General features: G+C 37.2%; 53 protein-coding genes and 1 other RNA gene (1 of these 54 running past the window's edge). 29 read left to right on the plus strand and 25 right to left on the minus strand.

Features of this window, described 5'->3' with window-relative positions; genetic code table 11:
• The 4 genes from RE431_RS15205 to RE431_RS15220 form a co-directional block, all read left to right on the plus strand.
• A partial coding sequence (locus RE431_RS15205; protein WP_309562822.1) for an Ig-like domain-containing protein occupies positions 1–5,513 on the plus strand: 5,513 nt, incomplete at its 5' end.
• Between the two features lie 12 nt (positions 5,514–5,525).
• Positions 5,526–6,422, plus strand: coding sequence for a PorP/SprF family type IX secretion system membrane protein (locus RE431_RS15210; RefSeq protein WP_309562823.1), 897 nt, complete (start codon positions 5,526–5,528; stop codon positions 6,420–6,422).
• 17 nt (positions 6,423–6,439) lie between these two features.
• The gene (locus RE431_RS15215) at positions 6,440–8,302 is read left to right on the plus strand and encodes an OmpA family protein (protein WP_309562824.1); all 1,863 of its coding nucleotides are present in this window, start codon (positions 6,440–6,442) and stop codon (positions 8,300–8,302) included.
• A gap of 382 nt (positions 8,303–8,684) precedes the next feature.
• The gene (locus RE431_RS15220; protein ID WP_309562825.1) at positions 8,685–10,157 is read left to right on the plus strand and encodes a S41 family peptidase; all 1,473 of its coding nucleotides are present in this window, start codon (positions 8,685–8,687) and stop codon (positions 10,155–10,157) included.
• Positions 10,158–10,420: 263 nt separating this feature from the next.
• Here the strand turns inward: RE431_RS15220 and RE431_RS15225 are convergent, their stop codons facing one another.
• The 6 genes from RE431_RS15225 to RE431_RS15250 form a co-directional block, all read right to left on the minus strand.
• Positions 10,421–10,927, minus strand: a complete 507-nt coding sequence (locus RE431_RS15225) for a CAP domain-containing protein (protein ID WP_309562826.1) — start codon at positions 10,925–10,927, stop codon at positions 10,421–10,423.
• A gap of 176 nt (positions 10,928–11,103) precedes the next feature.
• Positions 11,104–12,012: a ribonuclease Z gene (locus RE431_RS15230; protein WP_309562827.1), complete on the minus strand. Its 909-nt coding sequence runs from the start codon at positions 12,010–12,012 to the stop codon at positions 11,104–11,106.
• Positions 12,013–12,041: 29 nt separating this feature from the next.
• Entirely contained in the window at positions 12,042–12,374 is a 333-nt protein-coding gene (locus tag RE431_RS15235; protein ID WP_309562828.1) for a ribonuclease Z, read from the minus strand.
• A 51-nt stretch (positions 12,375–12,425) separates the two neighbouring features.
• On the minus strand, positions 12,426–13,358 hold the full coding sequence (locus tag RE431_RS15240; protein WP_309562829.1) for an aspartate carbamoyltransferase catalytic subunit: 933 nt from the start codon (positions 13,356–13,358) through the stop codon (positions 12,426–12,428).
• A gap of 7 nt (positions 13,359–13,365) precedes the next feature.
• Positions 13,366–13,905 carry a bifunctional pyr operon transcriptional regulator/uracil phosphoribosyltransferase PyrR gene (gene pyrR / locus RE431_RS15245; RefSeq protein ID WP_309562830.1) on the minus strand — a complete coding sequence of 180 codons (540 nt, stop codon included), beginning with the start codon at positions 13,903–13,905 and terminating at the stop codon, positions 13,366–13,368.
• Between the two features lie 103 nt (positions 13,906–14,008).
• Positions 14,009–15,016, minus strand: coding sequence for an alpha/beta hydrolase (locus RE431_RS15250; protein ID WP_309562831.1), 1,008 nt, complete (start codon positions 15,014–15,016; stop codon positions 14,009–14,011).
• A gap of 264 nt (positions 15,017–15,280) precedes the next feature.
• On the opposite strand from RE431_RS15250, the gene RE431_RS15255 reads away from it, so the two are divergent.
• Together RE431_RS15255 and RE431_RS15260 are read left to right on the plus strand one after the other, a co-directional pair.
• Complete coding sequence (locus tag RE431_RS15255; RefSeq protein WP_309562832.1) at positions 15,281–18,328, plus strand: PAS domain S-box protein; 3,048 nt, start codon at positions 15,281–15,283, stop codon at positions 18,326–18,328.
• On the plus strand, positions 18,315–18,713 hold the full coding sequence (locus RE431_RS15260; RefSeq protein ID WP_309562833.1) for a response regulator: 399 nt from the start codon (positions 18,315–18,317) through the stop codon (positions 18,711–18,713). Before RE431_RS15255 ends, RE431_RS15260 begins: the two co-directional genes overlap by 14 nt.
• Before the next feature lie 79 nt (positions 18,714–18,792).
• Here the strand turns inward: RE431_RS15260 and rpsA are convergent, their stop codons facing one another.
• The 3 genes from rpsA to lon all read right to left on the minus strand — a co-directional run bounded on the left by rpsA (position 18,793) and on the right by lon (position 24,084).
• Positions 18,793–20,643 (minus strand): 30S ribosomal protein S1, encoded by a 1,851-nt coding sequence (rpsA, locus tag RE431_RS15265; RefSeq protein ID WP_309562834.1) that lies wholly within the window; start codon positions 20,641–20,643, stop codon positions 18,793–18,795.
• Positions 20,644–20,847: 204 nt separating this feature from the next.
• On the minus strand, positions 20,848–21,549 hold the full coding sequence (gene cmk / locus RE431_RS15270) for a (d)CMP kinase (protein ID WP_309562835.1): 702 nt from the start codon (positions 21,547–21,549) through the stop codon (positions 20,848–20,850).
• 84 nt (positions 21,550–21,633) lie between these two features.
• Positions 21,634–24,084, minus strand: a complete 2,451-nt coding sequence (lon, locus tag RE431_RS15275) for an endopeptidase La (RefSeq protein ID WP_309562836.1) — start codon at positions 24,082–24,084, stop codon at positions 21,634–21,636.
• 212 nt (positions 24,085–24,296) lie between these two features.
• Between lon and RE431_RS15280 the strand changes: the two genes are divergently transcribed.
• The 4 genes from RE431_RS15280 to RE431_RS15295 are packed head-to-tail and all read left to right on the plus strand — an operon-like array spanning position 24,297 to position 27,260.
• Complete coding sequence (locus tag RE431_RS15280) at positions 24,297–24,857, plus strand: RNA polymerase sigma factor (RefSeq protein ID WP_309562837.1); 561 nt, start codon at positions 24,297–24,299, stop codon at positions 24,855–24,857.
• On the plus strand, positions 24,847–25,410 hold the full coding sequence (locus tag RE431_RS15285) for a DUF4179 domain-containing protein (protein ID WP_309562838.1): 564 nt from the start codon (positions 24,847–24,849) through the stop codon (positions 25,408–25,410). The genes RE431_RS15280 and RE431_RS15285 overlap by 11 nt, the downstream gene beginning before the upstream one ends.
• Positions 25,391–26,515 carry a DUF4097 family beta strand repeat-containing protein gene (locus RE431_RS15290; protein ID WP_309562839.1) on the plus strand — a complete coding sequence of 375 codons (1,125 nt, stop codon included), beginning with the start codon at positions 25,391–25,393 and terminating at the stop codon, positions 26,513–26,515. Before RE431_RS15285 ends, RE431_RS15290 begins: the two co-directional genes overlap by 20 nt.
• Before the next feature lie 22 nt (positions 26,516–26,537).
• On the plus strand, positions 26,538–27,260 hold the full coding sequence (locus RE431_RS15295; protein WP_309562840.1) for a head GIN domain-containing protein: 723 nt from the start codon (positions 26,538–26,540) through the stop codon (positions 27,258–27,260).
• 45 nt (positions 27,261–27,305) lie between these two features.
• Here the strand turns inward: RE431_RS15295 and RE431_RS15300 are convergent, their stop codons facing one another.
• Together RE431_RS15300 and RE431_RS15305 are read right to left on the minus strand one after the other, a co-directional pair.
• Positions 27,306–28,631, minus strand: coding sequence for an MFS transporter (locus RE431_RS15300; RefSeq protein WP_309562841.1), 1,326 nt, complete (start codon positions 28,629–28,631; stop codon positions 27,306–27,308).
• A 61-nt stretch (positions 28,632–28,692) separates the two neighbouring features.
• Positions 28,693–29,514 (minus strand): M48 family metallopeptidase, encoded by an 822-nt coding sequence (locus tag RE431_RS15305; protein ID WP_309562842.1) that lies wholly within the window; start codon positions 29,512–29,514, stop codon positions 28,693–28,695.
• Between the two features lie 190 nt (positions 29,515–29,704).
• On the opposite strand from RE431_RS15305, the gene RE431_RS15310 reads away from it, so the two are divergent.
• The 5 genes from RE431_RS15310 (at position 29,705) to lpdA (ending at position 33,573) form a co-directional block, all read left to right on the plus strand.
• The gene (locus RE431_RS15310; protein WP_309562843.1) at positions 29,705–30,583 is read left to right on the plus strand and encodes an alpha/beta fold hydrolase; all 879 of its coding nucleotides are present in this window, start codon (positions 29,705–29,707) and stop codon (positions 30,581–30,583) included.
• Between the two features lie 19 nt (positions 30,584–30,602).
• Positions 30,603–31,094, plus strand: coding sequence for a peptide-methionine (R)-S-oxide reductase MsrB (gene msrB / locus RE431_RS15315; protein ID WP_309562844.1), 492 nt, complete (start codon positions 30,603–30,605; stop codon positions 31,092–31,094).
• Between the two features lie 2 nt (positions 31,095–31,096).
• Positions 31,097–31,489 (plus strand): peptide-methionine (R)-S-oxide reductase MsrB, encoded by a 393-nt coding sequence (gene msrB / locus RE431_RS15320; protein ID WP_309562845.1) that lies wholly within the window; start codon positions 31,097–31,099, stop codon positions 31,487–31,489.
• 16 nt (positions 31,490–31,505) lie between these two features.
• The gene (locus tag RE431_RS15325) at positions 31,506–32,039 is read left to right on the plus strand and encodes a hypothetical protein (RefSeq protein ID WP_309562846.1); all 534 of its coding nucleotides are present in this window, start codon (positions 31,506–31,508) and stop codon (positions 32,037–32,039) included.
• 142 nt (positions 32,040–32,181) lie between these two features.
• Entirely contained in the window at positions 32,182–33,573 is a 1,392-nt protein-coding gene (gene lpdA, locus RE431_RS15330) for a dihydrolipoyl dehydrogenase (protein ID WP_309562847.1), read from the plus strand.
• Positions 33,574–33,663: 90 nt separating this feature from the next.
• Here the strand turns inward: lpdA and RE431_RS15335 are convergent, their stop codons facing one another.
• The 4 genes from RE431_RS15335 to RE431_RS15350 all read right to left on the minus strand — a co-directional run bounded on the left by RE431_RS15335 (position 33,664) and on the right by RE431_RS15350 (position 36,524).
• Positions 33,664–34,392 (minus strand): Dph6-related ATP pyrophosphatase, encoded by a 729-nt coding sequence (locus tag RE431_RS15335; RefSeq protein ID WP_309562848.1) that lies wholly within the window; start codon positions 34,390–34,392, stop codon positions 33,664–33,666.
• 2 nt (positions 34,393–34,394) lie between these two features.
• The gene (gene aroQ / locus RE431_RS15340; RefSeq protein WP_309562849.1) at positions 34,395–34,814 is read right to left on the minus strand and encodes a type II 3-dehydroquinate dehydratase; all 420 of its coding nucleotides are present in this window, start codon (positions 34,812–34,814) and stop codon (positions 34,395–34,397) included.
• Positions 34,815–35,159: 345 nt separating this feature from the next.
• Positions 35,160–35,792 carry a porin family protein gene (locus tag RE431_RS15345; protein ID WP_309562850.1) on the minus strand — a complete coding sequence of 211 codons (633 nt, stop codon included), beginning with the start codon at positions 35,790–35,792 and terminating at the stop codon, positions 35,160–35,162.
• 126 nt (positions 35,793–35,918) lie between these two features.
• The gene (locus RE431_RS15350) at positions 35,919–36,524 is read right to left on the minus strand and encodes a porin family protein (protein WP_309562851.1); all 606 of its coding nucleotides are present in this window, start codon (positions 36,522–36,524) and stop codon (positions 35,919–35,921) included.
• Between the two features lie 110 nt (positions 36,525–36,634).
• Between RE431_RS15350 and xerD the strand changes: the two genes are divergently transcribed.
• Positions 36,635–37,531: a site-specific tyrosine recombinase XerD gene (gene xerD, locus RE431_RS15355; protein ID WP_309562852.1), complete on the plus strand. Its 897-nt coding sequence runs from the start codon at positions 36,635–36,637 to the stop codon at positions 37,529–37,531.
• Positions 37,532–37,608: 77 nt separating this feature from the next.
• Positions 37,609–38,556, plus strand: a complete 948-nt coding sequence (locus RE431_RS15360; RefSeq protein ID WP_309562853.1) for an aldo/keto reductase — start codon at positions 37,609–37,611, stop codon at positions 38,554–38,556.
• A 73-nt stretch (positions 38,557–38,629) separates the two neighbouring features.
• Here the strand turns inward: RE431_RS15360 and rny are convergent, their stop codons facing one another.
• The 4 genes from rny to RE431_RS15380 all read right to left on the minus strand — a co-directional run bounded on the left by rny (position 38,630) and on the right by RE431_RS15380 (position 41,008).
• A complete protein-coding gene (rny, locus tag RE431_RS15365; protein WP_309562854.1) occupies positions 38,630–40,192 on the minus strand; it encodes a ribonuclease Y in 1,563 nt (520 codons plus the stop codon).
• Positions 40,193–40,246: 54 nt separating this feature from the next.
• A non-coding RNA gene (gene ssrS / locus RE431_RS15370) (6S RNA) lies at positions 40,247–40,363 on the minus strand.
• Between the two features lie 51 nt (positions 40,364–40,414).
• Positions 40,415–40,708, minus strand: a complete 294-nt coding sequence (locus RE431_RS15375; RefSeq protein ID WP_108172195.1) for a cell division protein ZapA — start codon at positions 40,706–40,708, stop codon at positions 40,415–40,417.
• A gap of 9 nt (positions 40,709–40,717) precedes the next feature.
• A complete protein-coding gene (locus tag RE431_RS15380; protein WP_309562855.1) occupies positions 40,718–41,008 on the minus strand; it encodes a hypothetical protein in 291 nt (96 codons plus the stop codon).
• Positions 41,009–41,191: 183 nt separating this feature from the next.
• Here RE431_RS15380 and RE431_RS15385 point away from each other — a divergent pair, with 183 nt between their 5' ends.
• Positions 41,192–42,880 (plus strand): M23 family metallopeptidase, encoded by a 1,689-nt coding sequence (locus tag RE431_RS15385; protein WP_309562856.1) that lies wholly within the window; start codon positions 41,192–41,194, stop codon positions 42,878–42,880.
• Between the two features lie 84 nt (positions 42,881–42,964).
• Here RE431_RS15385 and RE431_RS15390 read toward each other — a convergent pair whose 3' ends face one another.
• Positions 42,965–44,113 (minus strand): cysteine desulfurase family protein, encoded by a 1,149-nt coding sequence (locus RE431_RS15390; protein ID WP_309562857.1) that lies wholly within the window; start codon positions 44,111–44,113, stop codon positions 42,965–42,967.
• 88 nt (positions 44,114–44,201) lie between these two features.
• Between RE431_RS15390 and RE431_RS15395 the strand changes: the two genes are divergently transcribed.
• Positions 44,202–45,257, plus strand: coding sequence for a hypothetical protein (locus tag RE431_RS15395; protein ID WP_309562858.1), 1,056 nt, complete (start codon positions 44,202–44,204; stop codon positions 45,255–45,257).
• Here RE431_RS15395 and RE431_RS15400 read toward each other — a convergent pair.
• Both RE431_RS15400 and RE431_RS15405 read right to left on the minus strand, forming a co-directional pair.
• Positions 45,254–45,796, minus strand: a complete 543-nt coding sequence (locus RE431_RS15400; protein ID WP_309562859.1) for a Smr/MutS family protein — start codon at positions 45,794–45,796, stop codon at positions 45,254–45,256. The genes RE431_RS15395 and RE431_RS15400 overlap by 4 nt on opposite strands.
• Positions 45,796–45,996 carry a hypothetical protein gene (locus tag RE431_RS15405; RefSeq protein WP_309562860.1) on the minus strand — a complete coding sequence of 67 codons (201 nt, stop codon included), beginning with the start codon at positions 45,994–45,996 and terminating at the stop codon, positions 45,796–45,798. Before RE431_RS15405 ends, RE431_RS15400 begins: the two co-directional genes overlap by 1 nt.
• 76 nt (positions 45,997–46,072) lie before the next feature.
• Between RE431_RS15405 and RE431_RS15410 the strand changes: the two genes are divergently transcribed.
• Genes RE431_RS15410 through RE431_RS15420 form a run of 3 tightly spaced genes read left to right on the plus strand, consistent with a single transcriptional unit; the run spans position 46,073 to position 48,476 of the window.
• Positions 46,073–47,845: a hypothetical protein gene (locus RE431_RS15410; RefSeq protein ID WP_309562861.1), complete on the plus strand. Its 1,773-nt coding sequence runs from the start codon at positions 46,073–46,075 to the stop codon at positions 47,843–47,845.
• A 17-nt stretch (positions 47,846–47,862) separates the two neighbouring features.
• Positions 47,863–48,135, plus strand: a complete 273-nt coding sequence (locus RE431_RS15415; protein ID WP_309562878.1) for a DUF2752 domain-containing protein — start codon at positions 47,863–47,865, stop codon at positions 48,133–48,135.
• 14 nt (positions 48,136–48,149) lie between these two features.
• Positions 48,150–48,476, plus strand: coding sequence for a CCC motif membrane protein (locus RE431_RS15420; RefSeq protein WP_309562862.1), 327 nt, complete (start codon positions 48,150–48,152; stop codon positions 48,474–48,476).
• Positions 48,477–48,544: 68 nt separating this feature from the next.
• Here RE431_RS15420 and rocD read toward each other — a convergent pair whose 3' ends face one another.
• Positions 48,545–49,825, minus strand: coding sequence for an ornithine--oxo-acid transaminase (gene rocD / locus RE431_RS15425; RefSeq protein WP_309562863.1), 1,281 nt, complete (start codon positions 49,823–49,825; stop codon positions 48,545–48,547).
• Positions 49,826–49,999: 174 nt separating this feature from the next.
• Between rocD and rlmD the strand changes: the two genes are divergently transcribed.
• The 3 genes from rlmD to RE431_RS15440 are packed head-to-tail and all read left to right on the plus strand — an operon-like array spanning position 50,000 to position 52,652.
• Positions 50,000–51,409, plus strand: a complete 1,410-nt coding sequence (gene rlmD / locus RE431_RS15430; protein WP_309562864.1) for a 23S rRNA (uracil(1939)-C(5))-methyltransferase RlmD — start codon at positions 50,000–50,002, stop codon at positions 51,407–51,409.
• A 9-nt stretch (positions 51,410–51,418) separates the two neighbouring features.
• Positions 51,419–51,967, plus strand: coding sequence for a DUF6452 family protein (locus tag RE431_RS15435; RefSeq protein WP_309562865.1), 549 nt, complete (start codon positions 51,419–51,421; stop codon positions 51,965–51,967).
• Positions 51,948–52,652: a DUF6048 family protein gene (locus RE431_RS15440; protein ID WP_309562866.1), complete on the plus strand. Its 705-nt coding sequence runs from the start codon at positions 51,948–51,950 to the stop codon at positions 52,650–52,652. Before RE431_RS15435 ends, RE431_RS15440 begins: the two co-directional genes overlap by 20 nt.
• Here the strand turns inward: RE431_RS15440 and RE431_RS15445 are convergent.
• On the minus strand, positions 52,649–53,806 hold the full coding sequence (locus tag RE431_RS15445) for a THUMP domain-containing class I SAM-dependent RNA methyltransferase (protein WP_309562867.1): 1,158 nt from the start codon (positions 53,804–53,806) through the stop codon (positions 52,649–52,651). The genes RE431_RS15440 and RE431_RS15445 overlap by 4 nt on opposite strands.
• Before the next feature lie 112 nt (positions 53,807–53,918).
• Between RE431_RS15445 and RE431_RS15450 the strand changes: the two genes are divergently transcribed.
• The 3 genes from RE431_RS15450 (at position 53,919) to RE431_RS15460 (ending at position 55,681) form a co-directional block, all read left to right on the plus strand.
• Entirely contained in the window at positions 53,919–54,602 is a 684-nt protein-coding gene (locus tag RE431_RS15450; protein ID WP_309562868.1) for a ZIP family metal transporter, read from the plus strand.
• A 1-nt stretch (position 54,603) separates the two neighbouring features.
• Entirely contained in the window at positions 54,604–55,032 is a 429-nt protein-coding gene (locus RE431_RS15455; protein ID WP_309562869.1) for a DUF4268 domain-containing protein, read from the plus strand.
• Between the two features lie 112 nt (positions 55,033–55,144).
• Complete coding sequence (locus RE431_RS15460; protein WP_309562870.1) at positions 55,145–55,681, plus strand: lipocalin family protein; 537 nt, start codon at positions 55,145–55,147, stop codon at positions 55,679–55,681.
• Positions 55,682–55,727: 46 nt separating this feature from the next.
• Here the strand turns inward: RE431_RS15460 and RE431_RS15465 are convergent, their stop codons facing one another.
• The gene (locus RE431_RS15465) at positions 55,728–56,639 is read right to left on the minus strand and encodes an AraC family transcriptional regulator (RefSeq protein WP_309562871.1); all 912 of its coding nucleotides are present in this window, start codon (positions 56,637–56,639) and stop codon (positions 55,728–55,730) included.
• 224 nt (positions 56,640–56,863) lie between these two features.
• Here RE431_RS15465 and RE431_RS15470 point away from each other — a divergent pair, with 224 nt between their 5' ends.
• On the plus strand, positions 56,864–57,671 hold the 5' portion of the coding sequence (locus tag RE431_RS15470; RefSeq protein ID WP_309562872.1) for an aldehyde dehydrogenase family protein. It continues 716 nt past the right edge of the window; 808 of the gene's 1,524 nt are visible here — the first part of the coding sequence; the start codon lies at positions 56,864–56,866; its stop codon lies off the right edge, out of view.

Consider the following 57,671-nt stretch of genomic DNA (forward strand, 5'->3'; position numbering starts at 1 on the left):
CGATCACTGTCTCTACCGAAGATACTTTCACAGTAACTGTAACCGGTGATAATGGATGTACTGATACTGCTTCTGTTTCTACTACTTTAGATAATGAAGCTCCTGTGGCTGGTATCACTAATGATAACGGTCTGGCACTTGATTGTAACACTCCTTCAACTACGCTGACTGCTTCTGGTGGTTCTAGCTATGCCTGGACAAATACAAACGGTGACAATCTTGGAGACTCTGCTTCGATCACTGTCTCTACCGAAGATACTTTCACAGTAACTGTAACCGGTGATAATGGATGTACTGATACTGCCTCTGTTTCTACTACTTTAGATAATGAAGCTCCTGTGGCTGGTATCACTAATGATAACGGTCTGGCACTTGATTGTAACAGTCCTTCAACTACGCTGACTGCTTCTGGTGGTTCTAGCTATGCCTGGACAAATACAGCCGGTGACAATCTTGGGGACTCTGCTTCGATCACTGTCTCTACCGAAGATACTTTCACAGTAACTGTAACCGGTGATAATGGATGTACTGATACTGCTTCTGTTTCTACTACTTTAGATAATGAAGCTCCTGTGGCTGGTATCACTAATGATAATGGTCTGGCACTTGATTGTAACACTCCTTCAACTACGCTTACCGCTTCTGGTGGTTCTAGCTATGCCTGGACAAATACAAACGGTGACAATCTTGGAGACTCTGCTTCGATCACTGTCTCTACCGAAGATACTTTCACAGTAACTGTAACCGGTGATAATGGATGTACTGATACTGCTTCTGTTTCTACTACTTTAGATAATGAAGCTCCTGTGGCTGGTATCACTAATGATAATGGTCTGGCACTTGATTGTAACACTCCTTCAACTACGCTGACTGCTTCTGGTGGTTCTAGCTATGCCTGGACAAATACAAACGGTGACAATCTTGGAGACTCTGCTTCGATCACTGTCTCTACCGAAGATACTTTCACAGTAACTGTAACCGGTGATAATGGATGTACTGATACTGCTTTTGTTTCTACTACTTTGGATACAGATGAAGAGACTCCTTCAATCGTATTAGACCAGCAAACCGATTGTGATATTGCAACTGGATCTATTTCAGTTGAGTCACCAAAAGAAAATACCACCTATACCATTTCAAGTACTAACAACTATTCAGAATCTAACGAGTCAGGTATTTTTACAGGTTTAGAAGCTGGAACATATACCGTAACAGCTACAAATAACGATAGCGGTTGTAGTTCTGCTCCATCAAATGGTATTACAATAGAGCCACAGCCAATGCCAGCTGTTGCAAATAATGATTCTGTTGATACAAATGAGGATGAAGCACTAACTATAGACGCTTTATCAAATGATACTAATCCAGAGGATGGAGATTTAATTATTGAATCTTACACTCAAACTTCAAACGGTACAGTAACTCAAAATGAGGATGATACTTTTGAATACACTCCTAATGAAAATTACAATGGAACAGATTCATTTACTTATATTATAACTAATGGTAATTGTGATAGTTCTACTGCAACGGTAACTATAACTGTTAATCCAGTAAACGATGCTCCGGTTGCAAATGATGATAACGCTGTTACTGACGAGGATACTGCTGTCGTGATCAATGTTCTTGAAAATGATACTGATATTGATGGTGATGAGCTAACAGTTGTTAGTGTAACTCAGCCTTCAAACGGTAACGCGGTAATCAACGAAGACGGTACAGTAACTTATACTCCTAACGAAAACTTCAATGGAGATGATGAGTTCACTTACACCATCGAAGATGAAGAAGGACTTTCTGATACAGCTACTGTATTTGTAACAGTAAATCCAGTAAATGATGCTCCGGTTGCAAACGACGATTCTGCTGTAACTGATGAAGATACTGCTGTTGTGATTGAAGTTCTTGAAAATGATGTTGATGTTGATGGTGACGAACTTACTGTGGTAAGTGTAACAGATCCTGAAAATGGTTCAGTAGTGATCAACGAAGACGGAACTGTAACTTATACTCCTAATACAGATTTTGAAGGTGAAGATGAATTCACTTATACTATCGAAGATGAAGAAGGACTTTCTGATACAGCTACTGTAACTGTGATCGTAGCTCCTACAAATGATGCTCCGGTTGCAAATGATGATAACGCTGTTACTGATGAGGATACTGCTGTTGTGATCTATGTTCTTGAAAATGATACAGATGCTGATGGTGATGAGCTTACAGTTGTAAGTGTAACTCAGCCTTCAAACGGTACTGTAGTAATCAATGAAGATGGAACGGTAACCTATACTCCTAACGAAAACTTTAATGGAAATGATGAGTTTACTTACACGATCGAAGATGAAGAAGGACTTTCTGATACAGCTACTGTATTTGTAACAGTAAATCCAGTAAATGATGCTCCGGTTGCAAACGACGATTCTGCTGTAACTGATGAAGATACTGCTGTTGTGATTGAAGTTCTTGAAAATGATACTGATGTTGATGGTGACGAACTTACTGTGGTAAGTGTAACAGATCCTGAAAATGGTTCAGTAGTGATCAATGAAGACGGAACAGTTACTTATACTCCTAATACAGATTTTGAAGGTGAAGATGAATTCACTTATACAATTGAAGATGAAGAAGGACTTTCTGATACAGCTACTGTAACTGTGATCGTAGCTCCTACAAATGATGCTCCGGTTGCAAATGATGATAACGCTGTTACAGATGAGGATACTGCTGTTGTGATCGATGTTCTTGAAAATGATACTGATGTTGATGGTGATGAGCTTACAGTTGTTAGTGTGACTCAGCCTTCAAACGGTACCGTAGTAATTAACGAAGACGGAACGGTAACCTATACTCCTAACGATAACTTTAATGGAGATGATGAGTTCACTTACACCATCGAAGACGAAGAAGGACTTTCTGATACAGCTACTGTATTTGTAACAGTAAATCCAGTAAATGATGCTCCGGTTGCAAATGATGATTCTGCTGAGACAGATCAGGATGTGCCGGTTGAGATCGCAGTACTTGATAATGATACAGACCTTGACGGTGATGAACTTACAGTTGTAAGCGTAACAGATCCTGAAAATGGTTCAGTAGTGATCAATGAAGACGGTACAGTAACTTATACTCCAAATGATAGCTTTACAGGTGAAGATGTATTCGAATACACAATATCCGACGGAAACGGAGGAACAGATACTGCAGTGGTAACCATTACAGTAAATGATACTGAAGGACCTGAGATCGCTTGTCCTGCTAATATGAATCTGAATAATGATCCTGGTGTATGTGGCGCAATTGTAGATTTTACAATTCCTGAATTTACAGATAACTCTGGATCTGCAACGATTGAACAAACTGCCGGACCGGCACCTGGAGACCTGTTCCCTGTAGGAACAACTACAGTGACTTTTGTTGCAACAGATGCTTCAGGGAATTCTACTACCTGTAGCTTCGATGTCATCGTTACTGATAATGAAGCTCCAGTAGTTGAAACGATTGCAGATATTAACGTAGACACAGATACAGATGTTTGTGGTGCAGTTGTAGAATTTGGAAATATCATAACTTCTGATAACTGCGAAGTGGATACTGTTGAAGTGACTGAAGGCTTGATTTCTGGATCTGTTTATCCTGTTGGAACAACTGAAGTTACTATCAACGTAACCGATATTTATGGAAACACTACTACTACAACTTTCAGTGTTACAGTTAACGATAATGAAATGCCAGTCGTTTCATGTCCATCAGACATTATAACTACTACCGAGGCAGGTGAAGCATTTGCGATTGTTAATTTTGACAATGCAACTGCAACAGATAATTGTGATGTTAGTGTAGAACAAACGGCAGGTCCGGTTTCAGGATCAGAATTCCCAATTGGAGATACAGTAGTGACTTTCACAGCTATAGATGCTTCTGGAAATTCAACTGAATGTAGCTTTACCGTTACTGTTGAAGATGATGAGGATCCTAGCCTTGAATGCCCTTCAGATTTTGATTCTGGAGTAGATACTGGTGTATGTGGTGCCGTGGTTGAATTTGAAACTCCAACTGGATTTGATAATTCTGGAGAAGTAACCGTAACTCAAACTAATGGGCCGGCTTCTGGAGCAGAATTCCCAGTAGGAACAACTACTGTAGAATTCACTGCAACAGATGCTGCAGGAAATTCAGCAACATGTAGCTTCACCGTAACAATCAATGATGATGAAGCTCCTGTTATTGAAGACATGGAAAATATCACTGTAAATAACGACGCAGGTATCTGTGGTGCAGTAGTGAGCTTTGAAACTCCTGGCGGAACTGATAATTGTGGAATCGAAAGTGTGATCATGACCGAAGGTCTTGATTCAGGATCTGAATTCCCAGTAGGTGAAACAACTATTACTTACGTAGCTACAGATACTGCAGGATTAACTGCAACTACAAGCTTTACTGTAACAGTTATTGATAACGAGGCTCCATCAATTGAGTGTCCGGAAGATATTACTGTGAACGTAGCTTTTGGAACTACCTCTGCTATCGTAGAGTATGAAACTGTAACTGTAACCGATAATTGTGGTGGTAGTACAACAACTATGACAAGTGGAATCGCTTCTGGTGAAGAATTCCCTGTAGGAGATACAGTAATCACATACACTGTGACCGATGCTAATGGAAACGAATCAACCTGCCAGTTTACTGTAACGGTTGAAGAGAATCCTGCTCCTGCGCCACCTCCAGCTCCAACGGTAGATGTAACACAGGCTACTTGTAGCAATCCAACAGGAACGATAACTGTAGAAGCTGAGCAAGGTCTATCTTATAGTATCGATGGTGAAAACTTCCAGACTGAAGGTGTATTTACAGATCTTGCACCAGGAACTTATGATGTTGTTTCTCAGAATGGATTGGGACAACTATCAGATCTTACTACAGTAATAATTGAAGAGCCAGTTGCTGAAGAGATCGAATTGGTTAATAATGGAACCGTAGATCTTTGTGTTGATGATTCGGCTTACGATCTAACAGACCTTTTCGTTGGAGACTTCGATGAATCAGGTGTATGGATTGATACTAATAATACTGGTGCTTTAGAAAACGGATTTGTAGATCCAGATCTACTTGCTCTTGGTTCTTATACTTTCGAATACAGAATTGAAGGTAACTGTCCTTCTAGCACTATAGTAACAGTATTGGTAAATGATGACTGTGTAGTATTAGATTGTACCATAGAAGATGTTCGTGACAGTATTTCTAAAGCTGTAACTCCAAACGGAGACAATAAGAATGACTTCTTTACTGTAGATCTTGATATTGCTTGTGGATTCACTTACAACGTTAAGATATTCAACAGATGGGGTGCTAAAATATTTGATGCTCAGAACTACCAGAACAATTGGGATGGTTATTCAGATTCATCTTTTGGAAGCTCAAATCAATTACCATCAGGTACGTATTTCTATGTACTTGAGATCAATGAAGGAAACTTCGAGCCAATTCAAGGTTATATTTACTTAGGAACTAAATAAAAAAGGGAAACCATGAAAAAAGTTTATCTAATTATATTAATGCTATTTGTTGCGGCCCCAGGATTTTCGCAACAGCTCCCTCAGTTTACGCAGTACATGTATAATACAGTTTCTATTAACCCTGCGTATGCAGGTAGTAGAGATGGATTTTCTATCACCGCACTAAACCGTAACCAATGGGTTGGTGTAGATGGAGCTCCTGTTACTCAAACACTATCCATCAATTCTCCTTTGAGAAACGACAAAATAGGTTTAGGATTGTCTATCATCAATGATAAGATTGGTGATGAGAACACAACCTTTGTATATGGAGACTTTTCATATCGTGTAGATCTAAGCGCAGATCTTACCTTAAGATTAGGATTAAAAGCAGGTGCTTATTACTACGGACTCGATGATCCTACTTTAGGAGATGACCCGTTCTTCGCAGATAACTTTAACAGATGGACTCCAAATTTTGGAGCTGGGGCTTACCTTTCATCTCAAAACTGGTATCTGGGATTCTCTGCACCAAAACTTATTAATAAGGATAACAACCGTGCTGAAGAATTTAGAGCGCTGGAACAGGTTCATTATTACCTTACTTCAGGATATGTGTTCGATATGAGCGAGAACTTTAAGCTAAGACCTTCAGCTTTAGTAAAAGCTACAAAAGGAGCACCGCTTTCAGTAGATATGACTGCAACAGCGATCTTCAACGAAAAGTTTTATCTGGGAGCTAATTATAGAATAGATGATGCTATTGGAGCATTTCTGGATGTACAATTATTTCCAGGATTTCGTGCTTGCTACGCTTACGAGTATTCAGTTTCAGATATTCAACCTTATACTTCGGGATCACATGAATTCCTGTTGATCTATGAATTCAGATTTAAGAATACCAGGTACAAATCACCACGATTCTTTTAACCAAAAGCCTGTTAATTATGAAAAACATATACTTTTTATTTTTAATACTACTTTCCGGTTCGCTTAGCGTACAGGCTCAAAGTGGAAAACAAAAAAAGGCAGATAGGCTTTATAACGATTTCGCCTATCTGGAAGCTACAGATGTTTACAAGGAGCTAATCGAAGATGAATATAACGTTGTCTACAACTCTAAGAAGTTAGGTGATGCTTATATGAATCTTAGAAGCCCGGAGAACGCTGTGTTTTATTATGGCGATGTTATCGAAGACACCACCATTTCTCCAGAATACTACTATAAATATGCACAGGCACTACGTGGAGTAAAGAGATATGACGAATCCAGACAGTGGTTGCGTAAGTATCTTGAAAGTGGAAGAGGTTCTGAAGAGATTCAGACAATGCTTAACAAAGACGAATATAAGAGCAAGGCTACTTATAAGTTAAAAGCTGCCGACTTCAATTCTGAAGTAAGTGATTTTGGAGTTTTTGTAAAAGACGATCAGGTATATTTCGTTTCAGCCAGAGCTCAGGATGTAGATGTAAAAGACAAAACTTACAGCTGGAATGGTGAACCTTTCCTTGATATCTATGTAATGGATAAGGCTTCAGGTAATATTGAACCAATAGGCGGAGATATTAATACAAAGCTACATGATGGCCCTGCAGTTATAAGTCCGGATGGAAATACAGTTTACTTTACTAGAAATAACTATATAGATAACAAAGAAGGTAAGAGAGATAAAGAGAAAACAAATCACCTTAAGCTTTATTCAGCTAGCAATGCTGGAAACGGTTGGGCTGATGTAAAAGAACTTACTTTCAACAGTAACGATTATTCTGTAGGTCACCCTACTCTATCTCCAGATGGAAAAATACTTTATTTCGCTTCTGATATGCCCAACGGTATTGGCGGAACAGATATTTATAAAGTCTCTGTTGATGAAAATGGAAATTTCGGAGCACCCGAAAATCTAGGTGAACCTGTAAATACAGAATTTGACGAAACTTTCCCATTCATGGACACCGATGGAACTTTATACTTCTCATCTAACGGACACGCTGGTCTAGGTTTATTTGATATTTTCAAAATGACCGAAGAAGATGGCGTAGAAAATCTTGGTGAACCGGTTAACAGTAGCAAGGATGATTTTGCATATTTCCAGGTATCAGATTCTCGTGAAGGTTATATCTCTACAAACCGTGACGGCGGTAGTGATGATATCTATGTCTTCAATAAAATGAATCCGTTGGTTCTAAAAGGTCAGGTAACAGATGCTGTCAATGGAAATCCAATTTCCGCAGCAACCGTAAGACTTATGACGGAAGAAGGTGAGGAACTTGCTTTTCTTGAGACTGACGAAGAAGGAAATTATGAAACTGAGATCGCTAGAGATAAAACCTTTCCCGTAGAAGCCAAGGAAATAGAATATCAAACTTTCGAAGGTGAAGTTAGCTCTATGGATTCAGACGAAAAGGATGAGATTGTATATAATATTCAATTGAATCCGGTAACCGATGTAGAATATCTCGCTGAAATTGATAATATCTATTTCGATTTTGATAAGTCTAACATCAGACCTGACGCTGCAGCTGAACTTGATAAGCTGGTAGATCTTATGCAGAATGAATATCCAGATCTTGTAATTGAGATTGGATCTCATACAGACAGAAGAGGTAGCAATGCCTACAACGAAAAACTTGCTGAAAGAAGAGCAAAATCAACCTATGATTATCTTGTGTCAAAAGGAATTGCTGAAGATAGAATCGTAGAGTATAAAGGCTATGGTGAAACCAAGCCAGCGATAGATTGTGATCGTTGTTCTGAGGATGACCACCAACTGAACAGAAGATCTATGTTTAGCGTAGTTAAAATGGAATAAACTTCTAACTAACCCGAAGGAAAGAGGCGTTCTGGAAAAACTGATCTCCCCCCTATTGCTTTAAGCATATAGCGTGGATTCAAACAGAAACTTTTCTAGAAAGTCTCTTTCTATATAAATTTAACCCAACCGGAAATCGATAAAAGGGTAATGATCTACAGAGAACGATCATTTAAGATTTTGCAAATCGACCCCAACAAATCGATTGAAGAGAAAAAGGTTCAGCCTCTAGCCTGAACCTTTTTCGTTTTTATTACGTAAGTATTAGCAGTTTCCGTTTCTTTATTAGCCGAATGAAGTTTTAACACTTTATGGCATAGTTACTGAACTAAATAAAGAAAAATTGTAGGAAAGATTAAGTTTTTAACCAAAACTAAAACTAATGAAACTGAAAAATTTACTAATACTGAGTAGCTTATTATTCTTTATTCTTAGCTCATGTTCAAAGGATGAAGATATAATTGATAATCCAAATCCCAATACGGGTAATGAAAATCCAGTAAATTCGAACGAGAATGAAGAGCTGGAAGTAGAAAGCTTCGTCTACAGGGGTTTGAACGAATTATACCTTTACAAAGCGGATGTTCCGGAACTGGCAGATAATTATTTCAGCAGTTCCAGTGATAAAAATGAATTTCTAGCCAGTGCTTCTTCTCCTGAAGCATTGTTTGATGACCTTACTGCTTCTTTTGATAGATTCAGTTTTATAACTGATGATTATAATAGCCTGGAAGAACAATTCCAGGGAATGAGCGGTGCTACCGGTATAAAATTCGGATTGGGACAGATCTCCGGTACAAATAATGTATTTGGTATCATTAGATATGTACTCCCAAATACTTCAGCTGCTGAAGCTGGTTTGGAAAGAGGAGACATATTTACAGAGATCGACGGCCAAAAACTTACTTCATCTAATTTCTCCAATTTGATCGAGAGAGAAAGTTTTACCATTAATGTTGGATATGTTGAAAATGGAAAGATCTATTTAACGGAAGAAGAAGTAACTCTTACAGATGACACATACACTGAAAATCCTATTTTCATTGCCAAGACCTTCGATATTTCAGGAAGAAAAATTGGCTATTTAATGTATAATAGTTTTATAGGAAATTTTGATGAAGAGCTGAATGACGCTTTTGCTGAATTTCAGGCTAATGGAGTAACAGATTTCATCCTTGACCTTAGATATAATGGTGGTGGTTCAGTAGAGTCTGCTAAAGACCTTTCTAGCATGATTACAGGGCAGTTCGAAGGCGAGGTATTTATAAAAGAACAATGGAATGCTAAATATCAGAACTATTTTGAAACTCAGAATCCTGAAGCTCTGGTTAATAGATTTGACAGCACGCTTAGAACAGGAACTGCGATAAATAGTCTTAACCTGAACGAGCTTTATGTATTGACTTCAAGATCCAGTGCCTCTGCCAGTGAGTTGGTGATCAATGCTCTAGACCCTTATATCAATGTGATCCAGGTTGGAGATAGAACGGTTGGAAAATTTCAGGCCTCTGTAACCTTATATGATAGTGATGATTTTGATAAAGAAGGTGCAAGTGATAATCATACTTACGCTATGCAGCCACTAGTTTTTAAGTCTATTAATGCTGATGGTAATTCAGATTATGTAGATGGCCTGATACCTGAGATCACATACGTGGAAGATTTGAATGATTACGGTGTTCTTGGTCAACAAGATGAGCCGTTACTAGCTGCAGCTTTAAATAACATACTCGGACGTTCTCAAATTACAAAACAATACAATAGAAGATTGGAGTATCAGAATTTAGGTGAAAGCGGAATGAATGATATGCAATACCAGAAAATGTACATTACAGAACTTCCAAAGTTGGATTAAATAGATAATAATGTAATAGATAAAGAAAGGTCCGGATGAATTTCTGGACCTTTTTATTTAAGGCAATTGTCTTAAAATCTATCAATAGATCTTAATTTTTCTTAATTCCAGTCTCGTGTTTAAAATTCAGGTTCATTTTAGAATTTCCTTAAGTTAAATTACGCAGTGAATTAACAATTTTTGAGTTGTAGGAATAAAAAAAAGGGTCAGCCTCTAGCCTGAACCCTTTTCTTCGATTTGGGGGGAAAACAAAACTTGCGGTATTACTTTTTTATAAAAATGTTGGTGAAATAATTTCTTCCATTTTCATCCTGTCTAACCGATACTCCAAAATGAGTAAAATCACCTTCAACATTTTCTCTATGTCCCTTGCTCTTTAACCAGGCATTAACAACTGCTTCTGAAGATCTGTAACCATAACCAACGTTTTCGGCAACTTTCTTAGCTCCAATCTCTTGCATCAAAAAAGAAGCACGCTCAGCAAAATTATCATGACTAACGGTTCCTTCTGTAATCATATACTCATTATGACCTTCAGATTCAATAGATATGTTTGCAATGACTTTTAATTCCTTTAGACCTAAAGCGCTTCTATAAATATTGATCTCATCAAGGATCTCCACTTCGATCGTCGAGTAAGTATACTCTACCTTTTTTGTAACAACTTGATCGTAAGAAGAAACTTCATCTCCAATGCTATCTTTTGAACACGATGTAAGAAAAACCGTACATAAGATTAACATAAATCCTGTTAAAGTAATTTTTTTCATAGGTTGTAATGTTAGATTCAGGGAAGATAAATCTACATCTTTTATCGACTAAAGACATAACAATCTAAAAAAAAGACTAAAATTTAGTCAATTTTAACATTTTCTGTAGGAATTTACGTTATGTATACTGATTATAAGTCGTTTAACGACCTTTTAATGAAGAATGCGGAAGAGTGTTATTCAACGATAATTTCTTTTCCATCATCGGCTAAAATGATGTCGGAAAATATTTCAGAGGCCTCTGTTCTGAATAGTTCGATATTGGTATATCTGGTAGAATAATGTCCCATGATCAATTTTTCGACATTTGCGGCATTGGCTATGGAAGCTGCCTGTTTAGCTGTAGAATGCTTTGTTGGAAATGCCAGATCTGCCTGATCTTCTAAGAAAGTAGATTCGTGATACAGAACGGTTACATCTTTTATCAATGGAACAAGTTCAGGATCATAAACTGTATCGCTGCAAAAAGCGTAAGATTTAGCCGGTGGTGGATCTGCAGTAACCAGATAATTAGGAATTAGTTTTCCATCCTCTGAAACTACATCCTTGCCTTTTTTCAGACTTTTAAAAAGCGTATAGTCAATATTATATTCTTCCGCCTTATCTATTAAAAGCTTACGGTCTCCCTCCTTTTCCTTGAACAGAAAGCCATTGGTATAAACGCGATGTTTGAGCGGTAATGTGCTTACACTTACTTTGGAATCTTCAAATAGTAATTCCGGTTCTTTTGAAGTAAGTTCATGAAATATCAAAGGAAAGTTGGTCCAGGAATTGGCCAACTTCAGTTGCAGTGTTATGATCTCCTTTATTCCCTTTGGACCATAAATATGCAGTTCATTATCACGATTTAATAATCTGAAAGTAGATACGAGTCCTACAAGTCCATAAAAATGATCGCCGTGTAGGTGCGAAATGAAAATATGTTTGATTTTAGAAAACTTGATCTTATTGCGACGTAATTGAACCTGTGTACCTTCACCACAATCTATCAGGAATAAATGATTGTTAATCTCAAGAACCTGAGAGGTCGGATTTGTGAAACTACGTGGTGTCGCTGCATAGCAACCAAGTATGGTAACTTTCATTCAATCTTCATTTTCAATTTGAGCTGGATCTAAAACCCGAGATCTCTCTGGATTTCATCCATTTGTATCATATCTTCAGCTTCCTGAAGGGTAGGAACTACAACAAGTTCTTCTGGTAACTCATCTATACCTACTGCATCGTTGACTAAAACAAAACTTTTATTTTCTCCCCTGTGTACATTTGAGATCTCCAGAAAAGCAAGTAAGCTCTCTGCATTTGCCTCATTATACCTTCTAAGATCTACCACAAGATTTTCAGATTTAAAGTCATTATGATGCTTTGTTAAGCCTGAAACAAAATCGGTAAGCGAATCGGTATCGTTTTCAATAAGAAGAAAATTTTCTTTTTTAGAAGTTTTCATTGTATTGTACTTATATCATTCTATATCACGTTCCGAAGAACAATGATCTTTTTATTGCTTAATTTTTGAAGCCAGTAGATAGATCACAGCCATTCTTACAGCTACCCCATTCTGAACCTGGTCCAGGATGATTGCATGATCTGAATCTGCCACATCACTGGTGATTTCAACACCACGATTAATCGGTCCCGGGTGCATTACTACGATCTCCTTATTAAGGCTATCCAATAGTTTTTTATTCAGGCCGAATTGCTTCACGTATTCACGCGTACTCGGGAAATAGCTAATATCCATCCTTTCGTTCTGAACTCTTAGCATGTTAGCCACATCACACCATTCCAGAGCTGCCTTCAGATTCATCTCCACTTCTACTCCAAGAGATTCTATATGTTTTGGTAAAAGGGTTTTAGGACCACAAACTTTTACTTCAGCTCCCTGAAGTTTTAGCGCGAAAATATTTGATAAAGCAACCCTGCTATGAAGAATATCTCCAACGATCACTACTTTTTTTCCTCTTACATCCCCGAGTTTTTCTCTAATAGAATATGAATCAAGTAAAGCTTGCGTAGGATGTTCATGAGCTCCATCTCCAGCATTGATAATGCTTGCGTTCACATGTTTAGATAAAAATATCCCAGCTCCTGGATTAGGATGACGCATTACCACCATATCCACTTTCATGGAAAGAATATTATTAACCGTGTCTATTAGTGTTTCTCCTTTCTTTACAGAAGAAGATGCCGCGGAAAAATTGATCACATCTGCACTCAATCTTTTTTCGGCTAACTCAAAGGATAGTCTTGTTCTGGTGCTGTTTTCAAAGAATAGATTGGCAATGGTAATATCTCTTAATGAAGGCACCTTTTTAATTGGCCTGTTAATTACCTCCTTAAAATGATCGGCTGTTTTGAAGATAAGATCTATATCTTCAGGTTTAAGATATTTAATTCCTAATAAGTGATCTACACTTAATTCGCTGCTCATTTTTTATCTATTTTGAAATTAGGTAAACCGCGTCTGCACCATCATTCTCTTCCCAGCTCACCTTTACTTTTTCTTCATTAATTGCATCTACCTGTCTTCCATTATAATCTGGCTGAATAGGTAAATGCCTGCTGAATCTTCTATCTATTAAACTTAGTAATTCAATTTCACTTGGTCTTCCAAATGATTGAATTGCTGTTAATGCTGCTCTAATGCTTCGGCCGGTATATAAAACATCATCAATAAAAACCACTCGTTTATCTTCCACTACAAAATCGATCTTCGTTTTGTTTGCTTCCAATGGCTTTTCACCTCTTCTGAAATCGTCCCTATAGAAAGTGATATCAAGCTGACCTGTACTAATATCACTTAGTCCATACTCTTCTTTCAGGATTTTTTCGATTCTTTGAGTAACATAGATACCTCTTGGCTGAATCCCAACAAGTACTGTATTTTTAAAATCTGTGTGCTTTTCTACCAATTGACAAGCCAGGCGATGCAGAATGATGTTGATCTGGTTTGAGTCTAGTAGTACTTTACGGCTCATAAGACTATTTGTAGATTGGAACAAAAGTAATGTTTTTTTTGGATTGAATTATTATCTCCAGACGTTCATGTTTTATAAAGGAGATTCTATAATCCTTATAATATCAATTCAATGAATCTAATTTAATCTTCATGTTTTCTCTGAAGAATTCAAGGATAGCATTCTCAACGATTTCGGTATCCTTAGATTTGATATCACTCCCTATAAAATGAGTGGCGGGTGTCCTAAGAGGTTTCAAAACTTTTAAAGAATCGGGTGTGCCTAGCAATTTATACACATCTTCATAAACGCTTACTTCAACATGCTGATCTTCTTCTATAAAATTTCGATGATAATACAGGGTAAGTACCGGACTTGTGATTTTTTGAAAGGTCTCAGGAAGCATCGTAGTTTCAACGAGAACCTGTAGATCTACCAGCGCTTTTGAAGGATAAATTGTATCCCAGTACTTTCGTGCCTCTTCCTGTTCATGTTCTATCTTTTTCATATCCCCAAAAGAAATAAGTTTCGCGATCTCATATCCCCAGGGAGAATTAAGCACAAAAGTTCCGGGTTGGTCATCTTCAACATTTGGAGACAAATTAACCAAGGCATAAACCTGATCTGGAAATTCAGCTGCCAGCTTAAAAGCTAAAGTACCACCGGTAGATGTGCTCATAATAATCACCTTATCTCCTAACCTCTTTCCAATTGCCAATGCTTCTCTAGCAGAAAACCATGCATTCTCACCTGAAAAATTCTCAAGTGCGGCCTCAGGTTTCAATCCATGTCCTGCCCATCTGGCCATATAAATATTCGCTCCGAGATCTTCAGCGATATCTTTATTTACCGGATATCCATCCATATAACTTCCGGCAAATCCGTGTAGGTAAATTATGCTGTACTCAGTTTTTCTTTTCTGATCATTGTTCCAGATTATATGTGCTTCGTTATCTTTTCTTACGGGAAGAGAATCTTCCTTTTTCTCAACATAAAGCTCAAGCTTATCTAAAGAGGAGGTAATTTCTGGAAGTGAATTTGAATAATCAGGTTTATCTGGAATGGGTCCAGAAAAATATGTAATGGTAAGCGTTACTAAAAAAATCAGGATAGCCCAGTATCTTTTTTTCATCCTCAATGATAAGCATATTTTTTAGTAGAGAATCCAAAACTATTGTGAAATAGCACCTTTTCATAAGATTACCATTTTAAATTTCAATTTGGAATTGTTGCTTTACTATTACTACATTAAATATCAGGAATTTTTCAGGATTCTTTTAATAAATCTGCTTTCAAGATATTTCCGTATATCTATTTATAATTTTTAATTGTATTTTATTCGAAATTAGTATTACTTGCAGCAAGCTAAGATTCCCAAATCTTAAAACTAACCACAATGACGTACGGTGTTATGGACAGGATTTTCTCCTTGATCAGGAAAAATCAGGAGTATTTTGAGTTTACTCAGGTAAGCGCACTGGATGGCTTTTTGATCTTTAATATAGAAGATCCTAAAAGTATCTGGTTAAATCCCAAACTTCGCTCTATCCTTGGGTATGATCCTGCGCTTTACGAAACCAGAGAGCCTACTAAAGAATTTATAGACGAAGAGAACCTGAAACTTATTGGTGGTCTTAACAAGGGTAGCACCCGAATTTTTCTTAAACACAACCAGGGTTTCAAGATTCGTTTATCTGTAAATACCTTAAGAATTAATACTGAAGATAGTCACTGCCTGCTAGTTGGAGTAAACCAGATGGAACAGACATCTGAAGTTAAATACAATCTCCTTCGAAAATTAAGCCGCTATGAAAAAATTATTGAAGGCGCAGAATTGGGTAACTGGCAATGGAATATTCAAACTGGCGAGACTATATTCAGTGACAACTGGGCTCAGGTTCTGGGCTATTCCCTGGATGAATTAGAACCTACTTCAGTAAAAACCTGGGAAAGCCTAGCTCACCCTGCAGATCAGGAAAAATGCAACCAGGAACTTCAGAAACATTTTGATGGAGAAACAGATTACTATCTCACCGAAGCCAGAATGCGCAATAAAACCGGGGATTGGATTTGGGTAAGAGATAAAGGAAAAGTAGTTACCTGGACTAATGATGGTGAACCAGAATGGATGACCGGTTTTCATGTAGATGTCACTGAAGAAAAATCCAGGCTTGAAATAAAGAAATTATTTATAGATCAAGCTCCAAGTGCCATTGCTATGTTCGATAAAAATCTGGTATACGTCGCAGCATCAAACAAATGGCTGGAAGACTATCATATTAAAGATAAAGAGATCATTGGGCATTGCCATTATGATATCTTTCCGAATATTTCTAATGAATGGAAAGAAATTCATAGAAAATGCCTGAATGGTGAAATTCATAGTAAAGATGAAGATTGCTACATCTATCCTGACGGCACCGAACAATGGATAAGTTGGGAAGTAAGACCCTGGTATACCAATGAAAACACCATTGGTGGGTTGCTCATGCATACTGCAGATATCACTCCTATTAAAATGGCTGAAAGAGAGATCTTTAAGCGACAGCAATTAATGGAAACCGTACTTGAAAGTATCGATGTTGGCATCGTTGCCTGTAATCAAAATGGAGAGCTAACTTTATTCAATAAAGCAACCAAAGACTGGCACGGTTTGCCAGCAGAAAAAATCCCACAGGAAAAATTATCGGAATACTATGGACTATTCGATATTGAAGGAAAGAGAGCACTCGAGTTATCAGAAATTCCATTGCTTAAAGTTCTAGACAATGGTAAATTAGAGAGCGATGAGATCATGATCAAGCCAAATAATGGTCCACATCGTAAGGTATCCGTCAACGGCTCTCAACTTTTTGATGAGAATGGAAAGCTTTCCGGAGCGGTTGTGGCAATGCATGATATCACTAAGAGAATCGAAGCGGAGAATAAACATCGTATTAGCCAGGAGACTTTTAGAGGTAGTTTTGAGAATGCAGCAATTGGAATGGCCATTATCAATCCAGATGGAAATTGGATCCAGATAAATAACAGGGTAAGCGAAATTGTTGGTTACACCTCAGAGGAACTACGAGAGTTTACATTTAGAGATATTACACATCCTGAAGATCTTGACCTCGATCTAAAATTACTGAACGAACTGGTTGAAGGTAAACGAGATCATTATCATATGGATAAGCGTTATTACCATAAAGATGGTCATATTGTTTATATCAATCTTGCCGTTTCTCTGGTTAGAAATGAGAACAACGAACCGCTTTTCTTTGTGTCGCAGATCATAGATATTTCTAAAGAGAAAATTGCTGAAGCTAAACTGAAGAATACACTGGTTGAACTGGAAGGACTACTTGAAGCCAGCACGCGAGTAAGTATCATCAGTATAAAACCAGATGGTATTATCACTGCCTTTAATAAAGGAGCTGAAAATCTATTGGGATACACTAAGGATGAAATGATTGGCAAACAAACTCCAGCCATCATACATTCTAAGAAGGAAATGAAATCACGATCCAGAGAATTTGAAGAAATCTATGGAGAAAAACATGAAGGTGTTGAGTTATTCAAGGCAATGGCTAAAAAGAATAAATTCGACACCAGGGAATGGCTTTATAAGCCTAAAAATGGTAATATGTTCCCTGTTCAGCTAACTATTACCACGATCAAGGATGAGGGTGAGATCATAGGATACCTTGGAGTAGCCACGAATATTTCCAAATTAAAAAATGCAGAAAGAGAATTGTCAAATATTCTTGAACTTACCAAAGATCAAAATGATAGGCTTAAGAATTTTGCACATATCGTTTCCCATAATTTAAGATCACACTCCGGAAACCTTGGAATGTTACTGGACCTGTATGTGGAAGATCATCCAGATCAGAAGGAAGATCAGATCATAGATATGCTATATAAAGCTTCAGGAAATCTAAAGGAAACCATAGATCACCTTAATGAAGTAACTATCATCAATGCATCGGTAAGTGAAAATCTGGTAGAAGTTAACCTTCATAATGAAATTAAAAAAGCAAAAAATGCTGTCGTTGCCCTTATAAATAATGCTAATCTGAACATAATTAATGATGTTCCTGAAGATTGTCATGTTATGGGTATCCGGGCGTATGTAGAAAGTATTCTTCTGAATTTTACTACGAATGCAATCAAATATAGATCTGAAGAAAGAGAAAGTTTTGTAAGATTCAGCATTATTGATAAGAGAAAGTATATCCAGCTAATTATTGAAGATAATGGGCTGGGAATTGATCTAAAAAAGAACAGGCAAAAACTGTTTGGCATGTATAAAACCTTTCACAACCATAAAGATTCAAGGGGAATTGGCTTATTCATTACCAAGAACCAGATAGAAGCAATGGAAGGAAGTATAGATGTAGAAAGTAAAGTTAACCACGGAACCAAATTTATAATTAACCTAAAAAAAGATGAAAAAAGTTGATATAGCCTGCATCATTGACGATGATCCAATATTTGTATTCGGAACAAAAAAAATCATGAAGCTTGCCAATTTTTGCAACAACTTTATGGTGTTTCATAATGGTGAGGAAGCTATAAACAATTTGAAGCCTATCATTGAAGCCAATGAACCATCATTACCAGATGTGATTCTTCTGGATCTTAATATGCCAATTATGGACGGTTGGCAATTCCTGGATGAGTTCGTGAAAATACCCTGTGAAAAAGAGATCACCATCTATATCGTAACCTCATCTATAGATCCACAGGATCTTGCTCGCGCGAAGGCTTATGATAACATTAGTAATTATCTAATAAAACCTATAAGCGCGCAGAAGCTTCAGGAGTTATTGACAGAAGCAGGGTAATTAAAGAACATAAATTAAGAGTATAAAAAAACCTCCTTAGAAAACTAAGGAGGTTTTTACTTTATAAATATCTGGTAAATTATCCTTTACCTTCCATTTTGTCTTTCAACGCTTGAAGATCAGCATTTACATCACCAATTGTAGTGGTGTTGTCTTTGTTTTGCGCAGCTGATTTCTTAGCAGCCTGCTTAACAATTTTTTGCTCTTCTTCTTTGTGAATTACCATGTGAGAAGCTACCACTCTCTTGAATTCTTTGTTGAATTCAATGATCTGGAATTCTGCCTCTTCACCTTTCTTAAGTTTGCTTCCGTCTTCTTTTTCAAGATGTCTCTGCGGAATGAATGCAGTGATATCCTCGTTAAAGTCGATAGTTGCTCCTTTGTCTACGATCTCAGTGATCTCTGCAGTATGCTTAGATCCAACACCGAAGTCTTTTTCATATTTATCCCAAGGGTTATCCTCGATTTGCTTATGTCCAAGAGAAAGTTTTCTACCTTCAACATCAAGTTCAAGAACTACAACTTCAAGCTCATCACCTACGTTAGTAAATTCTGATGGATGCTTGATCTTCTTAGTCCAGGAAAGATCAGAGATGTAGATAAGTCCGTCGATTCCTTCCTCTAGCTCTACGAATACTCCGAAGTTAGTGAAGTTACGAACGATACCTTTATGCTTAGAACCTACAGGATATTTGGAAGTGATATCTGTCCATGGATCCTGGCTCAATTGTTTGATACCAAGAGACATTTTTCTATCATCTCTATCTAAAGTAAGGATCTGTGCTTCTACCTCATCACCAACATTTACGAAATCCTGAGCTGAACGCAAGTGCGTGCTCCAAGACATTTCAGAAACGTGGATAAGACCTTCAACACCTTCAGCAACTTCGATAAATGCACCGTAATCTGCGATCACAACTACTTTACCTTTCACATTGTCACCAACTTTAAGGTCCTCGCTAAGAGCATCCCATGGGTGTTGGCTAAGTTGCTTAAGACCTAACTGAATTCTAGACTTAGACTCATCAAAGTCAAGGATTACTACGTTAAGTTTCTGATCAAGTTCAACGATCTCGTTTGGATGATTGATTCTAGACCAGCTAAGATCTGTAATGTGTACAAGTCCGTCAACACCTCCAAGGTCAACGAATACACCGTAAGAAGTAATGTTCTTAACAGTACCTTCAAGTACCTGACCTTTTTCAAGCTGACCGATGATCTCTTTCTTCTGCTCTTCGATATCTGCTTCGATAAGCGCTTTGTGAGATACAACAACGTTTTTGAACTCATGGTTAATTTTAACCACTTTGAATTCCATGTTCTTACCAACGTAAGCATCGTAATCACGGATTGGCTTAACATCAATTTGCGATCCTGGAAGGAAAGCTTCAATACCAAATACATCTACGATCATACCACCTTTAGTACGACATTTGATGAATCCATTAACTACAAGACTCTCGTCATGTGCTTTGTTTACTCTTTCCCAAGCCTTGATCACTCTCGCCTTACGGTGAGAAAGGATCAACTGTCCAGTAGAATCTTCTCGAACGTCGATTAATACCTCAACATCATCTCCTTCTTTAAGGTCTGGGTTGTAACGAAATTCGTTAAGAGAAATAACTCCTTCACTCTTCGCGTTGATATCGATAATTGCATCACGATCTGTAATATTGATTACTTTTCCTGTTACAACCTCGTCATCTAAAGTGTCAACGAAATTTTCTTCAACTAGCTTCTCAAATTCTTCTAGCTTTTCATCGTCGATAGGATCGATTCCTTCTTCGTAATTGTGCCAGTTGAATTCTTTAAGAAATTTCTCAGGATTTTCCTGTTGCTTTTCTGCTTCAGGTTGAGAGGCTGTCTCCATTCCGGCTACATCCTGTACTTCAATTTCCTGAGTGTCTTTGTTTTTGTTTTCTTCAGCCATTACTGACTTTAAATTTGTATTCTGAGTCTCTTCGGAAATCTTTAAGCAAAACAGAAACTACAGAAGTTGTTTATAGTTTTGATTTTCAACCCTTTTTGGATTTCCGGTCTTCTGCCAAAAAGGAGTGCAAAAATACGATATAAAACAAAAATCCGCAACTAATATTAAAATTAATTGCGGAGTAGAAATTTTATTGATTCTTATCTAAGAATTTACTTCTGCTATCTTATCCTTAGCGATCTTCAGGATCTTTTCAAATTGCTCGTCAAGACCCATATTGGAATTATCAAATTCAACAGCATCATCTGCCATGATCAAAGGAGAATCTTCTCTGGTTGAATCCATATAATCCCTGTCCTTTACATTTTGAAGCACCTCATCAAAGTCAACCTCATCTCCCCTCTCTTTCAGCTCATCGTATCTACGCTGAGCCCTGGTTTGGGTGGAGGCGGTCATGAATAACTTCAGTTCTGCATCTGGAAACACTACGGTACCTATGTCTCTACCGTCCATTACAATTCCTTTTTCCTTTCCCATCTCCTGCTGTTGTTCAACCAACTTTTTTCTAACTTGTGGAATTGCTGAAACTTTGCTTACCTGCTGAGAGACTTCCATATATCTGATCTCTTTTTCAACATTCTCATCATTCAGATACATTTCTCCAAATCCAAGTTTTTCATTGAATTCAAAACTTAAACTGATAAATGGCAAATGACGAATAATAGCTTCTTCATCAAAATTACCTTCAGATACAAAGACCTTTCGCATCATGAATAATGTAACCGCGCGATACATTGCTCCAGTATCTACGTAAACATAACCTAATTCTTTTGCCAGCTTTTTAGCAACCGTACTTTTTCCTGTGGAAGAAAATCCGTCTATCGCTATTGTAATCTTTTTATCCATTTAAAATTTTATGTTTTGCAAAGGTAATTTTTTAGAAGTGTTATTCCCTAATTAAATAAAAAAAGCCCCATAAAGGGGCTTAAATTATAACTTCTTCGCGTTCTTCACATTTTGATTTGTGATTGCGATATCAATGACATCGCTCATTTCTTTAACGTAGTGAAAGGTTAATCCTTTCACATATTCTTCTTTGATTTCTTCTATATCACGCTTATTATCTTCACAAAGAATGATCTCTTTAATCCTGGCTCTTTTAGCTGCAAGGATTTTTTCTTTGATCCCTCCAACAGGAAGAACTTTACCCCTAAGTGTGATCTCACCTGTCATTGCAATACTTTTCTTCACTTTTTTCTGAGTGAAAAGAGAGACAAGAGACGTTAGCATGGTTATACCTGCACTTGGACCATCTTTTGGCGTCGCTCCTTCCGGAACGTGTATATGCACATTATACTGATCAAATATAGAAGGTGTAATTCCAAGTCTTTCAGCATTCGCTTTGATATATTCCATTGCGATCGTAGCAGATTCTTTCATCACCTTACCCAGGTTACCTGTGATACTAAGGTTTCCTTTTCCTTTGGAAAGAATTGATTCTATAAATAAGATATCACCACCAACACTGGTCCAGGCCAATCCTGTTACTACTCCGGCTACATCGTTATTCTCATACTTATCGCGCTCCATTTTAGGGCTACCAAGAATTTCTATAATATCTTCATCGGTAACCTTAATATTATAATTTTCTTCCATCGCAATATTCTTGGCAGCATATCTTACCACTTTTGCGATCTGCTTTTCAAGCGCACGAACACCAGATTCACGAGTATATCCCTCTACAATTTTCTCTAGTTGTTTCTTCCCGATCTTCAAATGATCTGCATTCAAACCATGTTCTTCGAGTTGTTTTGGAAGTAAATGTCTTTTGGCGATTTGTACTTTCTCCTCGATGGTATAGCCAGTAACATTAATGATCTCCATACGATCTCTTAATGCAGGCTGAATAGTGCTTAAAGAGTTACAGGTTGCTATAAACATCACTTTAGAAAGATCAAATCCCATTTCAAGGAAATTATCATGGAATTCTGAATTTTGTTCAGGGTCCAATACTTCTAGCAAAGCGGAAGATGGATCTCCAGAATTTCCAATAGCAAGTTTATCAATTTCATCAAGTACAAAAACAGGATTACTGGTTCCGGCTTTCTTCAAGCTTTGAATGATCCTACCAGGCATTGCACCAATATAGGTTTTCCTGTGTCCTCTTATCTCCGCTTCGTCTCTTAATCCACCTAAAGAAATTCTAACATATTCTCTACCTAAGGCTTCTGCAACAGATTTACCAAGTGAAGTTTTACCAACACCCGGAGGTCCGTAAAGACATAGGATTGGCGATTTCATGTCATTCCTAAGCTTGAGAACAGCTAGATATTCTATGATACGCCTTTTAACATCATCCAGACCGTAATGATCACGGTCAAGTATCTTCTTGGCTCTTTTTAGATCGAATTTATCTTTACTGAATTCATTCCATGGAAGATCAAGAAACAGATCCAGGTAATTTCTTTGAATTGAATATTCAGCAACCTGAGGATTCATTCTTTGCATCTTGGAAAGCTCCTTTTCAAAATGATTCTGAACTTCCTCACCCCATTGCTTGTCTTTAGCACGATCACGCATTTCCACGATCTCACCTTCATGTGAAACTCCGCCCAGTTCCTCCTGGATGGTTTTCATTTGCTGATGAAGGAAATACTCACGCTGCTGCTGACTCATATCACTCTGTACTTTGCTCTGAATATCATTTTTGAGTTCCAGTTTCTGGTTCTCGGTATTCATGTGCTTCAAAGTAGCTAGAGCTCTTTCCTTAAGATCGTTCATCTCAAGTAACTTCTGCTTCTCCTCTACACTTAAACTCATGTTAGAAGAAACAAAATTGATCAGGAACGAATTACTCTCAATATTCTTGATCGCAAAAGAAGCTTCAGAAGGAATATTAGGACTTCCTTTAATGATCTGTAAAGCCAATTCCTTTATTGAATCTATAATCGCAGAGAACTCAGCATTATCTTTTTCTGGCCTGTTATCTGGAATCTCAGCAACCGTAGCATTCATATAAGGCTCTTCGGTTACCACCTGAGTGATCTGAAATCTTTTCTTACCCTGGATAATCACTGTAGTATTTCCATCAGGCATTTTAAGAACTCTCAGTATTCTGGCCACTACTCCAACTTTATTGATGTCTTTCGATGTAGGGTTTTCTACCTCTTCATCCTTTTGAGAAACAACACCAATGATCTTACTTCCATTATTTGCTTCATTAATCAATTTAATGGAAGCATCTCTCCCGGCAGTAATTGGAATTACCACACCTGGGAAAAGTACAGTATTTCTTAACGGAAGTATAGGTAGAGTTTCTGGCAGATTCTCTCGGTTTATTTCCTCTTCATCTTCAGGCGTCATTAGAGGGATCAACTCCGCATCTTCGTCTATACCCTGCAATGACAAACTGTCAATATTACCAAACTTTGTTTTCGCCATAATTATATTTAAGTCAAACTGTCACCAAAACTAATATTGTTTAATTTTGATAAAGTTGTTTAAAAGCCCTGATAAATAAGGCTTTCAGTTTTATTTCAGATTTTCTATTTCAATTATTCAATTCCTGTGCCACGCTGGAACCAAAAGATTTTTTTCAAAAAGTGTAACAAATCAAATTAGAATACATCTTTATTACAGAAACCAAGTTTTAATTGACACCAACCATCACACATATTAAAGACCTGGTAGAACGTTGTCGCTTTGGCGATCAACGCGCTCAAATGGAAATTTATGATCGTTATTACAAAGCGATGTACAACACTGCTTATCGTATAACAGGTCATTCAGCTGAGGCGGAAGATATTATGCAGGAAGCTTTTTTAAACGCCTTCGTCAAGATTGAAAGCTTTAAAGAAAATTCCACTTTCGGTGCCTGGTTAAAACGTATCGTAGTGAACGAAAGCATTACTGCTTATAAAAAGATCGCAAAACTAGGTGAAGTCAGCTATAATGACGAGTTAAAGAACGAGGCAGATAGTGATGGAATCGCTTTGAATGAAGATGATATAAACAATAAAAAAGTTCGGTTAATCCTGAATCAGATCAAGACGCTTAAAGAAAACTATAGACTTGGTTTAACCTTGCACCTGATCGAAGGATACGACTACGAAGAAATTTGTGAAATAATGAATATTTCTTACGCAAACTGTAGAACGATGATTTCTCGTGCCAAGGAAAGCTTAAGAAAAAAATTGCAGGATCATGAAAAATAATGACTTTGACGAGTTATTCGATGAATTGAATTTTGATATCGAAGAACCTCATTCGGGACATAAAGAACGTTTTTTCAAAAAGCTTGATAAAGGTGCTACCGAAAAATCAAAAAATAATGGAAAAGCCAGGAATTTATGGACGCCTATTATGGCCATCGCCGCAAGCTTTCTCTTAGCCTTTTTCCTACTGGGTGATTTTGTGGGAACTAATGCTTCTGCGAAAAATTCAGATCTGGCCAGTATTTCACCGGAAATGAAGCAAACCCAAGAATTTTACACCGGGCTTATTTCTAAGGAACTTAATGCGCTGGATGCTGAAAAATCTCCTGAAACCGAAGCCATTATCAATGATGCTCTTGTACAAATGGAGAAATTGGAAAAAAGATACGAGACTTTAAGAAAGGATCTTGTAAATAGCGGGAAAGACAATAGAGTGATCCAGGCTATGATCCAGAATTTCCAGCAGAGAATAGACTTATTAAATAACGTTTTATCCCAAATTGAAAATATTAAAACACTAAAGAAACAAAATCATGAAAACAATATTATCTAGTATTTTAATCTTTGCCGTGCTCGCACCAGGATTACCCTATTTTGATGCTAACCTAGCACCTGAAACCTGTGTAGTTGAAAAAAACGAATTCAACGGAAAGCACACCAAGGAAAAAAAGATCAGGAAAGAATTCAATGTTAGCGCTAACTCCAATCTTAGCATTGACAATTCGTACGGAAATGTAGATATCACCACCTGGGATGAAAATCGCGTAGTTATTGAAGTCATTATCAAAACGAACGGAAATGATGAGGAAAAAGTTCAGGAAAAACTGGAAGAGATCAATGTAGAATTTGACCAGTCTTCATCAGGAGTAATTGCCAAGACAAGATTTTCTAAAGAAAACAAATCATGGTGGAAAAGCCTGACCAGCGGATTTGATAATGTGAATATGGAAGTGAACTACCTGATTAGAGCGCCGGAAGGCAATAATCTTGATATAGATAATGACTACGGCGGAATTTACATTGACAAAACTACAGGAAATGCAAAAATCTCCTGTGACTATGGGAAGATAGATATTGGTGAATTAAGAGGAAGGTCTAATTACCTTAATTTCGATTATACCAGAAGCAGCAGAATCGGTTATGTAACCAATGCCGAGATAAGAGCAGACTATTCAGATTATGAAGTAGAAGAAGCAGATCAATTGATCATTAGTGCAGATTATTCAAAATCTAAAATTGGAAAAGTTTCAAAAATGACTTTCAATTGTGATTACGGAAGTGTTGAAATTGATAAAGTAAAAGTTCTTGAAGGGAATGGCGATTACCTCACCACAAAAATTAATCGCGTTTTTACAGATTTAGAACTTAACTTAGACTACGGTTCACTTTCTATTGAAAAGGTCATTAAGGGTATCAGAAAAATAGAGATCAATACTGATTATGCCGGAGTAAAACTTGGTTTTGACCGTGAAATGAGCTTTCAGTTTGACGTTAGAACTTCTTACGGAGGAATCAAAGGTCTTGATGATCTTCAGGTTCAGAAAAGAGATCAGCAAAATAGTAGCAATTCCGTATCCGGGTATTATGGGTCACAGAATAGCGATTCAAAAATAAATATCGTTACCTCTTATGGAAGCGTAAATTTCAATAAACAATAATCATCCATCAAAAATTAAAATCATGAAAAAATCATTATTATTTCTAGCCGTCACTTTAGTATTTATGACTACCGCCTGCGCACAATGGGGAGGTAAAAAAGTAAGAGGAAATGGCGACATGGTTACTAAAACCAGAAGCGTAGGTTCATATGACGGAGTTCAGCTTGTAGGCTCCATGAACGTAGAATTAATTTCTGGAAGCGAAGGCAGTTTAGAAGTTAAAGCAGAAAGTAACCTGCAGGAATATATAGAAACTGAAGTGAAGAACGGAAAACTTAAGATTTCAACCAAAGAAGGCTATAACCTTCAACCGAAAGATGATATCCTTATCACTGTACCAGTTGAAAGTATAGAATTAGTATCAGTTACCGGATCAGGTGACATCTGGACCAAAGACAAATTAGAATCTTCTAATATGAAAGTTCAGGTTACAGGTTCAGGAGATCTTATGCTCGATCTTGAAGTTAGGGATCTTAAAGGAATGGTTACAGGATCTGGAGATATTAAACTTCGAGGAAGAAGCCAGAATTTTGATTGTACCGTAACCGGAAGTGGAGATTTTGAAGCTTATGACCTTCAGGCTGAAAATGTAGAAGCCAGAGTTTCAGGTTCTGGTGATATCATGGTTTACGCAAGCAAGTCTTTAAAGGCATCGGTATCAGGTTCCGGGGATATTGTATATAAAGGAAATCCTGAAAAACAAGATTTTAAAACAAATGGGTCTGGAAGTGTATCTTCCCATTAATCAAATATCAAACAGTTTTGAAAACCTGCCTTAGTGCAGGTTTTTTTATTGCTGAACTTTTTTCTTGGGTACTCGCATTAATAAGAATACACCCGCAATAAAAAAGATTACGAGGAACAGTATGGCATTTCTTACACTTCCGGTATGTTGAGCTACAAAACCATACAAAGACATTCCTATCACGATCCCAATTTTCTCAGAAACATCATAAAAACTGAAATAACTGGCAGTATCTATGGAATTCTCCGGTAACATTTTAGAATAGGTTGATCGGGATAAAGATTGAATCCCTCCCATTACAAGACCAACTGATGCCGCCGCAAAATAGAATTGAACCGGTGAAGTTATGAAATAAGCATAACCACAGATCGCGATCCAGATAAGATTTATAAAAATCAAGATCTTTACATCACCATTTTTTATCGCCAGTCTGGAAGTAAGGGTTGCACCTGCTACAGCTACCAACTGTATTAGCAAAATACTTACAATAAGACCTGTGGTTGGATCCTGGTCTCCCCATTCCAGTTCTTCTATCCCGAAATATGTTGCAATTAGCATAATGGTTTGAACTGCCATGCTATAAACAAAAAATGCCACTAGATATCGTTTCAATGTTTTATTATGCTTGATAGACTTCCAGATCTTATTCAGCTCTTTGAAACCATTGAATAGCACATCGTTTGTTAGCCTAGCTTTTTTATTTCCTTTCGGCAGATAATAATAAGTATACTGACTAAAGACGATCCACCATACTCCAGTGAGTACAAAAGATAACCTTGTTGGCAAACCTTCGTCTTCAAAGCCAAACCAGTCATATTTCAGGATCATTATAAGGCAGATGATCAATAGTATTACGCTACCAACGTACCCAAGAGAAAATCCTTTGGCACTAGCTTTATCCTGTTGCTCTGGAAAAGCGATATCTGGCAGGTAAGAATTGTAAAAAACCAGACTGGACCAGAAACCAATTAATGCTAGAAAATAACAGAGTAGTCCGAACCATAGGTATTCTAGATTGAACCAGAATAATCCAATACAGGAAAAGGCCCCTAGGTAGCAAAAGAATTTCAGGAAATTCTTCTTATTCCCAATATAATCTGCAATTCCCGAAAGAAACGGGCTTAGAAAACTAACTACCAGAAAAGCAGCTGCAGTAACGTAACTAATAAGGGTATCATTATTAAAATCTATTCCGAGGAAGGTTACGGTATCATTTATCTTATTGCCTTCACTATCTTTTATAATAGTTAGCGCTCCGTAAAAGATTGGAAAGATCGCTGAAGATATAACTAAGCTATAAACTGAATTAGCCCAATCGTAAAATGCCCATGCATGTATTAGCTTCTTACTTCCTTTAGGTAATTGCTTCATGCCCTAAAAATAGAAAAAGCCACCGAATTTGGTGGCTTTTCAATTTTATTTTTAGCTTATCTTATTTAAAACTGGTAGTTCCGTATTTTCTTGCTTCCGCCATTGCTTCCGGAGCCCACTTTGTTAGATTGTTAATCCTTGTTTGAGTAGATGGGTGAGTACTTAGAAATTCCGGTGGAGCCTGTCCACTACTATTCTGTTGCATTCTCTTCCAAAGTTCTGGTGCTTCTCTAGGATCATATCCTGCGATAGCCATTAAAGTCAGTCCAATTCTATCAGCTTCAGATTCATGACCTCTACTAAATGGTAGCATCACTCCAACAGTGGTTCCAAGACCGTATGCCTGGGCAAAGATCTGTTGTGTACTTTCACTTCTACCGCTAACTGCAACAGATCCTGCAACTGCTCCTAATTGTTGTAATTGTGCTGCACTCATTCTTTGTGCACCGTGATCTGCTAGTGCGTGTGCGATCTCATGAGCCATTATAGTAGCCAGACCATTCGTATTTTGAGCTTCGTCAAGAATTCCTGTATAAACAACTACTTTTCCTCCAGGCATTGCAAACGCGTTAGCCTGATCATCCTTTACAAGATTGAATTCCCATCGGAAATCTGTCATAAATCCCTGGTAACCGTTAGCATTCAAATAACGTTCAGCTGCATTTACGATATTCTGGCCAAGGTTTTGAATTTCCCTCGCTTCAGCAGAGCCTCTTTCAACTTCAGCTTCATTCAAAAATTGATTATACTGCTCAAAGGATGCAGGGAATAACTGGTCATTTGAAACAAAATTCAAATTTCTTTCACCTGTAAATGGATTGGTTTTACATGATACTACTAGTAATAATGCACTTAACCATACAAAGGTATTTTTAAACTTCATGATTTTTGGTTTTTAGATACCTAAAAGTACAAAAGCAGTTAGTATAGCTGCTGATGGTTTAAGTATGATTTAACACTAAGTAGAGTTTCAAAAACAATACCATTGTTGATATTTGCAGTGTTCGTAAGGCCTGAGACATATCTCAGGAAGTATGTTATAAAAAATATAATAGAATTCGGAATTCTTAAATATGACTAAAAAAATTAAAGATAAAACTCCAGTTCAGAGACTTCTCGTTCCTTCATATATACTAGGGATTTCAAGATTTCTAACTGTAGTATCTCCATTTCTCGCCAGTAGATTCGCGGCGAAACTATTTCTCACTCCTTTTAAATATAAATTACCAGAAAGAGAAAAAAATATGGATTCCAATTCTGTTCAGGAAAAACATTTAGTTCCATCTATGAACAGGGAAATAATTACATATGAATACGGTGAGGGCAGCAAAAAAATATTATTGGTACATGGATGGAGCGGAAGAGGGACTCAATTGGCTAAAATAGCGGAGGCATTAGAAAAGAAAGGTTATCAGATTATAAGTTTTGATGCACCGGCTCATGGTAAAGCTGAAGGCAAGATGAGTATGATGCCATTTTTTATTCAGGCCGTTCATTTTCTGAACGAAAATTACGGTCCATTCGAAGCTGTAATCGGGCATTCTCTTGGAGGTATGTCTGCCCTTAGAGCTATCAGTGAAGGTATGCAGACCAACAAGTTAGTAATTATAGGAACTGCTAATAATATTACGGAGATCACTCAACATTTTGCTGAAAATATGAAGATGAATCATAAAGTCGCCGCAAAAATGAAAAAATACCTGGATAACAGGTTTAATGAAGATATGGATACTTTATCCGGTGCAAGGTCAGCAGAAAATGTAAAGATCCCAACGCTTGTAATACATGACGAGCATGATGTGGATGTAAAGATCAACTCTGCTCATGAGATACATGAAGCACTGGATAATAGCGAGTTAATGATTACAAGCGGATTAGGTCACCGACGTATTTTAGGCAATCCAGAAGTAATTAACAAAATAACAACTTTTATCGCGGCACAATCTTTGTAATTTTATGAAAAAGATGAGCATGAAAAAGTTATTATTATTTACCGTATTATCTGTTTTTCTAATTAGTTGCAACGGAAATGCGCAGAAGAAATCGGATAAAAAATCTTCAGAAAATTATGAAGTTTCTAAAACTGAAGCTGAATGGAAAGCTGAGCTTACCTCTGATCAATATGCAGTTTTAAGAAACGCAGCTACCGAAACTCCTTTTACCAGTGATCTACTCGACATCAAGGAGCCAGGAACATTTGTTTGTGCAGCCTGCGGACAGGAATTATACGAAACTAAATATAAGTTTAAGAGTGGTACGGGATGGCCAAGTTTTGATAGAGCCATTGAAGGTGGTGTTGCCTACGGTAGTGATTCTAAATTAGGCTACCAGAGGGATGAAGTTCATTGTGCAAGATGCGGTGGTCATTTAGGACATGTATTTAATGATGGTCCTGCTGAAACTACCGGGAAAAGACATTGTATCAATGGCGTGGCCATGAAGTTTATCGCCGAAGAAAAATAAGCATGAAGAAATATAATATAGAAAAGTCTGAAGAAGAATGGAAGAAAGAGCTTTCTCCGGAACAGTATAGAATTCTCAGAGAAAAAGGAACTGAAGCTCCCAATTCGGGAAAATATAATCTTCATTTTGATGAAGGAGAGTATAAATGTGCTGCCTGTGGTGAAAAACTTTTTGAAAGCGATTCAAAATTTGAAAGCGGCTGTGGATGGCCCAGTTTTGATGATTCCATTGAAGGTAAAGTAGAATATGTGCAGGATAGGACCTTTGGAATGATTCGCACAGAAATTCTTTGTTCTAACTGCGGAAGCCATCTTGGCCACGTTTTTGATGATGGACCTACAGAGACTGGACAGCGTTACTGTGTAAACTCTGCCAGCATTGAATTTAATAAATAACTAAATCCGATAAATCATGAAAAAATTTTTATCACTAATAGTATTGACAAGTTTGTTTTTTGTTTCATGTTCTTCAGACGGAGATCAAGGACCACAAGGCCCTCCAGGAGAAGATGGAGTTAATATTGTAGGTCAGGCTTTTGAAGTTACAGGTGTTGATTTTGTAGCACCAGATTATTCTATATTCGCTGATATCCCTGGAGAAATTGAAGTTTTGCCATCAGATATCGTACTGGTTTACTGGCTTGAGGATATAGATGATAACGATAATGACATCTGGAGCCTTATCCCTCAAACGATTTATTTCGAAGACGGACAATTCCAGTATACTTATAATCATACAGATTTTGATGTGAATATTTTTCTGCAAGGAGATATAGATCTTGCAACATTGGGAGATTTTTATACTCAAGATCAGATCTTTAAGGTAGTTGTACTTCCGGTAGATTATTACGCGAACAATCCTAATGTAGATGTAAGTACTTACCAGAACTTAAAAGCCTCATTAAATATTAAAGAAACTAATTTAAAATCGAAAGCTCATAAATAAATTTCGATTGATATCATTTGAAAGCCTGTGTTTGTAAATACGGGCTTTTTTTTATGCTTTTATCCTACGTAAGTCACTTTCAGTTTAGGGTTTAATTCCTTAAATTTGCAAACTCTATAACCAGATTCAAAATATTCCGAATATGAGTAAATATGATATTATAGTTTTAGGTAGTGGCCCGGGTGGTTATGTAACTGCAATCCGCGCTTCACAATTAGGTTTTAAAACTGCGATTGTAGAAAAGGAAAGCCTTGGTGGTGTTTGCCTTAACTGGGGATGTATCCCAACGAAAGCGCTTCTAAAAAGTGCAGAGGTTTTTGATTACCTGAAACATGCTGAAGATTACGGCCTAAAACTTGAAAAAGCTGACAAGGATTTTGGAGCTGTGGTAAAAAGAAGTCGTGATGTAGCAAATGGAATGAGCAAAGGTGTTCAATTCCTTATGAAAAAGAATAAGATCGATGTTCTTGAAGGATTCGGAAAATTAAAATCTGGAAAGAAAGTAGAAGTTACTGATAGTAAAGATAAGAAAACCGAATATCAGGCAGATAATATTATTGTTGCTACCGGAGCTCGTTCAAGAGAACTTCCAAATCTTAAGCAGGATGGTAAAACCGTTATAGGTTACCGTGAAGCTATGACGCTTGAAAAGCAACCAAAGAAAATGATCGTGGTTGGTTCAGGAGCAATCGGAGTTGAATTCGCGCACTTTTATAACTCTATGGGAACTGAAGTAACCGTAGTAGAATATTTACCAAATGTGGTGCCATTAGAAGATGAAGAAGTTTCTAAGCAATTCGAAAGAAGTATCAAGAAAGCTGGCATCAAGGTAATGACCAACTCTTCAGTAGAAAGCGTGGAGAAGAAAGGTGGAAAAGTGATCGCTACAGTGAAAACTAAAAAAGGCGAAGAAAAACTTGAAGCTGATATTGTTCTTTCTGCAGTTGGAATTAAAACAAATATTGAAAATATCGGTCTAGAAGATCTAGGCATCAAGACTGAAAAGGATAAGATCGTTGTAAACGATTTCTACCAGACTAATGTTTCTGGAGTATATGCTATTGGTGATGTAGTTCATGGACCTGCACTTGCTCACGTTGCTTCTGCAGAAGGTATACTTTGTGTAGAAAAGATCAAGGGAATGGATGTTCAACCATTAGATTATGGTAATATTCCTGGATGTACCTACGCAACACCAGAAATTGCTTCAGTTGGTATGACAGAAAAACAAGCTAAAGAAGCTGGTTACGAATTGAAAGTTGGAAAATTTCCATTTTCAGCTTCTGGTAAAGCAAAAGCGGCTGGAAAGTCTGATGGATTTGTAAAAGTTATCTTCGATGCAAAATACGGAGAATGGTTAGGTTGCCATATGATTGGTGCCGGAGTTACAGATATGATCGCTGAGGCAGTTTTAGGTAGAAAACTTGAAACTACCGGTCATGAAGTATTAAAAGCTGTTCACCCTCACCCAACGATGAGTGAAGCCGTTATGGAAGCTGTTGCAGCTGCCTACGACGAAGTGATCCACTTATAAGAATTAAATACAAAACAGAAAAGTCCCGCTTTCATTAGAAATGCGGGACTTTTTTTATTTATATAGATTGAATATTATAGGCTCTTTAATCTAATCTTCAGGCATAAGATCACAGAAACAGAATTCAGTATCCCAGGATTTCTGGTCATCCTGAAAGCAATCATCATCGTTTCCGGAAGCTGATTTGTAAGATCTACGCACCTTCTCACCTATTTCAAACTTCAATGGTGAATTAAAAATTGGTCCGTCAAAAACGAAAGTATGAAATTCACCATTTTCTCCGCAGGGATCTACGTCTTCAGGAAGATTCTGGATAAAATCATTGTCTAAGATCTTTCCGCAGAAAGAATCATCCAGATACTTTGAATTGGTACAAACCACGATCGCTTTAAAACCCAGATCAATAAAATCTCTCAGCAATTTAGAAGTGTCTTTTTTCCAAAGGGGAAATATCGCATTTAATCCAACTGAATCTAATTGTTGTTCCCGATAAGCCTTAAGATCCTCAAGAAATATATCCCCGAATACGCTATGGGTAAATCCTTCCTGGATCATAGAATCTGTGGCAGACTTCATTTTAGAGTTATACTCCTCCATGCTGGTTTCAGCATCCAATTCAACTATTTGCAACGGAAGTCCCAGACATTCGGCTTGCTTCAGCAATAATTCATTTCGAACACCATGCATCGTTACCCTGTCTACATCTATGTTTACAGTAGTTAGCAACTTTTCAATCATAAATTCTTTTTGAAGTCTTGAGTAATAAAGAGCAAGCGCTGAATCTTTGCCACTACTCCAGTTTAGATATGCTTTATCCATTTCTAATCTTTTAGAAAACTCTGGATCGCCAGGTCATAGCTTTGCAACCCAAAACCAACGATCACTCCTTTGGCGTTTGGCGAAATAAAGGATTTATGCCTGAAGTCTTCACGGGAGAATGTGTTGGAAATATGAACTTCAACTACCGGAATATCAATTGCAGCAATTGCATCTCCTATTCCTACAGAAGTATGTGTGTATGCCGCAGCATTCAGGATAACACCATCAAAAACTTCTCTGGCATTCTGGATCTTATCGATTAATTCTCCTTCTATATTCGTCTGACCGTAAGACAGCTCTACATTTCTAAATTTGAACTGAAGGTCAGAAAAATAATCTTCAAAACTTTTATTACCATAGGTCTCAGGTTCTCGAGTACCGAGCAAATTTAAGTTTGGGCCATTAAGAATAAGTAACTTCATATGGTAAAAGTAAAAAATAAAGACATAAAAAAGCAGGTTTAAAACCTGCTTTGATTTTTTAGAATTTAAACTTGCTTTATTTTCATTGGTTATTCCTAAAAATAAACACGATCCTGCTAATTGAGCTAGCGGATCGTAATATGGGTCTGAATTATCATTGAATCTGGTCTGGTTAAATACTGATTCAATATATTCAGCGGTAATGCCTAATTTTGAAGTTTTCTCATTTTCTTCAGATTATTGAGATTGGGCACAAAATGGCAGAATCGCCTATAATCACGATAAGGCTAAGTATTCTATAGCTGAATCACAAAAATTCATAATTTCAAAATCAATAAGAAATATTTAAAACGAGTATCCAGCTGAAAGTTGCACTACCCTGTTTTTATTATTTCCCTGTAAGCCGCCATCTGGTGCAAGTACAAAATCGGTCATTCCTAGATTATACCTGATATCAAAGAAAATTCCAGAATCTAATGCATATTCAAATCCGCCAGAGATTGCAAAGTCCACTTTATGCAATTGGTTTTCTAAACCATTAGATCTGAATTCCTGTTCCCCTTCATATTCCAGGTCCAATTCAAGAGCAGAGTTAACAAGGAAACCAACCTGAGGCCCTAACTGAACGCTAAGGTTGGGAGTTATATAATATTCGGCGAGAACTGGAACATTTATATAGTCGGTTTTTACCTGAACATTCCCCAATTGCAAAATTTCGTAATAAGCGAAATAGTCATCTTCAGCATCTGCTCCCTGAGTTGAATACAAAACTTCCGGTTGAATGGAAAATTTATCAGTTAAAGAGAATTCAGCCATAAAACCTGCATTGAAACCAATGCGAGGACTGAATCCGTCGGTTTGATGACCGCTGATGTTAGAATAATTCAAGCCTAATTTAGGTCCGAAAGAAATATCCTGTGAATAGATAATTGTAGAAAAGGTCATAAAAAGGCCAGCGATGCATAATTTTTTAAGCATAAGAATTTTAATTGATGAATTACAAACATAGACTTTTTAAGCAGTTTTATAAAAACTGGGTTAAATGAAAACATAAAAAAAGCGAAGATAAGATCTTCGCTTTTCATTTTCATAGGTGATTATTAATTAGAACTGGAACCCAACTCCTAATTGAATACCGTTGTTCTTAATGGCATCATCATCAAAGTTATCACTATCAAAAGCATCAGTGAAACCTAAAACATATCTACCATTCAGGAAAAACCCGTTGTTAAATTTGTAAGAAGCACCAACTGCTCCACCAAATTCGAAAGTACTGGCAAATTCAGAATCTGCTTCAAAATCTAAAGTATTGCTTTCAAAATCATATTCTTCTTCTACAAGAAAGTTAAAAGATGGACCAGCTTCCAGAGCAAGACCGTCTATCACATAAAATTTAGCGATCAAAGGAACCTGAACATAATCTAATTGATACTCTCCTTCAACTCTGTCTCCTGCAAAAATTCTACTTGCTTCAGTACCCTGAGTAGAATACAATACCTCTGGCTGAACTGAGAAACGATCACTTACCGGGATTTCTGCAAGAACACCAAGGTGAAAACCTGTTCTACTGTTGTTGTCTTCAAATCCGTCTGAAGTCATATTAGTGAAATTCACACCACCTTTAACTCCAAAATTCCAATATTCCTGTGCATTAGAAGATGCACCGAATCCAATAATCGCAATTGCTACTAATAAAAATGTCTTTTTCATCATTTTCCGTTTTTGTTTGAGCCAAAAGTAGGATACAGCTTGTTAAAAAAAAGTTAGCCAAGCTTAAATTATTATTAAGACTAATAGCCCTATCTTCTTATCTTTAACACATGAAATGGCAGAATGCGCTACAGGATTATCGACATTATTTAAAGCTTGAACGCGGGCTTTCAGCGAATTCCATAGAAAATTACAGTCTCGATGTGATCAAATTGATGAATTACCTGGACGTTAATAAAATCGAGATCAGTCCGGTTAAAATTACTGACAAAAACATTCAGGAATTCATTTACAGCGTCTCGAAAGAACTTAATGCAAGATCTCAATCCAGGTTGATTTCAGGATTACGTAGCTTCTTCGGTTTCCTTGTATTTGAAGATTACCGTAAGGATAATCCTTTAGATCTAATGGAGTCACCTAAAATTGGTCGTAAACTTCCTGACACCATATCAATAGCTGAAGTTGACAGAATAATAGCCGCAATAGATCTTAGTAAAAATGAAGGTGAAAGAAACAGAGCGATCATTGAAACCTTATATGGTTGTGGCCTGCGAGTTTCTGAATTGATTGACCTGAAGATTTCAGATCTATTCTTTGAAGAGGGATTTATTAAAGTTACAGGAAAAGGAGATAAACAGCGTTTTGTACCAATTTCAGAATACACGGTAAAATTCATCAATATCTATAAAGATGAAGTAAGAAGCCATCAGAATATCAAACCTGAGGCAACAGATACTTTATTCCTAAATCGCAGGGGAAACGGATTAACCCGAGCGATGATCTTTACAATCGTAAGAAGACTTACTGAAGCTGCAGGAATCAGGAAAAAAGTGAGTCCGCATACCTTCAGACATTCCTTTGCTACACATTTGCTTGAAAACGGCGCCGACTTGAGAGCCATTCAGCAAATGCTTGGTCACGAAAGTATCACCACGACCGAAGTTTATGTTCATGTAGACAGATCTCATCTAAGACAGGTCATGGAAGAATTCCATCCCCGAAAATAGATATTAAAATTCTGCTAAACCAAACCTATTCTTTTCTGTAAATACGCATTCTTCTTAACTTCATAAAAAATTGAATTATGAAGAAATTAAAATTTAAGAATGGTGATACAATGGACGCCATAGGTCTTGGAACCTGGAAGTCTGAAAAAGGTAAGGTCACCGAAGCAGTAAAGATCGCACTGAATAATGGTTATAGGCATATAGACTGTGCAGCCACCTATGGTAATGAAGCTGAAGTTGGTGAAGCATTTTCACAAGTTTTTAAAGATGGAAAGGTAAAGCGCGAAGATGTTTGGGTTACTTCCAAATTATGGAACAATGCTCATAAGAAAGAAGATGTGATACCGGCACTTAAGGAGACGCTTAATGATCTTCAATTAGATTACCTAGATCTATATCTTATACACTGGCCAGTCGCCTTTAAACCCGACGTAGCCTTCCCTGAAAAAGCAGAAGACTATCTTTCTCTGAAAGAAGCACCCTTGATTGAAACCTGGAACGAAATGGTTAAAGCAAAAGAACAGGGATTGGTCAAGCATATAGGAGTTTCTAACTTCAGTATTCCAACTTTAGAATCATTAATGAAAGATACAGATCATACTCCGGAGATGAATCAGGTAGAACTGCATCCTTATTTGCAGCAAAACAAACTATTGGAATTTTGCAGTAAGAATGGAATCAATGTTACTGCCTATTCACCGTTGGGAAGTGGAGATAGACCAGATGCCATGAAAGCTGCAGATGAACCTTCTCTTCTTGAAAATCCAACTATCATTAAAATTGCCAAAAAGCATGGAGCAAGTCCGGGACAGATCCTGATAAAATGGAGCGAACAGAGAGGTACTGCCGTGATCCCAAAATCAACCAATGAAGAACGTATCAAGCAGAATTTAATGAGCGCTGGATTTCAATTGAACGAAGATGATATGAATTCCATTGCAGATCTGGATTATCATTTTAGATATGTTACCGGTAAGTTTTTTGAAACTGAAGGGAACTCTTATGACAATATCTATGACGATTAATCAGAATATATAGGAATAAAAAAAGGCCGATCAGTTGATCGGCCTTTTTTTATTGTAATAATTGTAATTTGAATTATTTTGCAACGTTCACAGCTCTGGTTTCACGAATTACCGTGATCTTCACCTGACCTGGATATGTCATATCTGTTTGAATTTTCTGAGAAATCTCGAAAGATAGGTTAGATGCTTTTTCATCTGACACCTTTTCACTTTCAACAATTACCCTAAGCTCTCTACCGGCCTGGATAGCATAAGCTTTCTTCACACCACCAAAACCAAAAGCGATCTCTTCAAGATCTTTTAATCTCTGGATGTATGAATCAAGCACCTGTCTTCTTGCTCCCGGTCTTGCACCACTAATGGCATCACATACCTGTACGATAGGAGAAAGTAATGAGTTCATTTCTATTTCATCATGGTGAGCACCAATAGCATTACAAACTTCAGGTTTTTCTCCGTGTTTTTCTGCCCATTGCATACCTAAGATCGCGTGAGGTACTTCTGTTTCAGTTTCAGGCACTTTACCAATATCGTGAAGTAATCCTGCACGTTTAGCTAATTTTGGATTTAAACCAAGTTCTGCAGCCATTACTCCACAAAGTTTTGCCACTTCTCTAGAGTGTTGCAGAAGGTTCTGACCATAAGATGAACGATACTTCATTCTACCAACCATCTTTATCAATTCTGGTTGTAAACCATGGATTCCAAGATCGATCACAGTTCTCTTACCTATATCGATAATTTCTTCTTCGATCTGCTTACGTGTTTTCTTTACCACTTCCTCGATTCGGGCGGGGTGAATACGACCATCAGTTACCAATTTATGCAATGATAATCTCGCAACTTCTCTTCTTACTGAATCAAAACAGCTAAGAATGATCGCTTCAGGAGTATCATCTACGATGATCTCTACACCGGTAGCAGCTTCCAGAGCTCTAATGTTTCTACCTTCACGACCAATAATTCTACCTTTTACATCATCGCTCTCCAGGTTGAATACAGATACACAGTTTTCAATTGCTTCTTCTGTACCAATTCTCTGAATAGTATTGATAATGATCTTTTTTGCTTCCTGTTGAGCGGTAAGCTTAGCCTCTTCAACAGTGTCCTGAATTAAAGACATAGCATCTGCCTTAGCTGTATCTTTTAAAGATTCGATTAATTGTGCTTTGGCATCTTCAGCTGAAAGTCCTGAGATAACTTCTAACTGCTGAACTTTACTATTATGAAGCTTATCTATTTCTTCCTGTTTTTTATCAAGAAAATCCAGTCTATGATTATAATCAGCTACCTTCTCTTCAAGGTCTTTATTCAATTTCTTATTCTTACCTAATTCGTTAGATACATGAGACTCTTTATCCTTGATTCTCTTTTCAGCATCATTGATCTTCTTGTCTCTTGAAAGAATCACCTTTTCATGCTCAGACTTCAATTCAATGAATTTCTCTTTAGCCTGAAGTATCTTGTCTTTCTTGATACTCTCACCTTCAGCCTTCGCTTCTTTAATGATGCTATTCGCTTCTTTCTTAGCGCTAGCAATCGTATTAGAGGCCTGTTTCTTTTCGAGCATCTTTGCTATTGCAAATCCCAGTGCGAGACCTACAACCGCGGCAATGATTATAACTAATATGTCCATTCGTTTCTATTTAGTATATATATAAAAAAGCCTGTATTAGTTGTGTTTTGTATTAAACTCCTTAAAATCAAGTTTAGGACTAACAAGTTGATCAAGAATCCGCTCTCCCAAAAGGGACACGGCACGCTTTTACAACCTAGACTCATCCTTTTTAAAGAATTCGTGTTGAGTTTATCAAAAAAGCACTAATACAGGCAGTAACCTTTATTTTATTTAAAGAACTTAAGAGGTTAAATGTTGCTGCAGCAGTTCGTTAAGTGACCTTAACTTCTCTTCTGCTTCAATCATTTCACTCGAATTATCAATATTCTTTTGCTCGGTTTGGGCAGCGAACTGCAATGCACACATTGCAAGAACATCCTGTTTATCCCTAACCGCATAGCTTTGCTCAAATTGCTTGATCATCGCCTCGATCTTCTTTGCCGCCTTACGCAAACCTTCTTCCTGGCTAGGTTGAATTGTAAGCGGATATACGCGGTCTGCAATCGATATTTTGATCTTCAGTTTATCTTCCATGATGACAAATTATTCAGATAACTGAACTATGCATTGATCTATCTCTCTGATCAAACTGTTTATTTTGAGCTTTGTTTCTCTTTTATGGTCGGTACTGCCAAGCATCGCATTTGCAGCTTTTAAGGTCTGAACCTGCTCCTGTGAAGATTGTAAATCTCCTTCCAGTTTCTCATATTCAGATTTTACAGATGTCAACTCTTTCTGAAGAGATTCATTAGCCTGCTTCATAACATCATATTTATGAAGTAGTTTGCTGATTCTATTCTCAAGGTTATCAACTATTTCTGTAATTTCACTCATAAGCTCTAAAACCGATGTGAACCCTTACAAAGTTAACATACGCTTTGAAATATCCCAATACTTTTTTAGCTGTTTTCAAATAATAATCAACAATAGCGATAATTCTCTGTTACCAAGCTGTTTAATTTTGACATAAGTTTGATTAACTTTACAGCAGGTTTAAATTTGAATACCCCTAGATTTATGAAGAGAGCGACAAGCCTACTATTCCTTATTTTATTTTCAACTTTACAAGCACAGAATGATCTTCCGCAAGATTATTTTGCCAATCCCTTAGATGTGCCCATCGTATTAGCCGGAACCTTCGGCGAATTACGTTCCAATCATTTTCACAGCGGACTTGATATTAAAACTCAACAACGCGAAGGCCTGGAAGTAAAAGCTTCAGCTGCTGGATATATAAGTCGAATCAACATTCAGCATTATGGCTACGGAAAAGCCCTTTACATTCAGCATCCAAATGGATATACCACGGTTTACGGGCATTTGCAAAAGCTAGCACCTAAACTGAAGGAATACCTTAGAAAACAGCAATATTCAAAAGAATCTTATGAGATAGAACTATTCCCTGAACCGGGAGAACTCTCTGTAGAACAAGGTGAATTAATAGCCTTTAGCGGAAATACAGGTGGTAGCGGTGGACCTCACCTTCACTTTGAAATTCGTGATGGCAGCCAGCGCCCAATGAACGCTCAGATGTTTGGTTTAGAGGTTCCAGATACTAAAAAACCCATGATCGAAGGTTTATTCGCCTATCCGCTTGGAGATGATGCGCATGTAAATAATTCTCAGGAGCGTCAGAAGTTAAGACTCATTCCTTTAAATGATGGAACATACACCGTAAACCAGGTTGAAGCATGTGGTGAAATAGGCTTTGGTATATCTACTGTAGATCAGCAAGATGGAGCTTACAATCATAATGGGGTTTTCAGAATTGAAGCAAGCTTAAATGGCGATCAGGTTTTTGAAGTAGATTTCGACAAATTCTCCTTTGCTGAAACCAGACATCTAAACCAATTAATAGATTACGAATATTACGCTAATAATAAAAGCAGGATACAAAAGCTTTTCAGAACCCCAAGTAATCCTTTGAGCATTTACGGGAATCTAAATGAAGAAGGTAAATTAAATGTAAAAGACAGTCTTGATTATCAATATACCATCAAAGTAACCGATTATAAAGGAAATGAAAAACTCGTAAGAGTTCCTATCAAAGGCCAGATAAGTGATAACATCAAAAAACGGGATAAAAAGGAAACAGATTTTCTGGCCAGCGCAAACAATGGATTATCGGCAAAGCAGGGTAAAATTGATGTGTATATCCCTGGCGGAAGTTTATACGAAGACGCTTACCTGGACATAGATTTTACAGATGATGCCGTAGTAGTTCATAAGGATGAGATCCCGGTGCACAAGAATTTCACCATCGGTTTTGATGTAAGCGAATATCCTGCAGAAGAAAGGGAGCAGCTATTTATCGCCAGGCTTTCAGATTACGGAAGACCAAATTATTCAACAACTTATAAAAAGGGAAACAGGTTCACTACAGGTACCAGGACTTTTGGAAAATATACTCTAGCTAAAGATTCTACAGCTCCCAGAGTTTCGCCTGTTAATTTTTACGACGGTCAGTGGATCTCAAGCAATGAGACTTTGAAAGTAAAGATCTCAGATGATCTTTCAGGTATTGAAGCATACAGAGCAACGGTAAACGGAAAATTTATTCTGATGGAGTATGAGTATAAGAATAATACTTTGACGCATTATTTCTCAGATAATGTACTTTCAGAAACCGAAAATAACCTGAAAGTGATCGTGACAGATAATGTTGGAAATACTACCACATACACCGCAAAGTTTTTCCGAAAGTAAGATCGTAAGATCAACAAGAACGGTACTATAATAAAAAAGGCTGAATTTAGATTCAGCTTTTTTATTTTATATGGATTCAGAATATCAACTCTCGATAAATTCCTTTAAAGTTTTTACTACGTAATCTATTTCCTCCTTAGTATTATATCTGGAGAATGAGAATCTAAGCGAAGGCTTTTTAAGATCATTTTCTCCAAGGAATGCGTTCAATACATGAGAACCTTTATCACTTCCACTCTGGCAGGCACTTCCTTTAGAACAGGCAATTCCTTTAAGATCTAATTGAAATAAAAGCATTAAAGCCTTCTCCTCGCTTACCGGTAAACATACATTAATAAGTGTATAAGTACTTTTTTCAAGATTGCCAGATTCTCCATTGAACTTCACTCCCGGAATTTCCATTTCTAAAGATTCGATAAAGTGCTTTTTAAGGCCAACAGTATATTCTTGCTCTTCTTCTAAATTTTCATAAGCCAGTTTAAGAGATTCCTCTAAACCTACAATATTATGCACGCCTTCGGTTCCTGCTCGGTGACCTCTCTCCTGCTCTCCTCCAAAAATCAAAGGCTTCAACCCGGAATTTCGCCTTACAAAGGCAAAACCGACTCCTTTTGGACCGTGAAATTTGTGTGCACTTACAGCAGTGAAATCAACAGGGATTTCATTGAGGTCTAAATTAAAATGCCCTATAGATTGTACGGTATCTGAATGAAAAAGAGCATTGTAAGATTTTACAATTTCAGCCGTTCTTTTTAGATCGATCATATTCCCGATTTCATTGTTCACATGCATAAGACTTACCAGTGTCTTTTTCTCTGAACTCTTTAACCGGTTTTCCAGGTCTTCCAGATCAACATTTCCTTTAGCGTCCAGACCAACATATTCAACTTCAACATCAAAACAATCCTTCAGCTGATCCACGGTATAAAGTACTGCATGATGCTCGATTCTGGATGTGATAATTCGTTCAACTTTAAGGTCTCTAACTGCAGAATTCAAAGCAAGGTTATCTGCCTCTGTTCCTCCAGAGGTGAATACAATTTCTGAAGCTTTTACATTAAGAATTCCCGCAACGGTCTTTCTGGCCTGTTCTACAAGCGATTTAGAAGACCTCCCGAAACTATGGGTAGATGAAGGGTTTCCGTAATTTTCTTTTAATACGCGGGCCATTTTATCGACCACTTCCTCCCTTAACTGGGTAGTAGCTGCTGAATCAAAATACACATTTTCCATAGGTCGCAAAATTAACGGAAATAAAATAATTTCCTACATCTCTTCCTTATAAGTTTGATTCCACTATTTTTGTTGAAAAAGCATCTTTATGAGACGTTTGTTATTCGGATTATTTTCTCTGGCCCTTTTTGCATCCTGCGATGATGGAGAAATCATTGTTACTAATTTTGATTTTGAAGATAGCACCGTAAATTTCTGTGAAGGGACGAATAAAAACGTGTTTTATTCAGTAAACAATAACGATGTTTTTGAGTCAATATCTCTGGAATTCAGAAATAGTGTACTGGAAATTGATGATGAAGGTAAAATTGTACCACCAGAGGAAGAGGAAATTTCTTTTAACCTTACCGGTGACGGAAGTGGTGACAATAGAATTATCTATAGAATCTTTAGAGCTGAAGTTCCTAATGATTATTTCTGTAATGTAGTCCCTCCAAGTCAGCCTGCAGTAGTTGAGGAATGGATAAGTGGTACCGGAGCAACTGTTTACATCACAAGAAGTTTTGGAGATGAAACCGGTCAGGCAGATGCAGACGGTGATGGCTTGAATAATATTCAGGAAGGTTGGAATGCTGAAGGGACAAATTTAACCGACACAGATGGAGATGGGATTCCAGATTACCTGGATGTAGATGATGACGGCGATAATGTACTTACAAGAATAGAACGAGAGAATGACAATAATGATCCCGTAAATGCAGATGGAGAAAGAGATACCGACGAAGATGGTATTCCTAATTACTTAGATAATGACGACGATGATGACGGAGTATTAACTCGTTATGAGGTTGATCCTAACGATCTAGACCCTTCCTCCTTAGAAAATCCCACTCTGTTTTCCAGTACGGGAGATGGAATTGCAAATTATTTAAACGACGAGCAGACCATAGAGACCTTGCATAATGAGTTTATTGACAATAAAATTAATCGTAGATATAATTACAGGATCATTGTTGAAGATCTAAAATTCACTAAACAGGATGGTTCTGGAGAATCTATTTTATATGATTCTTTTGACTTCGGCACTTATTCAGAATCTGGAATTGAAGTTGTTTTATGCCCTGATGGCGATCCAGACTGCCCGGAGAACGATGAGACAACAGATGAGACTGAAGAAGAAACTGATGAGGAGACTACGAACTAAGGATTCTGAAAAATATAAACTTCAGTAGCTCCCAGGCCATATTTCTGGTAATCGGCATCATAAAATTTAATATTGGAATACCTTCCAAGTAAATACTCCAGTTCCATTTTAAGCACACCCTCTCCTACTCCATGAATAAAAACGATCTTCTGGATTCGCTTTCTCATGGCAAATTCCAGCTTGTGTCTGGCCGTATCAAGTTGAAGATTCAGCATTTCATGATTAGACATATTTCGGGAAGATTTCACCAATTGATGAATATGAAGGTCAACTTCCATTGGTGGAGCAGATCTCTCCTTTGGCTTGATACGATTTGACTTTGGTTTTTTAGCAGGTGTCTTCTCTTTCAGAATTTCTTCAAAATCAAAATCAGAAACATCAATATCAGATTTAATTTTCACCAGGTGATCTTCAGAAAATTTCATAATGAAACCATCTTCGGTCTTTATCTCAACCTGATCGCCATTGACATTCTGAACGATCCCGCTTAAATCATCATCCAGCAGCTCCACTTTATCTCCGGGTGAAAAATCTTTCATTACTCCTTTTTTTCTGAATCGTTTTCATGATCGTCTTTGGTAGCAACCCAGAAATTCGTTGCACGATATAAACCAAGCATGATTATTATAAGGCCAATAATCTTAAAATAAGGGCTTGCATCGTCTACAGATATTGTATAAAGAAGAAAGGCTCCACCTATAACAATAAGAGCAGTATTGATTACTTGTGAGTTATTCATTTTCAGTAAGTTAAAAAACTTTCTTTGGTAAATTGAAATGCTTTATTGATTACATTTATGCAAATTTATGGCTTTCATGAAGCTTACAATCCTTTTTTTACTGATTTTTAGTCCGACCCTCCTTCTGGCTCAGCTATATATCTCTCCTTCAGAACATTCTGATAGTTATCTCTATGCGCGTGATCGATTGATCTATGTCGAGAAGGAGATTAATCTGTATAAAAACGATAAGGCTGAAACAGAAGCGAGTTTATATTTACGTAAATCTGCTCAGCTTCTTCAAGGTGATAAAACTGGAAACCTTAATAAAGGTGATGGTTTGCTCTCGGTTTATCAAAGAGGAACCTCAAATGCTTTCGACTATAATTATTGGGGATTGCCGGTTCTGGTGATAGGCGAAAAAGGCCAATTAAACGATTATCTGTATGATCTGCTTTCGAATACAGATAGTAGAAAAGCGAAATTGATTTCAGCTCTAGATGGCAGTAGTAGTCCCTTAAGTATCTCTAACCGTTGGATCTACACCTATGCTGGCTCAAATTATTCCAACTGGCAATATCTTGGAGATCATTTTGACCTATTACCCGGCGAGGGCTTTAGTATGAAAGGAGTGAATGGAAATAACTCCAGTCTTATTGAATCTGAAACTATTAATCCCGGCTCATCCCAGCTGTACGATTACCGCGGAACGCCTAATGATGGTATAATCTCTTTACCGATTAAAATAGACCAGATACTACTTTTAGGAAACCCTTATCCTTCAGCTTTAGATCTTGATAGGTTTCTTTTCGATAATACAGCTTCGACTGGAATAGCTTACTTCTGGGATTCTAAAAAAGATGGAAACACACATTATGTGTCGGAGTATGAAGGTGGTTACGGTATTTACAGTCCCGGCACTGGAATATATCTCCCGCCAGTATTCAAGAAAGGTTTTTCAAATGAAATAACCGGTGAAACAGGTAGAATCTATCCCAGATCAAAAATGCCAATCGCTCAGGGCTTTATGGTCATTGGTAAAAAAGACGGTGAAATTATATTTCAGAATTCACAAAGAATATATCAAAAGGAAAAGCCTGAGGTCTCTGTATTCAAATCTTCTGAGTCAGATATTCAATCCTTTATTCTAAATATTGAAATGGATTCTACTTATATCCGTCAATTAGCTTTGGCTTTTAGAAATGACTCCACCGTAGATGAAGATCATGCTATGGATGCCAGGAACATGGATTCTAATTTAGATGATTTTAGCTGGATAATAGACAACGAAGCTTTTCTCATCAATGTTCGGCCGAAATTAGATGAAGAATTAATTCCTTTAAATATTAAACTTTCAAAAGCATCTACCATTAATTTTTCTATTTCGAATATTTCAAATTTTGATCCTGATCGCATATTTATCTACGATTCCAAAGACGATCTATATTTTGGAATTAAAACCGGATCACTTAAGATCAATTTAGTTGAAGGTGATTATAAGGATCGGTTTTTTGTTAGTTTTATTGAAAAATTACCAACTGAAGATACCCAGCATGACGAGCCAGCTAGGGATGAAACTCCCGAAAATTCCGGCTTTGAAAAAAAACCACCTATAGTATTACTTAATACCATAGATATTTTTCAGAATAATCTGCAGGAACAGTTAGAGATCAAAATTCTATACGATACAGAATTGAGTAATATCAAGATCTACGACCTCAATGCCAAGCTATTTCTAAATCATAACTTTAAGGCCAAAGAAAAAGAATTTAATTTTTCAACTGGGAATTTAAGTAATGCTCTTTATATTGTTAAGGTGAAAACAACCGACAATAAAGAGCTAACTAAGAAAATTGGCGTTAAGCATTGAGCAATTTTGAAGAATATATGTTTCCCTGCCTGAACAAAACAGTTTTAGGTATAGAATGTACGGGCTGTGGTGGCCAGCGTGCAGCATTATTATTATTCCAGGGTAATTTTAGGGAAGCATTTTTTATGTATCCTGCTATTTATAGCCTTGCCCTTCTATTCATTTTTTTACTCGTAAACCTTTTTATTAAATTTAAACATGACTTCAGCATTAAGATGGGACTAATCATTTTAAATGCTGTGGTGATAGCCGGCGCTTATATTTTTAAAATGATTCATATTTTCAACTAACCAACTCAATATTTATGGAAAAAAGAGAACTACCTAATTCAACCTTAATCCTTGTTTTCGGGATTTTATCTATCATCGGATGCTGCTGCTACGGTATACCGGGGGCCATCTTCGGAATAATTGCGCTAGTTATGGCAAAAAAAGCTACTGAGATCTATAGTGCAAATCCTGAACAGTATACTGGCTTTCAAAATGTAAAGGCCGGAAGGATATTGGCCATTATTGGGCTGGTATTATTAGGATTGAGCATCATCGCCGGAATCATTGCAATCTTTATGCTTGGCGGAGTTGATGAAGTGAGGCAGATGCAGGAAGAGATCTTAAGAGAATACGGAGGTTAATTTCTAATTCTTACACATAAAAAAATCCCGCAAGATGCGGGATTTTTTTGTTTAGTTATGTTTTTAATTTACTTCTCGAACTGCTTAAGAGTTTTAACGATAATATCTACACAATCTCTCAATTGCTCCTCGTTCATTACCAATGGTGGTGCAAAACGAATGATATTTCCGTGAGTTGGTTTAGCCAGTAAACCATTTTCTTTAAGTGCCATACAAATGTCCCATGCAGTTGAACTTTCTTCAGAGTCATTGATCACGATCGCGTTCAATAATCCGCGCCCTCTTACCAGGTTTACAATATTGGACTCTTTAATGTAATCATCCATTAATCTTCTAAAAAGCTTTCCTAGCTTACGTGCATTCTGGATAAGGTGCTCATCTTTCACTACATCCAGAGCAGCAACTGCGACTGCCGCTGCAACCGGGTTACCACCAAAAGTAGAACCATGTTGTCCTGGCTGGATCACATCCATCACTTCATTATCTGCTAATACTGCAGATACCGGATAATTACCTCCAGAAAGTGCTTTTCCTAAGATTAGAATATCTGGTTTAGAATATGTTTCCTGTCTTTCACAGTGACCTTCACAGGTACAATGTCCACAAACGGCTAATAAACCACCTGTCCTGGCAATACCGGTCTGAATTTCATCTGCCATGAACAAAACATTATGCTTATTACATATTTCTTTTGCTCTCATCATATAATCATCAGAAGGAGTAAATACTCCTGCCTCTCCCTGAATTGGCTCTACAAGAAATCCGGCAACATTTGGATTCGCTTCCAGCGCAGCCTCAAGTGCATCCAGATCATTATAAGCGATCTTCGTAAAACCTGGTGTATAAGGTCCAAAGTTCTTTCTGGCATCTTCATCGTTAGAAAATGAGATCACAGTTGTTGTTCTTCCGTGGAAGTTATTGGCACAAACAACGATCTCAGCTTCCGTTTCTTTAACTCCTTTTCTTTCATAAGCCCACTTACGTGCGATCTTAATAGCAGTTTCTACTGCCTCAGCACCAGTATTCATTGGAAGTAACTTGTCGAAACCAAAATACTCGGTGGCATATTTTTCATATGCTCCAAGCACATCATTATGAAAAGCTCGTGAAGTAAGTGCAAGTTTAGAAGCCTGTTCATGCATAGCTCCTATAATCTTTGGATGACAGTGTCCCTGGTTAACTGCTGAATAAGCAGAAAGGAAGTCATAATATTTGTTGCCTTCCACATCCCAAACATGAACACCTTCTCCCCTGCTTAAAACTGCAGGTAGCGGATGGTAGTTATGTGCACCATGCTGGTCTTCAAGTTTAATTGCTTCTTCAGAAGAATTGATTTTTGGTAATGGCATGTTAGTTTTCGTTTTTATATTAGTGTTATGCTATTCCTTCTTTTTCCGGTTAAAAAGTATCGAAAAGGGAGAGAAATCATCCCTTATTTTTGAATTCCTGCAAATTACTAAATGTTTGCTGAAAATTTCAACTGCCTCCTCTTTAAATCTTGTTAATTATCCTATTTTTGCGCTATGGCAAGAAGAAATAAAAACAAGCTTTTTACTGAAATTGAAGTTGTAGATGCCGGTGCAAAAGGCAAGGCAGTAGCTAAATCTCCAGACGGAAGAGTGATCTTTATAGACAACGCGGTTCCGGGAGATGTGGCAGATGTGCAGACAACCAGAAAAAGAAAATCATACTACCAGGGAACTGCAGTAGAGTTCCATAAACTATCAGATAAAAGAACAGAACCTGTTTGCCAGCATTTTGGAACCTGTGGCGGCTGCAAATGGCAGAATATGGATTACAAGTTCCAGCTGGAATACAAACAGCAGGAAGTTGAAAATAATCTGCGAAGATTAGGTAAGATCGAATTGCCAGAGATCACTCCAATTCTAGGAAGTGAGGAGATCTATTTCTATCGTAACAAAATGGAATTCTCCTTTAGTGATAGCCGCTGGCTTACACAGGAAGAAATTCAGAGTGGTGAAAATATAGAAAACAGGAATGCTTTAGGATTTCATATTCCGGGAATGTGGGATAAGATCCTTGATATTAAAAAATGTCATTTACAGGCAGATCCAAGTAATACCATCAGGAATTTTGTAAAAGAATTTGCAACTGAAAATGGACTTGAATTTTTCAATACCCGCAACCAGGAAGGTTTATTAAGAACTTTAATGATCAGAACTACTTCTATTGGTGAGATCATGATCTTGGTTCAGTTCTTTGAAGACAACAAAAAACAAAGGGAGTTGCTTTTAGATGTTTTGGAAAAAAAATTTCCGGAGATCACTTCGTTGCAATATGTAGTGAATAATAAGGCGAATGATACAATTTACGATCAGGAAGTAATTTGCTATAAAGGTCGTGATCATATCTTTGAGGAAATGGAAGGTCTTAAGTTCAAGATCAACGCCAAATCTTTCTACCAGACAAATTCAAATCAGGCTTACAATCTTTACAAGATAACTCGTGAATATGCCGATCTTAAAGGTGATGAGTTGGTATATGACCTGTATACTGGAACTGGAACGATTGCTCAATTTGTTGCTAAAAATGCAAAAAAGGTAATTGGAGTGGAAGCAGTTCCGGAAGCGATCAAAGATGCCAAGGAAAATGCTGAAAGAAACGAGATAACTAATACTGAATTCTACGTTGGTGATATGCGAAAAGTTTTTACTGAAAGCTTTATCAATAAACACGGGCGTCCAGACGTTATCATTACAGATCCACCACGAGACGGAATGCACAAGGATGTAGTGGCTCAAATTATTGGTATATTGCCTGAACGTATCGTTTATGTAAGTTGTAATTCAGCAACTCAGGCACGAGACCTGGCCATGTTGGATGAGCATTACAAAGTAACAAAGGTGCGTGCAGTAGATATGTTCCCACAAACTCATCACGTAGAAAATGTGGTATGTTTGGAAAAAAGATAGTTTCAGTAAATGAAAATAGCTAAATATACTTTTCTTCTTCTTTTAATTCTCTCAGCAAGTTTCGGTTGCCAACGTGATGACATTTGCGCGGAATCTGTCGATACAACTCCGCTGCTAATTATTCGATTCTATGATATTGACGAACCAGATGAATTAAAAGCTCCACAAAATCTTAGTGTAAGGGCTGCAGATGATTCTATACCTGGTTTTGTAGTTAACACTGGCGGACAGACTCCCGTTAGATATTACAGATTCTCTCGAGATAGTATTGCCATTCCATTAAGAACAAATGCTGATGTTACCAGCTATGTTCTAACACTTAATACTGAAGAAAATGATACTACCGCTACAACAACCGGAGTAAGAGATACGATCAATTTTAGTTACGGAAGACAGGAAGAATATATCAACCGTGCCTGCGCTTACAAGTTGAGTTACCTTGGACTAAAGGTAGATGTTGACGGAGGTGCAGCAGGGCCAAACTGGATCCAGGATATACAAATTGAAGAACCTAATGTTGAAGATCAAAATCAGGCACATGTATCGATATTTTTCTAGCTTAATTTTAATTCTTCTAATTAGTTCTTCTGCCATGTCACAACAGCGTGCAGTTGCACAGGATACCACGACCTATAAAGAAAAGTACGGTTTAAGGCTTGGAGTAGATCTAGGTAAACCCTTACGAACATTACTGGACGATAATTTTAGCGGAATTCAATTAGTTGGAGATTACAGAATTTATGATAACTATTATATCGCTGCTGAACTGGGAACTGAAAAGATCACTTTTGAAGGAGATAATATTGAAACTTTCACCAACGGAAGTTATATAAAGATTGGTGGTGATTATAATGCTTATGAGAACTGGCTCGATATGCAAAATGCGATTTTTGTAGGTCTTAGATACGGATTCTCTACCTTTTCCCAAACTCTTGACGAGTACAGGATCTATACTTCTTCAGACTATTTTGGTCCTGATATTAGAGAGGATAATAATGAAACTACAGGTCTTACTGCCAGTTGGGCAGAGATTATGATAGGTATTAAAGTTGAAGTGATAAACAACCTTTTTCTTTCAGCTAATGTTCAGCTGAAAAGAAGAATTGGGCAAAACAGCCCTACAAATTTCGACAACCTGGCCATCCCAGGATTTGGGAGAACTTATGATAGCAGTGAATTTGGAGCAGGATTTGGATACTCTATATCTTACCTTGTTCCATTCTTCAAAAAAGCGAGAGATTAATCCTGCTGTTTGCTTCTTTTCTTAGAACCTTGATAAAGTACATATTTTAATAAACGTCCTTCCAAGGGACCGTTATATAATTTAATCTTTCTTGATGCCCTAAGCCCTACACTTTTAATAGCATCAAAATTTGTAGCGATAAACCAGGCATGAGTTCCAGGATAACCCTGCTTTAAGGTATCCCCTATTTTTCCGTAGAAATCTTCAATATCTATTTCCAGTCTTTCACCGTAAGGTGGATTGAAGAGCATATGAAGATATTTATCATTCTGCTTTTTAGTTTCGAAGAAGCTTTTCTGTTCTATTTCAATGAATTCTGAAAGATTTGCATTTTTCACATTCTCTTTCGCCTTCATCACAGCTGAAGGAGCTTTATCGTATCCCTTGATCTTGAAATGAAAATCCTTTACTTTTTTCAATGCAGATTCTTCAATCTTTTCAAAAAGCTCTTCATCCCAGTCATTCCACTTTTCAAAAGCAAATTCCTTTCTATTAAGGTTTGGCGGAATATTACAGGCGATCATAGCCGCTTCAATAGGAATAGTTCCACTACCACACATAGGATCCAGAAAATCACACTGTCCTTCCCAACCAGACATCAATAACATTCCGGCTGCCAGAACTTCGTTGATGGGCGCGATATTGGTGGCAGATCTATATCCTCTTTTATGAAGAGAATCACCTGAACTGTCAAAGGATACATTACAGAAATTCTTTTCAATATGAATATTTATTCTAAGATCAGGGAAATCAAGATCTACATCAGGTCGTTTTCCAAATTTCTCTCTGAACCTGTCCACGATCGCATCTTTACTCTTTAAAGCTACATATTGCGAATGGGTGAAAATATCAGAATGAACGGCAGAATCTATAGCAAGGCTACCATCTTCAGCAAGGAATTTCTCCCAGGGCAACTTTTTAATATTATCATATAATTCCTGCTCAGAATTTACTCTAAAACTCTCGTAAGGCTTAAGGATTTTTATCGCGGTTCTTAAACAAAGGTTCGCTTTATACATAAAACCAAGATCACCAACGAAACTAACCATACGGTTACCTTCTTTGATATCCATTGCACCAAGGTCTAATAATTCTTTTGCGAGGATCGACTCAAAACCATACAGGGTCTTAGCGATCATTCTGTAGTTATCCATATTCCTTCTTTAAAGAACGACAAAAATAAGTTAATTTTGTCCGAAAGTATAATTATTACGGGATAGTTCATCAACATTGTTCTATCCCATAAATCAACCAACCAGGAATTCTTTGCTTACAGACCTATACATTTATATTCTACCGATACTGGCCGTTATTGCCGGTTATATTATTTCGATATTTCTGAAACCTGGAAGCTCTTCAGGATTCAAGCTATTACTTGCTTTTAGTGGTGCTTACCTATTAGCAGTTACTGTACTGGAACTCTTGCCCGATGTTTATCGTGAGCCAGACTCAGGCATAGGGGTTTTCATTATGCTTGGCTTGCTTTTGCAGATCATACTTGAATTCTTATCGAAAGGAGTTGAACACGGACATCTGCATTTTCATGAAAACTCAAATGCATTTCCTCTTTTACTCTTAGTGAGTTTAAGTTTGCATTCATTACTGGAAGGATTTCCATTAGATAATGACAATCATTTATTACATGGCGTGGTGGTTCACAAAATTCCGGTAGCGGCCATACTTTCTGTTTTTCTGGTGCAAAGCAAACTAAGTAAACCAAAAGTTTTTTTATTTCTAGGATTTTTCGCTTTAATGACTCCGCTGGGAAGTTGGTTGAAAAATAACGTTTCAGTAATCAATGAATATGCAGATTATGTAAACGCAGTAGTCATTGGTATCTTTCTTCATGTTTCCACTACTATTCTGTTTGAATCATCTAAAAATCATTCTTTCAATGCTTCTAAACTTGGTGTTATCATCCTAGGGATTTTGTTAGCTTATTTTATTTAGGATGCTTTCAAAAGAGGAATCAAAAAAGATCAGACAGGAATTCTGGACGAGCTTCGGAAAAGAATATCCTCATAAATGGTTGTTGTATAATACTAAAATGAAGGAGATTCAACTGAAGTTCACTTTCAACAGAAAATTTGCGCAAGTGTCTCTTGATGTAATAGATGAAGATGAACTTATAAGGGCCTATTATTTCGAAAAACTTCGATCTCTTGAAAAAATCCTAAAGGCTGAATATTTGCCCGAAATAATCTTTGATGAAGAATATGAACTTCCGGAAGAGAAAGTAATCGGCCGAATCTATTTGCAATTAGACAATGTTAGCATTCATAACCCAAAAACCTGGCCCGAAGTAAAAGAATTTCTCAATGCTAAAATGTTGCAATTAGAGGAGTTTTTTAAAGATTTTAGCGATTTTCTAAAAAATTAAAATACTTCAAAAAAATTTTTACTACTTTGTATGACAGAAAGATAGCGACTTTCAGTCTTCACCCTACCACATCTTTTTCATTTTAATAATTCACTAACCAAAATTTTAAAAAATGAAAACGATCAAATTTTCACTCATTGCCTTTTTATTTATTTCATTCGTTGCTTGTTCTACAGACGATGATTCACCGAATGTAGATACTTCTATGATTACAGGGGTATGGAATATCGAAGAATTCAATTACACTGGAGAAACCAGCGGCAATTTTGAAGGAATGGATATTAATGCCAGTTTTGAAGGAGTTGCCGAAAATATCGATGCCACCCTCAGCTTCAATGAAGACAATACTTTTATTATGGCAGGAAGTTATGATGTAAGGCTGAGCTCAGAAGGAATTACTGAAGTAGTCCCGGTAAATAATGCATCATCTTCTGGAACCTGGAAGATCGAAGGTGATTATATCATAACATCAGGCGCAGTTGGCCAGGTGCAGGGTCAGGGTGTTGCAGGACCGCAGGAAGGACGTATGAGGATTAGCGAAGTTACTGAAACCAGAATGGTATTAATCATAGATCAGGAAAGCACAACAAGTCAGGGAGGAATGGATTTCACAATGAAAATGGATGGTATCTATGTACTAACTAAGTAACCTGGATTTGTTTGAGTTGAAGCATATTCTTCGGAATATGCTTTTTTTATGCACTAACGTTAAGTTTTGACTGATAATCTCCGGGGGCAACCTTCTTTCTACTTTTAAAAACCCGGTTAAAATAAGACCTGCTTTCAAATCCGCATTCCTGGTAAACCTGTTTAATACTTTTATTAGGATTTTGAAGTAAGCTCACCGCAAGTTTGATCCTTTCGTTATTGATAAAGTCTGTTGGTGAGATGCCCAATTCATTTTTAAAAACCCTATAAAAATTAGATTCACTCATACAGGCTTTCTTGCTCAGGTTTTTTACCGATAACGAATTATGAAGATTATTCCTTATATGTTCTACTATAAAAGCCAGCCTGTTACTGGAACTGAGATTGAAGCTTTGTTCGGTATAGATCTTCCTGGAATTGGTCTGAAGAATTCTTATGATCAATTCTTCCAGCATATTATCCACAAAAAGGTCTTTAGAAGGATGATTTTCAGTAAATAAAAAAAGTAGTCTTTGAAGGATCTGGTAAATACCAACATCATTCGTAAAATGAAAGTTATAATCCATCAGGCTCCATTCACCGGCATCAGCTTTCGGCATCAATTCATTCATATGCTCCAGAACTTTATCGATCTTATCTTCATCTATCGCCATAGCCAGACACTGCGTAGGATTATTAGCTTGGGCTTCAGGAAAATCTATACACATTAATTCATCTGAAGGTAGAATTAGTGATTCACCAGGTAGAAAATTAAAGGATTGCTTTTCCCGCAAATGCATGATTTTTTTACCCTTCAGCATACTAGCCAAAACAGGTTTATCAAACTGTAATAAAACCCGTTCTGCCTGTTCATGAGTCTCAAAAATGTGAAGAGCAGCATTATTCAGGGTATAAGAAGTTTGGTTCTCAACCAGATTCTCTAATTTCCTGTTCCTGTAGAATTCATTAGGCAGATTCATTTGCTAACTTATTACGATATAAAAATTGATTCGGTATGTATATTCCTAAATATACAATTTAAGAGTCTAATTTTTAATGATATAACAACAAATTAAAGATATGTTCATGGTATTGCGAGTATAGTTCAGATGTTTTAGGGAAACGTCTATTAACTTTGAGAGACTTCCGTTTTTTATAACCACCGGAAGCCTTCACTTATCAAATTAATTTAAAACATATTCTTATGAGCAATGTACAAACCACAGAAAAACAGCAGATCCAGAAACCAAAATTCAAGGATAAATACGATAATTTTATTGGAGGTAAATGGACTGCTCCTGTAAAAGGTGAATATTTTGATAACATTTCACCTGTAGATGGAAATAGTTTTACTAAGGTCGCCCGATCTACTGAAGATGATATAAATAAAGCAATAGATGCCGCCTGGAAAGCTGCGCCAGAATGGAACAATTCATCGGCAGCATACAGAAGCAATCTTCTTTTAAAGATCGCAGATATTATGGAAAATAATCTGGAAGATCTTGCTAGAGCAGAAACATGGGATAATGGTAAAGCCGTGCGGGAAACCATGGCTGCCGATCTTCCCCTTGCTGTAGATCATTTCAGGTATTTTGCCGGAGTAATTCGTGCCGAAGAAGGATCGGTTGCAGAGCTTGATTCTAATACTGTTTGTATAAATGTTACTGAACCTCTCGGGGTTGTGGGTCAGATCATTCCATGGAATTTTCCGATTTTGATGGCTACCTGGAAATTGGCACCTGCACTCGCCGCCGGAAATTGTGTGGTTCTAAAACCTGCAGAACAGACTCCCGTTGGAATCATGATCCTGATGGAATTAATTGAAGATGTTCTTCCTGCTGGTGTTCTAAATATTGTAAATGGATTTGGAGCAGAAGCTGGAAAGCCGCTTGCATCGAGTCCGCGTATAGATAAAATTGCCTTTACCGGAGAAACTACCACAGGGCAGTTAATCATGCAGTATGCTTCTAAAAATATTACTCCAGTGACTCTTGAACTTGGAGGAAAATCGC

Origin of the sequence: Christiangramia sediminicola, from assembly GCF_031344135.1 — a bacterium.
Classification (GTDB): domain Bacteria; phylum Bacteroidota; class Bacteroidia; order Flavobacteriales; family Flavobacteriaceae; genus Christiangramia; species Christiangramia sediminicola.

Bases quoted from the DNA above. Each gene is read 5' to 3' on its own strand.
- msrB (WP_309562845.1), top strand. From the start codon at position 31,097: ATGAAGAAATATAATATAGAAAAGTCTGAAGAAGAATGGAAGAAAGAG.
- RE431_RS15465 (WP_309562871.1), bottom strand. From the start codon at position 56,639: ATGAATCTGCCTAATGAATTCTACAGGAACAGGAAATTAGAGAATCTG.
- RE431_RS15460 (WP_309562870.1), top strand. From the start codon at position 55,145: ATGAAAACGATCAAATTTTCACTCATTGCCTTTTTATTTATTTCATTC.
- RE431_RS15445 (WP_309562867.1), bottom strand. From the start codon at position 53,806: ATGGATAACTACAGAATGATCGCTAAGACCCTGTATGGTTTTGAGTCG.
- rpsA (WP_309562834.1), bottom strand. From the start codon at position 20,643: ATGGCTGAAGAAAACAAAAACAAAGACACTCAGGAAATTGAAGTACAG.
- rlmD (WP_309562864.1), top strand. From the start codon at position 50,000: ATGGCAAGAAGAAATAAAAACAAGCTTTTTACTGAAATTGAAGTTGTA.
- RE431_RS15325 (WP_309562846.1), top strand. From the start codon at position 31,506: ATGAAAAAATTTTTATCACTAATAGTATTGACAAGTTTGTTTTTTGTT.
- RE431_RS15250 (WP_309562831.1), bottom strand. From the start codon at position 15,016: ATGAAAAAAAGATACTGGGCTATCCTGATTTTTTTAGTAACGCTTACC.
- RE431_RS15400 (WP_309562859.1), bottom strand. From the start codon at position 45,796: ATGAAAGATTTTTCACCCGGAGATAAAGTGGAGCTGCTGGATGATGAT.
- pyrR (WP_309562830.1), bottom strand. From the start codon at position 13,905: ATGAGCCGTAAAGTACTACTAGACTCAAACCAGATCAACATCATTCTG.
- cmk (WP_309562835.1), bottom strand. From the start codon at position 21,549: ATGGATAAAAAGATTACAATAGCGATAGACGGATTTTCTTCCACAGGA.
- RE431_RS15285 (WP_309562838.1), top strand. From the start codon at position 24,847: ATGAAAAATAATGACTTTGACGAGTTATTCGATGAATTGAATTTTGAT.
- RE431_RS15380 (WP_309562855.1), bottom strand. From the start codon at position 41,008: ATGAGTGAAATTACAGAAATAGTTGATAACCTTGAGAATAGAATCAGC.
- RE431_RS15230 (WP_309562827.1), bottom strand. From the start codon at position 12,012: ATGAAAGTTACCATACTTGGTTGCTATGCAGCGACACCACGTAGTTTC.
- RE431_RS15310 (WP_309562843.1), top strand. From the start codon at position 29,705: ATGACTAAAAAAATTAAAGATAAAACTCCAGTTCAGAGACTTCTCGTT.
- RE431_RS15375 (WP_108172195.1), bottom strand. From the start codon at position 40,708: ATGGAAGATAAACTGAAGATCAAAATATCGATTGCAGACCGCGTATAT.
- RE431_RS15440 (WP_309562866.1), top strand. From the start codon at position 51,948: ATGTATCGATATTTTTCTAGCTTAATTTTAATTCTTCTAATTAGTTCT.
- RE431_RS15235 (WP_309562828.1), bottom strand. From the start codon at position 12,374: ATGAAAACTTCTAAAAAAGAAAATTTTCTTCTTATTGAAAACGATACC.
- RE431_RS15220 (WP_309562825.1), top strand. From the start codon at position 8,685: ATGAAACTGAAAAATTTACTAATACTGAGTAGCTTATTATTCTTTATT.
- RE431_RS15435 (WP_309562865.1), top strand. From the start codon at position 51,419: ATGAAAATAGCTAAATATACTTTTCTTCTTCTTTTAATTCTCTCAGCA.
- RE431_RS15240 (WP_309562829.1), bottom strand. From the start codon at position 13,358: ATGAGCAGCGAATTAAGTGTAGATCACTTATTAGGAATTAAATATCTT.
- RE431_RS15305 (WP_309562842.1), bottom strand. From the start codon at position 29,514: ATGAAGTTTAAAAATACCTTTGTATGGTTAAGTGCATTATTACTAGTA.
- RE431_RS15295 (WP_309562840.1), top strand. From the start codon at position 26,538: ATGAAAAAATCATTATTATTTCTAGCCGTCACTTTAGTATTTATGACT.
- RE431_RS15260 (WP_309562833.1), top strand. From the start codon at position 18,315: ATGAAAAAAGTTGATATAGCCTGCATCATTGACGATGATCCAATATTT.
- lpdA (WP_309562847.1), top strand. From the start codon at position 32,182: ATGAGTAAATATGATATTATAGTTTTAGGTAGTGGCCCGGGTGGTTAT.
- RE431_RS15335 (WP_309562848.1), bottom strand. From the start codon at position 34,392: ATGGATAAAGCATATCTAAACTGGAGTAGTGGCAAAGATTCAGCGCTT.
- RE431_RS15290 (WP_309562839.1), top strand. From the start codon at position 25,391: ATGAAAACAATATTATCTAGTATTTTAATCTTTGCCGTGCTCGCACCA.
- RE431_RS15385 (WP_309562856.1), top strand. From the start codon at position 41,192: ATGAAGAGAGCGACAAGCCTACTATTCCTTATTTTATTTTCAACTTTA.
- RE431_RS15215 (WP_309562824.1), top strand. From the start codon at position 6,440: ATGAAAAACATATACTTTTTATTTTTAATACTACTTTCCGGTTCGCTT.
- RE431_RS15415 (WP_309562878.1), top strand. From the start codon at position 47,863: ATGTTTCCCTGCCTGAACAAAACAGTTTTAGGTATAGAATGTACGGGC.
- rny (WP_309562854.1), bottom strand. From the start codon at position 40,192: ATGGACATATTAGTTATAATCATTGCCGCGGTTGTAGGTCTCGCACTG.
- RE431_RS15405 (WP_309562860.1), bottom strand. From the start codon at position 45,996: ATGAATAACTCACAAGTAATCAATACTGCTCTTATTGTTATAGGTGGA.
- msrB (WP_309562844.1), top strand. From the start codon at position 30,603: ATGAAAAAGTTATTATTATTTACCGTATTATCTGTTTTTCTAATTAGT.
- RE431_RS15395 (WP_309562858.1), top strand. From the start codon at position 44,202: ATGAGACGTTTGTTATTCGGATTATTTTCTCTGGCCCTTTTTGCATCC.
- RE431_RS15455 (WP_309562869.1), top strand. From the start codon at position 54,604: ATGCTTTCAAAAGAGGAATCAAAAAAGATCAGACAGGAATTCTGGACG.
- aroQ (WP_309562849.1), bottom strand. From the start codon at position 34,814: ATGAAGTTACTTATTCTTAATGGCCCAAACTTAAATTTGCTCGGTACT.
- RE431_RS15255 (WP_309562832.1), top strand. From the start codon at position 15,281: ATGACGTACGGTGTTATGGACAGGATTTTCTCCTTGATCAGGAAAAAT.
- lon (WP_309562836.1), bottom strand. From the start codon at position 24,084: ATGGCGAAAACAAAGTTTGGTAATATTGACAGTTTGTCATTGCAGGGT.
- RE431_RS15360 (WP_309562853.1), top strand. From the start codon at position 37,609: ATGAAGAAATTAAAATTTAAGAATGGTGATACAATGGACGCCATAGGT.
- xerD (WP_309562852.1), top strand. From the start codon at position 36,635: ATGAAATGGCAGAATGCGCTACAGGATTATCGACATTATTTAAAGCTT.
- RE431_RS15390 (WP_309562857.1), bottom strand. From the start codon at position 44,113: ATGGAAAATGTGTATTTTGATTCAGCAGCTACTACCCAGTTAAGGGAG.
- RE431_RS15420 (WP_309562862.1), top strand. From the start codon at position 48,150: ATGGAAAAAAGAGAACTACCTAATTCAACCTTAATCCTTGTTTTCGGG.
- rocD (WP_309562863.1), bottom strand. From the start codon at position 49,825: ATGCCATTACCAAAAATCAATTCTTCTGAAGAAGCAATTAAACTTGAA.
- RE431_RS15410 (WP_309562861.1), top strand. From the start codon at position 46,073: ATGAAGCTTACAATCCTTTTTTTACTGATTTTTAGTCCGACCCTCCTT.
- RE431_RS15210 (WP_309562823.1), top strand. From the start codon at position 5,526: ATGAAAAAAGTTTATCTAATTATATTAATGCTATTTGTTGCGGCCCCA.
- RE431_RS15225 (WP_309562826.1), bottom strand. From the start codon at position 10,927: ATGAAAAAAATTACTTTAACAGGATTTATGTTAATCTTATGTACGGTT.
- RE431_RS15300 (WP_309562841.1), bottom strand. From the start codon at position 28,631: ATGAAGCAATTACCTAAAGGAAGTAAGAAGCTAATACATGCATGGGCA.
- RE431_RS15350 (WP_309562851.1), bottom strand. From the start codon at position 36,524: ATGAAAAAGACATTTTTATTAGTAGCAATTGCGATTATTGGATTCGGT.
- RE431_RS15345 (WP_309562850.1), bottom strand. From the start codon at position 35,792: ATGCTTAAAAAATTATGCATCGCTGGCCTTTTTATGACCTTTTCTACA.